The organism is Acetobacter okinawensis JCM 25146, assembly GCF_000613865.1.
Taxonomy (GTDB): Bacteria; Pseudomonadota; Alphaproteobacteria; order Acetobacterales; family Acetobacteraceae; genus Acetobacter; species Acetobacter okinawensis.
Genome location: NZ_BAJU01000003.1, coordinates 115,344 through 171,961 on the forward strand (window position 1 = coordinate 115,344; position 56,618 = coordinate 171,961).

Below are 56,618 nucleotides of genomic sequence, written 5' to 3' on the forward strand. Positions count from 1 at the left end.
AAACACCATGAAGCGTACTGCGGATTTTCCGTGTCATCCTCCACCCGTAGTGGGGTTTGCAGACTGTTATACTGGCGGATTTGTGGATGCATTCCATACGCATGAGCGGGCGCAACTGTCTATTTTTCTGGCTGGGAGTGTGACGGTTAACACGCAGGATGAAAGCTTCGTGCTGGGGCCGGGGCAGGGGATGTGGCTGCCTGCGCAGGTCATGCATCAGGCGACATGCCGTACTGATCTGGTTTTTCAGGTCGTTTATGTAGACCCCAGCTTTACAGGGGCAGATCTGCCTCCGTGTAAAATGTTCGATGTGTCCTCCCTCATGCGTGGGCTCGTGGACGAAATTATTGCAATGACCTTCAACTTTGCAATGGACGACCGCATGTCGGCCATTGCCCGGCTTCTTATGGAAGAAATTAACCGGGCGCCCCGCATAGCGGACAGGCTGCTTTTTCCAACAGACCTGCGGTTACGGCGTGTGTGCGAGGCGATTATTGCCCAGCCCGGAGACTGCCACGATATTGACTACTGGGCGCGTGAGGCTGGTATGGCGCGCCGTACGTTTACCCGCCTTTTTCAGCAGGAAATGGGCATGGGTTTTGCCACATGGCGGCGCAGGGTCAGAGTGGTGGAGGCCGCCGCCAGACTGGCAACAGGCCAGTCCATTGCCGAAGTGGCATTTGATCTGGGCTATGACAATGCGGGGAGCTTTAGCACCATGTTCCACCGGACATTTGGCGCGGTGCCCAGCACGTTGCGTGCCAGTGCGTCGCAGACGTCCCGCTCGTAAAAAACGGGCAAAGTGCTGCGCACTCGCAAGCTGAGTGCATTCTCTTTTTTAACAATCTGGTTCTGAGCAGCAATCAGGAGGCTCGGTTTGCCGGTCATGGCAGCCGGGTTTTTTGGCGTTCAGGCGGAATTTTATCGCGTTTGGGCCAATATTGGGCTCCTTGCTTGCTGCTGTTTATGAATATGGATAGGACCGCAATTGAGTATCATTATTAACAAAAAGGCCGACAGCTGCCCTCCTCCGCAGGAGAAGCCGGTAACAAAACGAGTTGGGTATGAAGCGCAGCAAACTTTTCTATACGGTTTTTTTCTCGTTTGTTCTGAGTGATGCGGCTCTTGCTGCCGATCAGGAGGCGCAGACGGATCAATCCCGGCACCCCAAGGTGGTGACATCTGCGCAGGTTGCCGCCGATAAGGCCAAAGCCGCGGTTCTCAAGAACGAGATGGTTGAGGTCCGCGGCCATGGCAGGTCATCTGTTCTGGCGTCTTCTGCCACAAAAACCAACACACCGCTGGTTGAGACGGCGCAGTCTGTTACCGTCATCACGCGGGATGAAATGGATACGCGCGGTGTTCTCACCCTTAATCAGGCCGTGCGCTATGCTGCGGGTATCACGGCTGATACGCGCGGGGGCGAGGGCACACGTTATGACCTGTTTGACCTGCGTGGCTTTACCGTTCCCACTTTTCTGGATGGGCTGAAGGTGCAGGACAGCCCGACAGGCTTTGCCGTGGCGCAGACCGATACCTTCCGTCTGGACCGGGTAGAGCTGCTGAAAGGCCCAGCCTCCGCGCTTTATGGCCAGTCGAGCCCCGGTGGGTTGACGGCCCTGTCCAGTAAGCTGCCCACCGATCAGAAATTTTATGGGTCTGTGGGTACAACAGGGGGCATGTTTGACCTGTACCGTGTGGATGCCGATGTCGGTGGTTTTGCAACGGATGATGGCCTTGTGCGCTACCGTATTTACGGCACGGCCAATGGGCAGCATACACAGCTTAGCAAAACAGGGAGCAGGCGCTTTAGCATAAGCCCGGCCTTTACATTCGGTGGGGATGGCCCAACAACCCTGACCCTGCTGGGCAATTACCAGTATGACCCCGAAAACGGCTCTTATGGCGGCGCACCACTTGTGGGCTCATACAAGGCTGGAACATTTGGCTATCTGCCCCGTAATTTTTATGATGGCGATGCTTCGTTTGAAAAGTTCAACCGCAGGCAGGGTGGCATTACCTATATTCTGAACCATCGTTTTAATGACGACTGGAGCTTTAGCACCCGTGGTCGCTACGATGATATCATGACCAATTATCGCAGTGTGCTGAATACTGGAGATTACGACAGCCCGGACATGACAAGCGGTACCATGCTGGGTCGATACTCCTACGGAGCACGGGAACATAACCACAACCTGGCATTTGACAGCCAGTTCAAGGGGCATGTTCGTACCGGGCCGTTGCAGCATGCGCTGATGTTCGGTTTTGACTACATGCAGCAACACTCGCGCGATAATGAGAGCATGGGTACGGCTCCCGATCTGGATGTGGTCAACCCGGATTATAATATGGCTATCCCCGATATGGACCCGGCGGAGAATTACCGAACAACCTCGCAGCAGATCGGGGTTTATGCTCAGGATGAAATACGCTGGCGGCGCTTTATCCTGACTGGCAGCCTGCGCAATGACTGGTACCATGCGCACCGGGTCACGTATCTGAGCCCTTCGGACGAGACGCAGAACTCTAGTAAAATTACGTGGCGTGCGTCCGGGCTTTACCACTTCGATTTTGGTCTTGCGCCTTATATCAGCTACTCAACGTCCTTTCAGCCGCAGGTTGGCAATGTGGTGAGTGCAGATGGGCTCAGCACGCGGCAGGCAACACCGTCCATGGGCAAGCAGTTGGAAGGTGGGGTGAAGTACCAATTGCCGGGCACCACGCTGTTGCTGACTGCGGCGGGCTTTCATATCGAGCAGAGCAATGTCCTTGTCTCTGTTCCGGGTACGGGGAACTACACGCAAAGTGGGCTCGTGCATTCCGATGGCTTTGAGTTTGAGGCGCATGCCGAGCCGTTCCACAACCTGATGCTGACAGCGGCAGTAAGTGTGCAGAAGATCAAGGATGATTCCACACAAAAGCCGCTGGTCCAGTCTGGCAGGGGGAATGCATCTTTGTTCGCATTCTACACAATGCCATCGGGTAAACTCAAAGGTTTCGGCTTTGGGGGCGGCATGCGTTATACCGCCAGAACCTATGGTGGAGAGCTGGCCGATGGCAGCGTGTGGCTTCCACAATATGCGCTGTTTGATGCGTCCGTCTCGTATGACATGTCCAATCTTTCTCACTCTCTCAAAGGGTGGAAAGTGTCGGCCAATGTCCGCAACCTGTTTGACAAGAACTATGTTGCCAACTGCTATGCTGATGGGGCCGTTGGCGGATACTGCTTCTTTGGTGAGCGTCGCAATGCACAGGCCAGCATAGGCTACAGCTGGTAAATATAGTGCGGGCAGCAGCTTGGAGCCGCTGCCCGCCTAACAGTAGCGACCGGGTTAAAAATATCCGCCGCTGCTTTTTGTTCCGTGGAGCAGGTGGCAGCATCGGGTTGTGTCGGGTGGGCCTGTAGCGTCTGGAGTTCCGCGCGGACTGCTGCCATTTTTTCCACAAACCAGGGTTGTGCCTGTAATGCGGCAAACATGGCTGCCCCGTTCATATACCCTGCCTGCACATCGCTCTTCCAGTGTACGCCGCAGACAATGCGGCTTTCACCAAAAATACGCGCACGCTGCATAATCTCGCTAGCACGCTCAGGCAAAGCGCTGGCCAGAATGGAGGCTGTCATCCAGCCCCATGTGGTATGCCCAGATGGGTAGGAAAAACTCGTCTCTAGCTTGCTGCGGGCATCTGGCGTGCAGATGTCCTGCTGGTTCCCCACAAATGGGCGCGGCCTGTGCCAGAAGTTTTTTTCTTCCGTGACACGCTGTTCGGTTGGTTGCGCCAAGGTCTTTAACAGGTCAAGCAGGGCGGGTAGCCTGTCCGCGCGAAGATTGAACCCGGCCGCACAGGAAAAATCACTGATAACGTGCTGTGGCGTCAAATCCGCATCATTATGTGCCAGTTGCCAACGACTGCTGCCATGGAGCGCGCGTGTGTTTTCAAAGGCCTGCATATCGGCCTCCTGCGCATGCGAGCCAGCGGGGGGCGGTGGGGGCAGAAAGTCACGGCCATCTGGCAGCAGGGCGGTTTGGGCTGCACAGGTCTGAGGCAGGGCAGGTAGGGCCAGACAGAGCGTTACGGCACAAAAAACAAAAAGACCATGGCGCATGGTGTGGACCTTCATATTGGTATGAACAGGGCTTGTCCCATACGCTAAACTGGGCCAGAGCGCGTGTGACGCTTTGATGATGAATACGCGGCTCAGGGCTGATGGTGTGAGTGTTATGCATGCTGTGGCCTTCAACCGCCATTATACCGGGCTTTGCACATACAGGAGCAAATGTTGTAGGCTGCCTGTGCTGGCGGGCGGGTAAGTTCTCCCTGCATGGTGTTGCCCTACAAGGACCTCGCGGATGAAAATCGCCTTAGGACAGTTTGCCGTCGCACCGGAATGGTGCGCTAATCTTGCTCAATGTGTTTCCCTGATCGAGCGGGCAGCGGCTGAGGGGGCTAAACTGCTTGTGCTGCCCGAAAGTCTTATTGCTGCCGATATGCATGATCCGGGCATTACCGTGCGCACCGCCCAGCCACTTGATGGGCCATTTGTCAGTGGTCTGGTTAACGCGTTGGTGGGCACGGACCTGAGCGTAATCTGCTGTATTGCCACACCAGCCCACCCAGCCTTGACCCATAACTGCCAGATTGTGCTCAATGCGACCGGGCTGGTTGCCTGCTACCGTAAATTGCACCTGTATGATGCCTTCAGCATGAAGGAATCAAACGATTATGTCCCCGGTACGGAACTGCCCCCCATTGTGCAGGTGGGGGACATTCATGTGGGTTTAATGACCTGTTATGATGTGCGCTTTCCCGAGGTTGCGCGCTCTCTTGCCGTGCGCGGAGCAGACCTGCTGAGCGTGCCTGCCGCATGGGTGCGGGGGCCGGGCAAGGAATGGCACTGGGAGGTGATGGTAACGGCCAGAGCATTGGAAAATACCTGCTACGTTGCTGCTGTGGGTGAGTGTGGCCCGCGCAATATCGGGTGCAGCATGCTGGTAGATCCACTAGGGGTTGCCGTGACCCGTGCGGGGAGCAGCCCCGACCTGCTGTTTGCTACTGTGGATAAGGAGCGTATCCGTGCAGCGCGCGAAGCACTGCCTGTGCTGGTCAACCGCCGTTTCCGTGATCCTGAATTAAAGCGTTAATCGTATGCCAGCGCCGGGAGAGCGGTTTTAACGAACCCGCACCAGTCTGTCTTTTTGTGTTTCCAATCAGGTAGCCATGCTTTTTAAAAATCTTTCGACCGAAGCCACTATCGGGCTTTGGGCCTTGTTTGCCTGCACCTTTACGGCGCTGACCAGTGAGGTGGCACCCGTGGGCATTCTGATTGAAATGGCACAGACCTTCCACATCCCCGAAGGTAAAGCCGGTCTGGCCGTCAGTGCATTTGCGCTCATGGTCACGCTAGGTGCTGTGCCTCTGACTATCCTGACTGCGCATGTTGATCGCAAACGGTTGATGCTGCTTTCCCTCTCCGGATATGTTGTGTCCAATCTGGTTGTGGCCATGGCGCCGACTTTTGGCCTTTTGTGTGTAGGCCGGTTGATCGGCGGGGTAGCTCACGCGCTGCTTATGTCCATTGTTTCTGCCTATGCAGCACGTCTGGTACCACCGAGCATGACGGGGCGGGCAATCTCCTTTGTATATGGTGGCACATCGCTAGGCGCCATACTGGGGGTGCCGGGTACAGCGGCTGTGGGACATCTGGCAAGCTGGCGTGTTGCCATGTACATCATGACTGGCCTTGCCGTTGTGCTGACACTCTGCATTGCATTTTTTCTTCCCCCCGTATCATCGACCGTGCATGTCAAGGAGAGCTTGCCCAACATAGTCTCCCGTAAGGTCATGCGCACCTTTCTGATTGTTGTTGCGGTGGATGCCGTCTTCTTTTTCGCACATAATCTGCTGTACACTTATGTCACGCCACTCCTGCTGGAACATGGTCTGCCGGATGGTGCGTTGAGCATTGCCCTGTTGCTGACGGGTGCCTTGAGCATTCTGGGGCTGTGGGGGGCCGGGCAGATTGTGGACCGTCGGCCCGCGGCAGGCATGCTGGCCAGTGGTATGGCCATGCTGGTTGGTATGGGACTGATGTACGGCCATATTCTGCCGGGATGGATGTCCGTTGGTGCTGTGGGGCTGTGGTGCATTGGCTACTCAGCCATTATTCCCTTTGTTATGTCCGGTGCCATCCGCGCCCGCGCAACACGGGCCGATGTAGCTGGGGCCGCAATTAATGCGGCCAGCAATGCGGGCATTCTGCTCGGCTCAGCTGCAGGGGGTGTTGTGTTGACCCATTATGGCTTTGCGGTGCTGACACCCATGGCCATTGCGGTGGCTTTGTGCGGTATTCTCATAGCGTTTTTCAGCACGTCCGCTTTTCCTCACGTTCTGCATCCGTCCGAACATGACGCATGACGGTAATCTGACCGCTGCTTTTGTGCATCACAGGCGTATGGAGAATAGTACGGGGTAATCACCAGAGGACTTTGCCAGCTACAGGGTTATGGGGTTGGCTCTTTGCTGGGTGTTGCAGGCTTTGTGGAGCGTTTTCTGGCAGGAGTGTTCTTTTTGTTGCTGTACATTGAGTGGTCAGCATGGACCATGATTGTGGCAAGATCCTTGCCATCTTCAGGGTAAAGTCCTCCGCCAATGCTGCCAGAGAGAGTGAGCTTGATGTTGTTGACCACAACTGGGCGGCTCAGGGTAGCAAGTAGTTTGTTGCGTATTGTATCGAGCATGGTTCTGCTCTCAATATCAGGTAGCAGAACGCCAAACTCATCCCCACCCAGCCGAACGACATAATCAGATTTACGGATGTTTTTGCGCAGCCTGAGCGCGAGTGCACGCAGCACGTTATCTCCGGTAGCATGGCCGTAAGTGTCGTTAATCGGTTTAAAGCGGTCCAGATCGATCATCAGGAACCCTATGGTCTGGGTGGGATCATCCTCAATTTCCTCACTCCACCGTTCCATCAGGCCGCGCCTGTTGCCCACTCCTGTTAGTTCGTCTGTAAAAGCGTCTTTCTGGAGGGCGCGGTATTTACGTTTTATGTCCGAAATATCGTGAAAAATACCAATGGCAATGCCCATTTTATGGAACATAAGCGCATAATGTTGCACAATGCGTACTTTGCCGTCTGCACCTTTGATGTCCAGCACAAGCCCGGATAATTCGCTTGTTTCTTCCAGATCAGCCCGGCTGCGTGCATGTGCAATCTGGGCACGGAACTGCTCTTGCTGTTTCAGGTCAACACAGCTGCGGTCAATAAGGTCCACTATGGTTTCAATCCTGTCGTCCGCAATAAGGCTGAACGCAGGGTTGCGCAGAATGATCTGATGGTCAGACAGGCGTACAACAACCGTACCGATCGGCACCTTGCTGAACAGTGTTTGTCCTAATGTGCCAGATCTGGGAGGGAGTTGAAGTCGATCTCACCAAGCTGGGGAGCGGTGTTCATGGAGGGCTGTTATCCTGCTTCAGCTGTTCAGGCTGGTCTGGTGCCTCCGTAATGAGGCCATTCACGTTTGGCTACAAGCCAGAAATGAATGAGGTTTTAAAAATCTTCTTTTGCCATGACCATGGTGTCTTGGCGTTGTTCTGCTATGAATCTACGTTAAATACAGCACAAGCAATGACATATATCAATCACACTATATTATTAGTATCCCATCTGTGTGGGACAGGTGTGGCTTTTGTCTTGCTGTAAGGGGTTGAAGCAGCGTTTTTTTCTGCTTCAAAAGCGCATTATGGGCGTTCTGCCCAAAGGCTTGTGTCAGTCTGGGGGTAGAAAGAGCAAAAACCCCAGCCATGGTTGCCCTCAGGCGTGCATGGCTGGAGTGGATTCTATTTAGTCCTGTTTTTCAAAAGCGCCAGCAATGCGCAGGGTTACGGTATCGCCGACGTAGGGCACATACATTTTTATGCCAAAATCACTGCGGTTCAGGGTGCCTGTGGCTTCAAACCCGGTTGTATATTTTTTGTCCATGGGGTTCACGCCCGCGCCAATAAAATGCACGGTCAGCGTTACGGGTTTTGTCACGCCGTGGAGTGTCAGGTTGCCATTGACGGTCGCGTTGTTCTGGCCGGTCAGTTTGACGCTGGTTGAAACAAATGTTGCATCCGGGAACTTGGCTGCGTCAAACCATTGTGCGCTCTTGAGTTCATCCGTCAGTTTTGCGCTGGTGGTCTGTACTGATGCAACAGGAATAGTGACGGACAGCTTGGATGCACTTGGTGTTTTTGCGTTAAGCTCCAGAGTGCCCGAGGCATTGGAAAAAGCGCCAAAATAATTGGTAAATCCAAAATGCAGGACGGAAAAACCAACCTGAGTGTGTCCGGGTTCAACGGCATAATTGCCAGACTGAACCTGTGCTGCACTCGTGACTGTCTGGGCAAAAACGGGCGTAACTGCGTTTAAAGCAAGAACGGCAGAGGCTGCGGTCAGTAAGGAGGAAAAGCGGGGCATACTGAAAAATCTCCAAAAAATAGAATAAGCAATCGGGCCGGAGCAGATTTTGTGAGTGAAAACCCTGTTTTGTCAGGTTATCCGGCCGTGCCGTGAATTGTCTTCACCTGAATAGCAGCCTTAAAGTGCATGCATAAACAACAATAATATAAATGCTTTGTTTCTGATTTTTTGCATGAGTGTTTTCGTCAGGGTATGTCTGACGGCGCTGGTTGGCGTCCCTCCAGTGGTTGCATCATTGGGGTACTATAAAACCGGATAATGGCAGGCAACCTCATGGCCGGGGGATATCTGCTTTAAAATGGGGGTGTCATTCTGGCAGCGTGGTTGCACGGTCGGGCATCGGGTATGAAAACGACAGCCTGATGGCTTATGCACAGGGCTGGGAATTTCTCCACGCAACGGCGCATGCCGGGGCGCGCCAACCACAGGCTGCGGGACCGCTTGGGTCAATGCGATGGTGTAAGGGTGGGCGGCATTGTGCAAAACCTTGTCGGTATCACCAAGCTCCACAATGGCACCAAGGTACATGACGGCTACACGCGTGGATATCTGGCGCACTACGGCAAGGTCATGAGCAATAAAAACATAGGTCAGGCCAAGCTGTTTTTGCAGATCGGCAAACAGGTTCACAATCTGTGCCTGAACAGATACATCCAGTGCGGAAACCGGCTCGTCCGCCACGACAAGGCGAGGGGCAAGGGCTAGTGCGCGTGCAATGTTGATGCGTTGGCGCTGGCCACCAGAAAATTCATGCGGATAACGTTCCAGAGCACTTTGTGGCAGGCTCACCAGATCCATGAGTTCGGCCAGCCTGTGTGCTATGGATGATGCAGTCCGCCTGTGGCCATCGGGTGCGCGGTGCACCCGCAAGGGTTCGGCCAGCAGGTCGCCTATTCGCCTGCGTGGGTTAAGCGAGGCATACGAGTCCTGGAACACCATTTGCATACGTTGGCGTAGCGGGCGCAGGGTGTGTTCGGGCAGCAGCGTGATGTCCTGCCCTTCAAACAGAATCTGACCGGATGAAACATCGTGCAGGCGTAGCAGGCAGCGCCCCAGTGTGGATTTGCCACAGCCGGACTCCCCGACAAGGCCCAGCACCTCTCCGGGCATGACGGAGAAAGAAACACCATCTACCGCCTTGAGGGACTGCCCGCGTTTGAGCACATAGGTTTTGTAAACATCCCTGACCGCCAGAAGGGGCAGGGGAGGAGTGGGGGATTGTCGCATGTCGGCGGCCTGTGGTGTGGGATGGGGCGAGCGCATGGTGGCTCCTCACACGGCAAAGGATGTGGTGCTGCAAGTCTGCCGGGGCAATGGCCTGCCTTCTGTGGGCAGAACGCAGGCGACCTGATGTCCCGGTCCAATAACATGGAATTGCGGAGGGGGGGCTGGCAGGCAGGTCGCGTGTGTATAGGTGCAGCGCGGGGCAAAAGCACAGCCCACGGGGCGCTCTGCTGGTTGGGGTGGTCCCCCGGGTATGGCATGCAGGCGCTCGGGGCGTGGCCCGTTCATGGGGGGATGGAGGCCAGAAGGGCTGCTGTGTAGGGGTGTTGCGGGTGAGCGAACAGGTCCTGTGTTGTGCCCTCCTCGGCTACCCTGCCAGAATACAGGACTAGCGTGCGGTCGCACGTCTCGGCCACTACGCCCATGTCATGGGTTATGAGCAGAATGGATGACCCATGGGTTGTACGCAGCTTGCGCATCAGGTCCAGAATCTGGGCCTGAACGGTCACATCCAGCGCTGTGGTGGGTTCATCCGCAATGAGTACTGACGGATTGCACGATAGAGCCATGGCGATCATCGCGCGCTGGCGCAAACCGCCGGAGAGTTGGTGTGGATAGCGGTTGGCCGTGTTTGCCGGGTCTGGAACGCCCATTTCAGCCAGCAGTTCAATCGTGCGCGTGCGGGCCTGTTTGCGTGAGAATTTGTTGTGCACACGCAGTTGTTCGTCAATCTGCCAGCCGATGGTGTAAACCGGCGTAAAGGCGGTCATGGGGTCTTGAAAGATCATGGCAATTTCCCGCCCACGTAAGGCACGGAATTCCCGGGCGGGTAAACCAAGAATCTCCTGTCCTTTAAAGCGGACAGAGCCGGTTATGGTCACGCCGGGTGCATCAATCAGGCCCATAAGAGCCATGGCGGTCACGGATTTTCCAGAACCGGATTCTCCGACCAGTCCCAGAATTTCTCGCCCAGCCATGCTGAAGGACATGTTCTCGACAATGGGAATGCTCTGCCCGCGTGAGGTAAAGCTGATGCACAGGTCGCGTACGTCAAGCAGGGGATGGGAGTGTGTGTCAGTGGACATCGCGCACCCTCGGGTCGAGAAAAAGATAGGCGGCATCCACAACCGCGTTGGCCAGCACCACAAACACGGCAGAATACATGACAGTCGCCATAATAAGGGGCAGGTCAAGGCTGTTCAGCGCCTGATAGGTCAGGCGGCCCACACCGGGCAGGCCAAAAACAACTTCGGTGAGCAATGCTCCCCCACCCACAAGCTGGGCAAAGTCCATGCCAAAGAGCGAGACAAAGGTGATGAGTGCTGTGCGCAGCCCATGGCGGAGCAGCACACGGCTGGGGGAAAGACCCTTGGCACGGGCTGTGCGCATGAAGTCTTCCCCCATGGTCGCGACCAGATCGGCCCGGAGGATACGGCTGTAAATCCCAACAAACATGACGGCCAGCACACACCACGGAATAACCAGTGCACGGAACCACGCCAGCGGGCTTTGGGTAAAAGGTACGTATCCCAACCCCGGCACCCACGAGAACAGCCACGTGTCATGGTAACGGTTCTGGGTAATCAGGTTGACAACCTGCCCCAGCCAGAACACGGGGATGGAAATGCCGATCAACCCCACCATCATGAGCAGTCTGTCTATCCACGAACCTTTGCAGGCTGCGGCAAGAACACCCATACCAATGGAAAGCACCACCCAGATGATGGCAGCACCCGTAACAAGAGAGAGCGTTACAGGTGCTGCGCGCATGATCTCGGGCACCACCAGTTCACCACGGTTGGCGTAGCTTGCCAGATCACGCGTGATGAACAGTTTTTTCATCATAATTGCGTATTGCACGGGCAAGGGGCGGTCAAAGCCGTATTCCTTACGGACTTTTTCCATGGTCTGGGGGGCTGCATTACGCCCTGCAATGCGGGCAGTCGGGTCTGCTCCGGGGGTTGCAAAAAACACGGCAAACACCAGAGCGGAAATGCCAAACAGAACAAAAACCGTCTGTCCCATACGGCGCAGGAGAGGCAGGATCATGCGGTGCTTTTCCTCTCACTCACGCCGGGAGGTGTCGCGCACATCAAGCGCATCGCGCAGTCCATCGCCCAGAATGTTCAGCGCGAGCACCACAGCCACAATGGCCAGCCCCGGAGCAATGGCCACCATCGGGCGGGTGTAAATCAGCCTTCGCCATCAAGAATAATTGTTCCCCATGACGCAGCGGGGGCCTGCACCCCAATAGACAGAAAAGAGAGTGCACTCTCTGCCAACAGCGCCATGGCCATAAGCAGCGGCCCCATAACAACCAGCGTTGTGCTGACATTGGGCAGGATGTCATGCAACACAATGCGCCAGCGTGGCACGCCAAGGCAGCGGGCTGCAGTAACAAATTCGGCCTGGCGCAGGGCAATGACCCGCCCGCGCACGGGCCGTGCGGCATAAGGGACATAGACCAGAGCAATAATAACAATGGGAATGAGCAGGTTGTCAGCCTCGATTACAAACGGACCGATGCGCAGGTTTGAGGTAATTGTGACAATAGAGAGTGAGATGGCAAACAGGTAAACCGGTACTGCCCACATAATATCCATGAGCCGGCACAAAACCATGTCCGTAATGCCACCAAAAAAACCGGCGACAATGCCCACTGCTCCAGCCATGATAAGGCACAGAACTGCGGCTGAGAAGGAAATTAGCAGCGAGTTGCGGCCCCCGTAAAGCAGGCGGGCCATAATGTCACGACCCTGACTGTCCGCTCCCAGCAGGTATGTGGTGTGGCCCGTTGGGCCAATGGGGCTAAGGCCCAGATGCAGCGGGTTGTCATTGGGCTGCATAATATCCGTTTCCTGCCCGTCGAGCATAATGGTCCCCGCGACATTGGAGACAAACGGGTCCACATGGGCAATGTGGCGGGCATAAAACGGGGCGCACAGGCAGGCCAGCACAATCAGGCCAAGAACCGCAAGGGAGGCAAGGGCAGAGCGGTTGCGCAGTAACGAGCGCAGAGCACTTTGCCATGGTCCGGCGGAGGTTCGGGGCGTGTCGGACGGCTTGGTCATCATGCTAGATGTGTTTCTATTCTGCCAACAGAGCTTCGCGCTTCATTTCCAGTTCAAGCCACTGCTCCTCACACTCGGCCAGTCTGGTCTCTATTTTGCCAAGTTCGACCATATGGCGGTCAAAGGCCTTGGGGTTTTTGGCGTAAAGGTCGGGGTCGGCCATGCCTGTGCGGTGGATGCTGGCTTGGGCTTCCAGTTTTTCCATCTCCAGTGGCAGATTGTCCAGCGCGTACTGGTCCTTGTAACTCAGCTTGCGTGTTGCCTGTCTGGTGGGCTGTTCGCGTGGTTTGGCAGGCTCGGCACTAGGGATAGTCGGGGTGTTTTCTAGCGGTTGCAGGTTCCGCTGCACCAGCATGTCGCTGTAGCCCCCTGCGTATTCAACCCATGTGCCTGTGCCATCGGCTGCCAGCACGGAGGTCGCAATACGGTCGAGAAAATCGCGGTCATGGCTGACCAGTAGGACCGTGCCACTGTAGGTGCAGAGCATATCCTGCAAAATATCCAGTGTTTCCAGGTCCAAATCGTTGGTGGGTTCGTCCAGAATCAGCAGGTTGGAGGGCTTGGCCAGTGCGCAGGCCAGCATCAATCGGCCACGCTCCCCGCCAGACAGGGCGCTTACAGGTGTTCTGGCCTGTTCTGGGCGGAAGAGGAAGTCCTTCATATACCCGATAACATGCCGTTTTTCGTCCCCGATCTGCACCATGTCGCCACCGCCATCGGTCAGGGTTTCGGCCAGTGTGCGTTCGGGGTTGAGTGTGCGGCGCTGCTGGTCCAGCGTGACCATGCTGAGTGATGGCCCAAGGGCTATGGTGCCACTATCGGGCTGGTCGCCCCCGGTCAGCAGACGCAGCAGGGTTGTTTTGCCCGCGCCATTGGCCCCGACAACGCCAAGCCTGTCCCCGCGTAGCACACGCAGGTTCAGGTTATTGATGACACGTTTGTCACCCCATGACTTGCACACGTTTTCCGCCACCGCCACAAGACGGCTGGAGGTAGAGGCCGACTGGGCGTTCAGTGTGACCGTACCCGGTGCGCGCACGGCCTCCCGTCGGGCGGTGCGCAGGGCGGCCAGTTCGCGCACACGGCGGACGTTGCGTTTACGCCGGGCTGTCACGCCGTAGCGCATCCAGTCTTCCTCGCGCGCAATCTGGCGGTCCAGTTTGTGGGCGTCGCGCTCCTCCTGCTCCAGCACCTCCTCACGCCAGGCTTCAAAGCGGTCGAAGCCTTCATCAAGCCTGCGGGTAATCCCCCGGTCCAGCCATACAACCGAGCGTGACAGGGTAGAGAGCAGGCGCCTGTCATGGCTGATCATGACCATGGCGCAGCCAAGGCTGAGCAGTTCACGTTCCAGCCATTCAATGGTTGGCATGTCCAGATGGTTGGTTGGTTCGTCCAGCAGCAACACATCGGGGGCGGCAGCCAGCACACCGGCAATGGCGCAGCGTCGTGTTTCCCCGCCCGAGAGGTGGGATGTGCTCTCCTGACCTGTCAGGCCGAGGGCGTCCAGCATGGGGCCGGTACGCCATTCCATATTGGGGTCATCAATCTGGGCGGCAACGTAATCTGCTGTCGTGGAGTATGCACTCAGGTCCGGCTCTTGCGGGAGGTAGCGCAGGGATGCACCGGGCTGGAGGAACACGCTGCCTGCATCTGGCTGGATGAGCCAGCTGCAATTTTGAGCAAGGTGGACTTACCCGATCCGTTACGCCCGACAAGGCAGACTCGCTCGCCTTTGCCAACAGCAAACCCCGCACCATCAAGGAGCGGTTTGCCGCCAAGGGTTAGGGTAATGTCTTGCAGGTGCAGGAGGGGAGGTAGCGCCATAACAGATAGCCAGCCGTTCCAGAATGAAGGTCGATAGAGGGTTCTGGCAGCTTTTTACCCAAAACAGATCAGGTCTGAGCCACACCCACACTGCTTACGGCCTGATAGGTGGCAACGGCAAGGGTTAAGGGGTCAAACGGTTTGGTAATAACAAAACAGGGCTCCAGTTTTTCTCCCGTCAGCAGCCTTTCCGGGTATGCGGTCACATAAATGACCGGAACCTTGAAGTTTGCCGTAATTTCGGCCACCGCAGCCATGCCATCCCCGCCTGGGCCTAAATTGATGTCGGCCAGAATAAGGCCGGGCCTAGTCTGGGCGGCAAGCTGGATGGCGTCGGCCTGCGTGTGGGCAATGCCTGCCACCTTATGGCCGCACTGCATGACCAGTAGTTCTATATCCATGGCGATGATCGGCTCATCCTCAATAATCAGGACCGATGTCTGCACGCCTTTATGGAGCTGCTTTTGTGCGCTTTCCAGTTCCTGCAATGCCACGTCATGGGGGAGGCCAATAATGCGGGCTGCAATGTCCACATTGATTTCTTCAAGTGTCGTCAGCAGCAGCAACTGCCGCTGGGAGGGGGAAAGGCCAGACCCCTGCGTGCTCCTGCGCGCCTCATCCACTGTATAAAGGCGCGAGATCGCCTGATAAAGCTGGAGCAGGGGCGTCAAGCCTTCCGTCGGAGGCTGGGATGTCATGCTTCTCAGGCTTTGTGCGACCAGCAGGTCGCCTTCAGGCTGGTTGCCGGTCAGGGCGCGTGCGTAACGTCTGCCATAAGGGAGAGCCCGGATCAGCCCGTCACGCACTGACTCTGACATGACAAATCTCCTTATGATTAGGTCTATGGTAAAAACATACGATAAAGCAATGATGCCACGGAGCGGCGTTTGCCGAAAGGGGATGAATCCTGATTAACACACCAAATCCCGATCAGGGCGATGCGCGTCCGGGGTTCAGGGCGGAATTGCTGGCAATTTTACCGTCCCTGCGCGGCTTTGCCCGTTTTTTGGCGCGCGATCCCGCTCTGGCGGATGATCTGGTGCAGGAGACCGTTTTGCGCGCGCTGGATCGTATGGTGCAGTTTGAGGCAGGTAGCAGCCTGAAGGCGTGGTGCTTTACCATTTTGCGCAATCTTTTTCTCGAACAGAAGCGGCGCGGTAAAAAAGAGCGTGAGGTGCTCGCCCATTACGAGCAGCAGCCGCCATCACGGGTTGTCAGCCCGGCGGACGGACGGCAGGAGGTGCAGGAACTTGAGGTGATGCTCTGGCAGCTCACACCCCTACTGCGCGAAGCACTGGTGCTGATCGGCGCACATGGCATGACCTATGCCGAGGCGGCAGAAATCTGCGAGGTGGATGTCGGTACCATCAAGGCGCGTGTCTCCCGCGCCAGAACCATGTTGCACAGGCTGGCCCGGCAGCAGGCGGGGGAGGATGGGGCTGAGGCATAAATGCTCTCGTTTTCGTGATAATAAAAATTATCGTCGGATGTAACTTTGGCCCTGCGCCGTTCATTGCTCCGTTAAATGATGGAAGAAGAAGCGGAGTAAAAACAATGACAGCCTCATCATTCCACGATCAGGTCATCGCCATTCTGCCCAAGCTGCGTGTGCAGGCGCTGGCCCTGACCCGTAACCGCACCACGGCGGAAGATCTGGTGCAGGACGCCGTGTGCAATGCTCTGGCCGCTCAGGCAAGCTTTATTCCGGGTACCAATTTTGGGGCATGGATGCACCGTATCCTGCGCAACCGCTTTATTTCCGACCTGCGTAAAAAGCGCGAAACCACAGATATTGATGACGCTCCGCAGTCCATGCTCGCGGTGGCTGCCCGCCATGATGACCGGCTGTCCCTTATGGAGTTGGATGCAGCGCTTGCACGGCTGCCAGATGACCAGCGGGAAGCTTTGGTGCTGGGGGTTCTTGAAGGAATGAGCTATCAGGAACTGGCAGAAATGTCTGGTTGCGCGGTAGGTACGGCCAAAAGCCGCGTTTTCCGCGCCCGGCGTCAGCTGGAAGTCTGGTTAACAGGAGAAGAATCCGTGTCCGATGCGGGTGGTCGCAGGCACAGCGAGCGTGTGCAGGCAAAGGCGGCAAAAAAAACGGGCCATGCGCGAGCGGGTTCTTCGCACATGAGTGTTGCTACAGTCTGAGCATGGTGCAGGCTGAGCTTGAAAGATGCAGGTCCGGCACGGATGACATGCCCGCCCCGCAGGTTGCCGCGCCACAGACACAACGGCAGGACCCTAGGTTTGGAATGGGAAAGAGTATGGACGGCGCTCCCCCCCGCAAAGGCAGGCAGTCTCGGGATCAGGCTTTTGATGTCTGGCTGAAGCGTGGACTGCACCAGCTTTTTGATGACGTTGTTAATGAACCTGTGCCCGAAGAGCTGCTGAAGCTGATAGAAGAAGACCGGAGCAGGCAGGACTGAGCCGTTTGTCTGTCTTTTCCTTGCTAGGGCAGGGCGCGCGGCGCGCGGGTGCTCTGCTTATGTCCGGTCTGGGGCGGGTGTTTATCACCACCAGTGCGCGTATGCGGGTGCTTATCTGCCTTTCGGGTATTCCTGTGCTGAGCATTGGCGCAGTCCTTGCTCTGCGCAATTATCAGGAAGTCAGGATTGGCAGCGCGCAGCGCGCGGTTGCGGCCATCATGCGGCTGGACCAGCAGTTCCGGCATGATACGGACCGCCTGCGCAGCGCGCTGGAAACCATTGGTAATATGGATCTGACCAATGATCAGATCGTGCATGCCCTCAAGCTGGCGGAAACCATTAGTGGCCAGCGTTACTGCTTTCTGGCCGTTCTGAATGAGCGCGGACAGAAACTCGATTCTGTTTCTCCTTCAGGTCGCTCCTGTGCTGAGGTGGGGACTCTTACGCCCCCCGCGCGCATTAACGCGACGGTTATGGAAGCCGTACAAAAAAGTGGTGGGGGGGAAGATAATGGCGCGTTTTTGCGCATAACCGTGCCTGCTGCTTTTCTGGCTGAACCAGAAGCGCACGGCTATCTGGTTGGAATTTTGCAAATATCGCGCACGCGGGCGTATTTGGGGGGGTGTCTCGGGGTGGGAAGCCTTCTCGGATGATACAAACCCCGTTCAGGCATGGTTGCTCATGCATGACGGGGAGCTCTTCCCGGTCTGCACCAATTGCAACTGGGAGCCGCCGCCTCCTGAACTGGTGTTCCGTCTGAAGGAAAAGCTGGAAAAAAGTGACCGTTCCGTTGTGTCCTTTCCCTCCATGCAGGGCGGGTACGCTCTGGGCGGTATTGCCGGCGGGGCTGATATATTTGTCTCCACCCAGCGCACCCCCATGGAGGCTGACGCCCTGCGGGCCATGGTGTTCCAGATCGCTGCGTTGCTGTTCTTGCTGGCCGCAGGGTTGGTGGGGGTGACGCTCGCGGCCAACATTGTGCTGGTCTGGCCCCTGCGCCGCCTGACCCATTCCGTGCGGAAATGGCAGATGGAAGGGGTGTTCGACGGTCGGGTCACGCGCTCCATGCCCCTTGAACTGCAAAGGCTGGGGCAGGCTTTTACGCGGGCGACGCAGCGCCTCTCCCGCCATGAGGCGAGGTTGCAGAAGGCTATGGCGCATCAGGAACTCCTGATGAAGGAGATCCACCACCGGGTGAAAAACAACCTGCAGATCGTGGCGTCCCTGCTCAACCTTCAGGCCAACCAGATTGCCCATCCGGAGGTCAAGGCGGAGTTCGCACTGGCCCGTGACCGAATCCGCGCACTGGCAACGCTGCACCGCACACTCTACGCCGAAGATACGCTGACCAGCCTGAACATGGCCGTTTTCCTCAAGGACCTGTGTGAGCAGACCTTCCATGTGGCGGGCGAGGCAGATGCAGGGCGTATCCAGCTACAGGTGGAGTCAGACAGTTTCTGGATGGACCCGGATCAGGCGGTGCCTCTGGCGCTGATCGTTACCGAGGTCGTTACCAATTCGATCAAATATGCTTTTCCCGACGGTCGGGAGGGCGTTATTCATGTACGCCTGACAAAAAATGGCAGTTTGGTCACATTAAGTGTCGGTGATAACGGCATTGGCTGCTCGTTCGACCCAGCATCTGGCACACCGGGCATCGGGCTCAAGCTCATTCACGGTTTTGCCAGACAGCTCAAGGCATCTTTGAGCTATAGTGGAAAAGAGGGCGTGCTGTTCACGCTGGTCATGCATCTGGATAAAGCACAAAACCCCTGAAAAATGTGCCTCCATGGGACGCTGGCATGCCATGGGCGCAGCCGGGACTGGCGATCTAAACTGTTGCGTCCTTGGCAGAGCAGTATAAACGCTGTCTGTCATGAGGAACGAGAAAGCAGCAATACGTAACTGGACGCGCCTCCAGTCGCGTCTTGGTCGTCAGGCAGCGCGATCAGTGGTGGGGTCCGGGCTGCTCTCCAGTCTTGCCGGGATTGGGCAGGCTTGGTGTGTGGCGGTTGTTCTTGGGCATGCCCTTGTGGGGTGGCAGGGAGCAGCGGAGGGGCGTGCTTTTCCTGCATGGCCTTTTCTGCTCTTCCCCGCATTGGCCATTCTGCGCGCACTGTGCATGATACAGGCAGATATAGCTGCCGCACGTGCAGGCATTGTGGCCCGCCGCCGCCTGCGGGGCGAGGTCGTGGCCGCTATTCTGGCCGGTGGTCCCGCATTGCTGCGTCGTACGCATAGCGGTGTGCTGGCATCACTTGCGGTGGACCGGATAGAAGCGCTGGATGGTTTTTTTGGCCGCTGGGTGCCCGCATCCGTGTTGTGGATGGCAGCGCCCGTGGCCATTCTTGTGCCCGTAGGCATTATGCAGCCCCGTGCTGCCCTGATTTTGGGGCTGTGTGGTATAGCCGTGCCGGTCGGGCAGGCTATATTTGGTATTGGCGCAGCTGTCGCCTCCCGCAACCAGTTTTTGGCCATGACGCGGCTTCAGGCCCGCTTTCTTGACCGCATCAAGGGTATTGCCACCATTGTTCTGGCTGGCCGTACGGAGGATGAGACCCAGCGTCTGGCGGACGCTGCGGATGAACTGCGTGTGCGGACCATGAAGGTGCTGCGGATGGCATTTCTGTCTTCCGCTTCCATTGATTGCGCCATGGTGGGGGCTTTTATCCTGCTTGCCGTGCTGGACGGTCGGCAGGCACTGGCCATGCAGGCCAATGGGCCATCCCCGGCTTTGCAGCAGGTTGTTGTTGCCAGCCTTTTTGCCCTGCTGGCTGTGCCGGAATTTTTTGCTCCCCTGCGCAGCTTTGCCCTTGCCTATCAGGACCGCGCTCACGCGCAGGGTGCTGCGACAGCGATACTCGACCTGCCGGAAGTGACTGAACGCCCGGTGCTGGACGGGGCCAGAACGGTTAACGCCAATGGCGTGATGGTCGCGTTTGATGATGTAGGCTTTACGTGGGACCCTGCACGTGGTCCGGCACTGGAGCACGTGACCTTTACTGTGCCAGCGGGGGAAACGCTGGTGCTGGCCGGACCGTCCGGTGCAGGCAAGTCTACCATCATGGAGCTGCTACTGGGCTTTATTGCTCCGCAGAGCGGGCGGGTGCTGTTTAATGGGGCACCTTTGCAAACAATCGTCCCGGATGCGCTTTCCCGCGTTGTGTCATGGATCGGGCAGAAGCCTGTTTTGTTTGCGGGTACTTTGCGGGACAATATCCTGTTCGCCAAACCGGATGCAGAAGAGCGTGAACTGGCAAGTGCCTTGCGCTCTGCCGCAGTGGACGAATTTTTGCCCACTCTGCCCGATGGGCTGGACACGCATATAGGCGAGGGTGGGTTTGGCCTTTCTGGCGGTCAGGCGCAACGCGTGGCCATTGCGCGTGCGTATCTTAAAAATGCTCCGGTTCTGCTGCTGGATGAGCCAACGGCCCATCTGGACCCGGTGACCGAAAAAAGTGTTTTTGAAAGCCTACAACGTCTTGCTGTTGGCCGAACGGTTATTCTGGCCACGCATTCGGCTGCCGCGCATATGTTTAAGGGGCGGCGGATAGACCTGCAGAACGGGCGGGTCGTTAACCGGCAGGGGGCTGCATAACATGGCAACGCACGATCAGAGCGCAACCAGCCCGGCAAATACACAGGCTCGGGCCGCTGGCGGGCAAAACCTGCCTCGTTATACAGACTGGCAGGCCATATGCGTTATTTTCCGCCTGTGGCGCAGACAGGGGGCGCGGTTGCTGGTAGGGGCGCTGCTGGCGCTGGCCGCACTGGCCTGCGGGCTTGCCCTTATGCAGGTGTCTGGCGTGCGGTTGGCTGGCTGTGTTCTGGGGGAGATTGTCGTCACCACAGCCTGCTGCGCTGGGTTGGGGCCGGGCGTGTGGCCCTGCGCTATGCAGAGCGTCTGTTTGCGCATGACGCCATGTTCCGTGCTCTGGCTGATCTGCGTGTCTGGTTCTTCCACTCTCTTGCGCGTGGGGCGGCTGCGGGGCTTGGGTTTCGCAGGGCGGGGGATATGCTCTCACGCCTAGTGTCGGACATTGGTGCGCTGGACGGGCTGTACCTGCGGATTGTGCTGCCGTTGCTGTGTGCCTGCCTGACATTTCCGGCCCTGTTGATTATTGTGGGGCGGCAGAGCCTGCTGCTGGGGCTGGGCGTTGGGTCCTGTTTGCCTGCTCCTCTTTTTTGGTGCCATGGCTGATTGCGCGCTCTGGCCGTAAGTCTGCCGAGCAGACGGCGCACCTGCTGGCGCATCTGCGCATTTCCGTTCTGGATCTGGTTGGTGGCTTGCGAGAAATCCGGGCTTTTGGGGCCGAGGGACGGATGCTTGCGCGTGTGCAGGCAGCAGACGCAGCCCTGTTGCACGGGCAGATGGGTATGGCGCGGCGTGCGGCATTTGCTAATGCGCTGGCTTTTTTGTTCGGGCAGATTGCCATATTTCTGGTGTTGCTGGCCATTGGCGGCGTTGTGCTGCCAAGGTTGGGAGCGCTGGAAGGCGTTAGCCTGCTGTTCCTGACGGTTGCTGCGTTTGAGAGTGCTGTGCTGCTTACGCGTGCAGGTTTGCAGGCGGGTATCATGGGTGCCTCCGCCCGTAGGGTGGTGGAGATGGCAGTGCAGCCCGGTGCTGCACGTGCGCAGGCTGCATTGCGTGATGCCCCGGAAAATACACATATCCGTCTGGAGGCTGTGCGCTTCCGCTGGGCGGAAGATCGGCCATGGGTGCTCAAAGGGCTGACACTGGATATTCCGCCGGGGAGCAGGGTCGCCATTCTGGGGCCTTCAGGCGTTGGCAAGTCCAGCCTTGCAGCCCTGCTGCTGCGTGCTGCAACGCAGCAGGAAGGACATATTTTTCTGGGAGGGGAGGACATAACCACTCTTCGTCCTGAATCCGTGCGCAGCAAAATGGCCTGGCTATCGCAGGCGACACATCTGTTTGATGATACCATCCGGGCCAATCTGTTACTGGGGCGGCCTGATGCATCTGAGCAGGATTTGTGGCAGGCGCTGGATCAGGCTGCTGTATCCGATGTGGTGCGCAGCCTGCCAGAGGGGTTGGATACCTGGGTGGGTGAGGGCGGGGTCCGTCTGTCTGGTGGGCAGGGGCGGCGTATTGCTCTGGCCCGCACGCTGCTTGCCCGCGCTCCTGTGCTTATTCTGGACGAACCGGCAACCGGGCTGGACGCACAGACGGAGCAGGAGTTCCTGCGTACATTGAATACAGTCAGCGAGGGGCGCACGGTTATCCTGATCGCTCATCGCCTGACCGGGGTAGAGAAGCTCGACCGGATATGGCGTCTTTCAGATGGGGTGGCCAGGGCTGCGGCACTCTAGTGCTGCGGTAATGGTTGTTGACGCGCGCACGCGGGCGAGGCACCAAACAAGATGGTTTTGTTTTGACAATTCAGGAATGACCATTATGCGCCGCCTTATTTCAGTTGCTTGCCTGAGCCTTCTGGCCGCCTGCGCCACACAGGCTCCACGTAAATATGTTGTGTTTTTTTCCAACCAGTCTGCTGAGCTTGATTCGGCGGGGCTGGATGTGGTGGCACAAGTCGCGCAGGAAGCGGACAAGCACCCCTCCCGCATCGTGCGGGTAGAAGGTTATGCCAGTGCGGGTAAGGACCTTTCGGCTGATGCACTGCTGGCTATCCAGCGTGCCAAGGCTGTAACGGCCAAGTTGCAGCAAGATGGTGTGCGTAGCGACCGTATTGTGGAAACGCCCCGCGCGCCATCCAATATGGAGGGCATGGTTGTCGGTTCCCGCCGGGTGGAAATCGAGCTGACAAGCCCCTGATAACCATGGATCAAAGAGAGCCTGCTCTGGAGGATATGGCGCCGTATGAGCCACCTCTGGAACCACCAGAAAGGTGGGGGGAGGTGCCGCTCCAGTCATCTTCCCCACTCCCGCGCGATCGGTTCTGTAACCGCTCCGTGGAGGAGGTCTTGCAGGCTGTCTTTGGGTTCCCGGGGTTTCGGAGCCTGCAGGCGCAGGCGGTCGAGTGCGCCATGCAGGGGCAGGATGCTCTTGTACTCATGCCTACAGGGGGCGGCAAAAGCGTCTGTTACCAGATTCCTGCTTTGTGCCGTCCGGGCATGGGGCTGGTTATCTCCCCCCTTATTGCGCTTATGGACGATCAGGTTGCAGGGCTGCGCCAGCTTGGGGTCAACGCTGCCGCCTTGCATTCCGAATTGGATGAAAACGAATCCGCGCAGATTCGGTCTGATCTGGCAAATGGCCGGGTGGATCTGCTCTATATCTCGCCCGAGCGGTTGCTGTCTTCAGGCACACTGGACCGGCTGACCCGTATTCCGCTGTCCATTATTGCCATAGACGAGGCACATTGTATCTCGGCCTGGGGGCACGAGTTCCGGCCTGAATACCGTGCGCTTACCGCCCTGCCGCGCCACTTTCCCAATGTGCCTCGTCTGGCCCTCACCGCAACAGCGGATGAGCGCACGCGTGATGATATTCTGGCCGCGCTGGATATGCCCCATGCGCATGTTCTGGTTTCCAGCTTTCATCGCCCCAACCTGAACATTGCAGTGCAGCCCAAAGGCTCGGAACTGAAGCAATTGCTGAGTGTTCTGGAGCGGTACAGGGAAGATGCGGCCATTGTCTATTGTGGCAGCCGTGCCAGAACCGAACGGATTGCCGCATCTCTGCGTGAGCGTGGGTGGCCAGCCCTTGCTTACCATGCCGGTTTGTCCCCCGTGGAAAAACGGGCGGCATTACTGCGCTTTCGTTCGGGTGAGCCGCTGGTCATTGTGGCCACGGTGGCCTTTGGTATGGGCATAGACCGCCCAGATGTGCGCGCAGTTGTGCATCTGGATATGCCCTCCTCGCCCGAGGCATATTACCAGCAGATCGGCAGGGCAGGGCGTGACGGCCTGCCGTCCGATACCGTGTTGCTTTATGGGGGGGAAGATATTGCCCGTGCGCGTTACTGGCTGGACCAGTCCGCAGCCCCGGATAACGAAAAACGGATCATGCGCAGCCGACTGGAGGCCATGATTGCGTTTACGGAAACAACGGGGTGCCGCACACAGGCGTTGTTGCACTGTTTTGGCGAGGAACTGGAGCAGGCGTGCGGGCATTGTGATAACTGCCGCCACCCTGTTCTGACATTCGATGGCACAGAGGCTGCCCGTAAACTGCTGTCTGCCGTGTACCGTACGGGGGAAAGTTTTGGAGCCTTGCATGTTATTGCTGTTCTGCGTGCCAAAAAAACAGATGGCATAAGCCGGAACGGGCACGACAAACTGTCGGTCTGGGGTATTGGGCAGGACAGGAGCGAACAGTTCTGGCGTGGTGTGGTACGCCAGCTTATTGCCCGTGGCGCTTTGCGTATAGAAGGACAATACGGCGGCTTGCGCCTGAACCCCGATATTGCCCGCCCCATCTTGCGGGGGGAGCAGAGTGTTGCTTTGCGGGCCGACCCGGTTGTGGAGCACGCGGGTAATGCCGGAACGGGCCGGGAGGCGCGGCAGTCCGTGGCTCTTGACCTGCCGGAGGACCGGTTGGTTCTGTTTGAAGCTCTACGCAAATGGCGGCGTGAGGAGGCCAGGGAGCAGGAAATACCTCCCTATGTCATTTTCCATGATTCGGTCCTGAAAGACATAGCCCTTGAAAAACCGGAAGATATGGACGCGTTGGGGGACATAAAAGGGGTGGGTCGCTCCAAGCTTGAGCGTTATGGTGAGGCTGTTCTGGCGGTGCTGGAGGCAGTATGAGCAGTGCTCTGGAGCGGCGTCGCAGGCATATTCTGCGGCTGGTCAACCAGCATGGTTATGTTGCGAGCGAGGAACTCGCGCGGGAACTGGCCGTAACCGTGCAGACAGTACGGCGGGATGTGAACATCATGGCAGGGCAGGGGCTTTTGGCCCGCCACCATGGAGGAGCTAGTACCCTTTCCCCCGCCGAGAATATTGCCTACTCCGACCGGCAGATCCTGCATTTGCAGGAAAAGGAGTCGATCGGGCGTGAGGCCGCCAGAGCCATCCCGGACGGGGCTTCCCTGTTCATCAATATAGGCACGACAACGGAGGCTTTTGCCCGGTCGTTACGCACCCACCGTGCACTGCGGGTTATTACCAATAATATCCATGTGGCCACTTTGCTCGCTCCGGCTCCGCAATGCAGTCTGATTATTACCGGCGGAAGTGTGCGGCTCCGCGATGGGGGCATTGTTGGCCCTGCAGCGGCTGCCATGATTGAGCAGTACAGGGCGGATTTTGGCGTTATTGGCATTTCGGGTATTGATGCAGATGGAACGCTGCTTGACTTTGATGCGGACGAAATTAACGCGGCGCAGGCCATCATACGCAACGCCAGAACCGTTTTTTTGTTAGCAGACCATACCAAGTTCTTGCGCAGGCCTATGGCGCGTGTTGGCCATATTTCGCAGGTAAATGCGTTTTTTACCGATCAGGCACCCCCGCCGGGTATTCGGGTCATTCTGCGCGAGCATGATGTGCAGCTACACGTGATTGGCACGCAGGAATGTTCGTAAAAGAACTATAGCGGTTCAAAAAAACGCACAGCAGGAGGACGGTTAGCATTGTTCTTGCGTTCTGTTTTCGAATTCGAATAAGACAGGCAAAGCCTTCGTATAGATGGAACCGATAAAAACCATGTCAGCATCTGCATCACCCGAACGTATCTACGACCTCCTTGTTGTCGGGGGGGGCGTTAACGGTACCGGCATTGCGCGCGACGCCTGCGGGCGTGGGGCATCGGTCCTGCTGGTCGAGCAGGATGACCTGGCCAGCTATACGTCTTCCTCCAGCACCAAGCTGATCCATGGCGGGCTGCGGTACCTTGAGTATTATGAGTTCCGCCTCGTGCGTGAAGCGCTTATGGAGCGTGAACGTCTGTTGAGCATGGCGCCGCATATCATGTGGCCACTGCGCTTTGTGCTGCCCCATTCCAAACTGGTGCGCCCGGCATGGATGCTCAGGCTCGGACTGTTCCTTTACGACCATCTTGCTTCGAACATGACGCTGCCCAAATCTATCGGGGTTGATTTTCGTAAACATTCATCCGGTCGGGCGCTCAAACCCGAATACGCAAAAGGGTTCATTTATTCCGATGGCTGGGTACAGGACAGCCGCCTTGTCGTGCTGAACGCCATGGATGCGGCCGAGCGTGGGTGCGATGTGCGTGTGCGCACACGCCTGATTGCCGCCCAGCGCGTAAACGGCCAGTGGCTGGCCACACTGGAAGACCGGACTACGGGGCAGACCCAGACGGTCCGTGCCAAAGCCATGGTTAATGCCGCAGGTCCATGGGTTGCCCGCCTGCTGGCAGATACGCTTAAAATTCCCAATTCCAAATCCGTACGTCTGGTCAAGGGCAGCCATATTATTGTTCCGCGTGTCTATGAAGGGCCGCAGGCTTACATCTTCCAGAACCCGGACAAGCGGATTGTGTTCGCTATTCCGTACGAACAGAAGTTCACCCTGATCGGCACCACGGATATTCCGTGGAAAGAAGAGCCGGGCAAGGTTGGCATCGCTCCGGACGAAATTGTCTATCTGTGCGAGAGCGTAAACCGCTACCTGAATGTGCAGGTCAAAGAAAGCGATGTTGTCTGGAGCTACGCGGGCCTGCGCCCCCTGTATGATGATGCCTCGGCCAACGCATCTGCTGTAACCCGCGATTACGTGCTGGACCTGGACACACAGGACGGAGCGCCTTTGCTGTCCATTTTTGGTGGTAAAATTACGACCTACCGCAAGCTGGCCGAACATGCGCTGGAAAAGCTGGCGCCTGTGCTACCCGCCGTTGGTGGCCAGAGCTGGACTGCCGCAGAAGTGCTGCCCGGTGGGGATATTGGGGAAGGTGGCTTTGACGGAGCCCTTGCCCGCCTGCGCCGTGCGGCTCCGTGGCTGCCTGAAGGGCTTGCATGGCGGCTTATGCGCAACTATGGCAGCCGGGTATACGAAATTATCGGGCAGGCCACTTCCATGGCGGACATGGGAGAACTGCTCGGTGGGGACCTGACCGCACGTGAGGTTGATTACCTGATGGAACGCGAGTGGGCACGCACGGCAGAGGATGTGCTCTGGCGGCGTAGCAAGCTGGGTCTACACCTTGACGATGCGGAAAAAACCCGTGTTGAAACCTATGTTCACAAGAAAGCCGTCTGATCTGTAAAATACTGCTTTCCGAACAAAAAAAACAAAAAGAGGAAAGATTATGGACAAGGTAAAAAATACGCTTTGGGGTGAGTTGATAGCCGAGTGTCTGGCTGTGCTGATTATCATTCTGGTAGGTGATTCAGTGGCAGCCATGTATTCCCTGTACGACCCCAGCCCCTACCAGCTTTCCTACTGGGGGGTGGCCATAACCTGGGGGCTGGGGGTGACACTTGCCATTTATGTGACCGGGGCTGTCTCTGGCACGCACGCCAACCCGGCCGTTACGCTGGCGCTGGCGTGCTACCGTGGTTTTGCATGGCGTAAAGTGCTGCCATACTGCGCGGCTCAGGTGCTGGGCGGTTTTCTGGGTGCGTGTCTGGTTTATGCCCTGTATGGATCAGTCATTGCGCATTATGCGCAGGTGCATCATCTGGACTTCGCGCATGACGGTGCTGCGGCTGGTGTGTTTTTCACCCATCCGGGGGATTTTGTAACGCCACTGCATGCGTTGCTGAATGAGACAATTCTGACTGCGTTCCTTGTCCTTGGTATTTTTGCAGTAACCTGCCAGTACAATACGGCAGCGCCACAAGCTAATTCGGGGGCGTTGATCATAGGCCTGCTGGTCGCCATTATCGGTGCGTCCTCAGGGTATCTGGAAGGTTGGGCTATTAACCCCGCGCGGGACTTTGGGCCCCGTCTGTTCTGCTTTATTGCAGGGTGGGGGGAAACAGCCCTGCCATCTCCCCAGAACTATTGGTGGGTGCCTGTTGTTGGTCCGCTTGCTGGCGGATTGATCGGTGCCACAATTTATCAGACGCTGCTGCGTCCGTTCATGCCCGCTCTGGGCCGTCAATCCACTCCTGCGGCAGACTGACTGCTCAGAATAAGAAGGGATACCCCCACATGACCAAAAAAGATTGTGTTCTGGCGATTGATCAGGGAACGACCTCAACCCGCAGCATTGTTTTTGACCGAAATGCCAATGAACTGGCTGCGGCCCGTCAGGAGTTCCCCCAGCATTACCCCAATGCAGGTTGGGTTGAGCATTGCCCGGAAGATATCTGGACCGATGTGCTAAACACTGCCAGAGCCGCACTGCAGCAGAGCGGGGCTCTGGACCGGATTGCGGGTATTGGCATTACCAACCAGCGCGAAACCATTGTGGTGTGGGAGCGCAGCACGGGCAAACCAATCCATCGCGCCATTGTCTGGCAGGACCGGCGTACCGCTGCAGTCTGCCAGAAACTGCGCGATGAAGGTGCTGAAACACTGGTGCGTGAGCGCACGGGTCTGCTGCTGGACCCTTATTTTTCGGCTACAAAGCTGGCTTGGTTGCTGGATAATGTGGACGGTGCACGCGCGCGGGCGGAAAAGGGCGAGCTGGCATTTGGCACCATTGATTCGTTCATTCTGTGGCGTCTGACCGGCGGCAGGGTCCATGCGACCGATGCCACCAATGCGTCGCGGACCATGTTGTTTGATATTCATCGCCAGCAGTGGGATCAGGACCTGCTGAAGCTGTTCCGCGTGCCTGCGGCCTTGCTGCCTGAAGTTAAAGACAGCAGCACCCTCTATGGAGAGACAGATCCGGACCTGTTCGGTCGGGCTATTCCCATTGCCGGTATTGCAGGGGACCAGCAGGCAGCGGTTGTGGGGCAGGCCTGCTTTACACCGGGCATGGCAAAGGCCACCTATGGCACAGGCTGCTTTTTGCTGCTGAATACGGGTGACAAGCCTGTGGAATCCCGTAACCGGATGTTGACCACGGTTGCCTACCGCCTGAATGGCAAGCCAACCTATGCGCTTGAAGGCTCCATTTTTGTGGCTGGTGCGGCCATCAAGTGGCTGCGTGATGGCTTGCACCTGATTACGCATGCGTCCCAGACGGATGATATGGCAACCCGTGTGCCGCATAGTCACGGTGTGTATATGGTGCCGGGCTTTGTAGGTCTGGGGGCACCGCACTGGGACCCGGATGCCCGAGGCCTGATTTGCGGGCTGACGCTGGACGCAACCGCTGCCCATATTGCGCGTGCGGCTCTTGAGTCCGTAGCATATCAGACGCTCGACCTTGTGAGCGCTATGGTGCAGGATGGCGGTGGCACCACCGAAAGCATTCGTGTGGACGGTGGTATGTCTGCCAATGACTGGTACTGCCAGTTCCTTGCCGACATGCTGCAAGCCAAGGTTGAGCGCCCACGAAATGTGGAAACAACGGCCCTTGGCGCAGGTTTCCTGGCCGGGATGGCCACAGGCGTTTGGGAAAATGAGGAAACTGTTGCCGCCGAATGGGCGCGTGGTTCCCTGTTTGAGCCCAAAATGGACAGCACCCAGCGCCGGACCATGATTGCGGGCTGGCATCAGGCGGTCAAGCGCACACTCAGCACCTATACAGGCGGGTAAGGGCATGTGGCGTCAGAGAAAATGGGTATTCCCGGATTTTCTCTGACGCCAGACCACTCAGGGTGAGGCTGGGGCAACCGGGGCACTAACACTTTTGCTTGAACCGCCCAGAAACTGAAATGTAACCTGGACGCTGTGCTGGGCCAACTCCTGAGCCACAGGACCTATGCAGAGCATGTGATAGCCCGCGTTAGCAAATACCAGTGTTGTGGTCTCAGGTAACGCCAGATGCTGGAACAGGTGGTATGTGCCGGGCGTATTCTCCTGATCGGTATGGTAGCCAATCAGCCTGCTGCATGCCGGTGAGGTGACATCGGTCAGAAGATGGGTCGTGTGGCCAGTATTGGTCAGCGTAAAATATAGCTGGGGTTGCCTGCGTTCCTGTCCCTGTGTGGCGGGGAGATGGAATGAGATGTCGGAGATGGTAATATCTTTCTGGGCATCGGCCTGGCCGGGAATGGGGGGCTCTGGCTGGCGTTCCTCTGCATGGGCAGGGGGGAGCAGCATCAGGCCAAGCAGGGTACTGGCCAGTATTGCCTGATAACGAGGTTTCATGGTCACTCCGTGGGCCTTGGGGCATGGGCAGTATGGACGAACCCGGCTAAAACACATATCTGATTGTCAGCTGGCGCTCTTTGAATGGCATAACACAGTCGGATACGCGCCTGAGGGAAGGTTGGTACCATCATGCGTTGCCCTTTTTGCGGGAACCCGGACAGTCAGGTCAAGGACAGTCGACCAAATGAAGAGGGGTCGGCCATACGTCGTCGCAGGGCGTGCCTGTCCTGTGGGCAGCGCTTTACCACGGTAGAGCGTGTGCAACTGCGTGAACTGGTGGTGGTCAAGCAGGACGGACGGCGCGCACCGTTTGATCGGGACAAGATTTCCCGCTCCATACGCATAGCCCTGCGCAAGCGCCCGGTGTCGGATGAGCAGATGGAGCAGATCGTCACCGGGGTTGTACGCCAGCTTGAGGCATCGGGGGATACCGAAGTTGCCTCTGCCCGCATCGGAGAGTTGGCAATGGATGCACTCAAGGAAGTGGATGGAGTAGGGTATGTCCGTTTTGCCAGCGTATATCGTGACTTTACCGAAGCGCGTGATTTTTCTGAAATTCTGACGCTGATGGAAAGCAAAACCCAGCAGACCGAACAAAAAGACTAGACCTTTATGGATAAAAACGCCACAAAACGCGGCTTCGCATCCATGCGAAGCAGGAGAAAACGATGACAGGATTACAGGACCAACCCAAGCTAAAAGCTGCGCAGCGGCCACGCACCGCCGCGCGCGTTGCAGCTGTTCAGGCGCTGTTCCAGATTGAACAGAATGGGGATCGTCCGGATTCCGTTATCGAGCAGTTTCTGATCCACCGGTTCGGCACGACCCTGAGTGGGGAATCCTATGAAGATGGGCGCATCCCCGAGGCCGACGTGGCGCTGTTCACATCCATTGTCAAAGGTGCTGTAGCCAACCGTAGCGCAATTGAGCAGGATATTGTCAAAACCCTGCCATCCACCTGGCCGATAGACCGGCTTGACCCGGTTTTGCGTGCGCTCTTTTTTGCAGCCATAGCAGAGGCGCGTCACGCGGAAGTGCCTGCCGCCGTGCTGATTAATGAGTATATGGATGTGGCGCACGGTTTCTTCTTCGGGGATGAACCGCGTCTGGTGAATGGTGTGCTGGACGCACTTTTCAAAAATCCGACACCGGTTGAGGATCATGACAGCACCACAGGCACCCCAACCGAAGAGTGATCTGCCGCGCGAGTTCGCGTTTATACGGCGGCATTTTGCTGCGCTGGCAGGCCCCGCAGCCCTGAATTTGCGCGACGACGCCGCCGTTTTCCTTCCCTCCGCGGGACGGGAAATGGTGATGGCGGTCGATGCCATGGTGGAAAATGTTCATTTTCTGCCTACTGACCCACCTGATCTGATTGGCCGCAAGCTATTGCGGTGTAATCTGTCCGATCTGGCTGCCATGGGGGCTGTGCCGGAGGGGTGGCTGCTTGCCTTTGCCCGTCCGCCCCATATTACGGAAGATTGGGTGGCGCAGTTTTGCATAGGTCTGGCGCAGGATCAGGCGCTGTTCGGGCTGAGCCTGATGGGGGGGGACACGACCTCCACCTCCGGGCCCCTCGTGCTGTCCCTGACCATTGTTGGTTCTGTTACCCCCGGTCAGGCCATCAGGCGTTGTGGTGCTCGTGCCGGGGACGGGTTGTGGGTCACGGGTACCATAGGGGATGGCGCTTTGGGGCTAAGGGCGCTGCAAGGGCCTGTGCTACTGCCTGACCCTACGGGCTATCTGGCGCAGCGCTACCGCCTGCCACAGCCGCGTGTGGGTCTGCCACTGTATGGCATGGCGTCTGCGGCAATGGATGTGTCGGATGGTCTGGTGCAGGATGCAGGGCATCTGGCACGGGAAAATGCCCTGCATGTGCGCATTCAGGCAGACAGGGTTCCACTTTCCGCACCGGCGCGCGCCGCGGGGGAGAATTGGCTGGAAACCTGCCTGACCGGCGGGGATGATTACGAGATATTGTTCGCCGTTCCGCCGGAGCACGAACAGCAACTCCAGTCACATCCGTATCTGCCAACCCAGTGTGGAGATGTGCCGGTAACCCGCATAGGGCAGTTTGAGGTAGGTCCGGCCTGCGTGTCCGTTGTGGATGGTGCGGGCAGGCCATTACATTTTAAAACATCCGGGTGGAGCCACCTTTAACGCCAGCCCACACCACAGATCGGAAGGGTGGAATTACGGCAGGATTTTTTCAAACATACGATGCCGCTTATAAGGGGTGGGAGAAATGCGCTCGATAAGGTTGCGCAGCCCCTGATGTGTCTCCAACACCCACCCTAACTCAATGGTCCGGTAGGGCAGAACATGCCCCCGATGCATCAATTCATCAATAATCAGAACAGGCAGCATGGCACGCAGGGCAGTGCCCATGTATTTTTTGCGCACACCTAACAGGACAACCCGCGCGGAATGAAAGTCATGCTTGAGAATGCGCGATCCCAGCTTGAGCCAACCGAGTGGAGAGGGTGCTCCACCCAGATCCCCGCTAATGTCAAACATATTGGGTATGACCAGTGCGATGGCCGCAGGTTCGCCCTCAACTTCGGCCAGAACATACTGTTCGGGTCGCAGCACAGGTTTGAGTGCCTTGAGCAGAGACGCCACCTCGTTGGAGGTCAGGGGGACATTCCCCCATGTGTCGGCCCATGCATCATTGTAAATTTCGCGCAGGATTTCCGCGTCTTCGGCAATATGTGTCAGGCGCAGGCCGCGCATGGTAATTTTGCCCAGACGCTCGCGCAGGTTGGCTGGAATCTGGTTGGCCTGCTCGGCCTTGGGGCCGGTTTCCATACGGTAGGAGAGCAGATCCATCGCCTTGCTAAAACCTGCCTGCTCAATAGCTGGAGCAAGGCTCGCAGGGTGCCATGGCGTGCCGATCATGGACATTTCGCTCTGTCCTTCGATCATCACACCTGACTGGCCGTTGCTGTTCAGCGTCCAAGGTCCACGGATACGTTCAATACCGCGTGTTTTCAGCCACGCGGTTGCGGCTTCAAGCAGTAGGGGAACACAGGCGGGCTCAGCAGTGTCTAACGCTCCAAAAAAACCTGTTCTGGGTCCATCCTGCTGGAGTACCAGAGCATCGATCTGGGCAGATATGCGGCCAATGGGTTTGCCATTGCGCCATGCCAGAAAGTAACACGCAAAGCCATGCTCGAAAAAAGGAGCCTTGCGGGGGGAGAGCATGCTGCGCTCTTCCATGTCCAGAGGAGGAAGATATCCGGGCAAGCCATCGTAAAGCTTGCGCGGAAGCTTTATAAAGAGAGAAAGCTGACGTGAGCCCGAAACAGGGGAAACGGTAATCTGAGTCGGGAAAGACATTGCCCCTCCATGGAACGGAACATAAAAAACTCCCCGGGTGATGCCTTATTCTCTCTCAATGGGAAAGGAAAAAATGTGAGATATGCTGCATCCGGGGCGGACGTTTTGCGTTCTGTGCTGATTACGGGGGCAACCGGCGGCATTGGTGCCGAGCTTGCGCACCATTATGCAGCACCCGGCCGGACCCTGATTTTGTGGGGTAGAAACGCCCAGAAGCTGGCCCAACTGGCTACGGAATGCTGCGCCAGAGGGGCCGTGGTGCATACGCGCCAGATTGACCTGTGCGATGGCACGGGTGCTCTGACGGCCTTTGTGGAGGATGATGCCACCCACAAACCGGATTGCGTGGTGCTCGGGGCTGGTTTGTCAGATATTCAGTCCTTGGACGAAAAAACCGAAGACCCGCAGAAGGTGCTCCAACTCGGCTTGGTGAACTATGCAACACCCGCAGCACTGGCTACGGCCGCGGCGCGGAGCATGGTTGAACGGCAGGGGGGGCATATTGCGCTCATCGGGTCTGTTGCCGGTTTTTATGAAATGCCATTTTCCGCTGCCTATAGCAGCTCCAAGTCCGGTTTGGCTTTTTTTGCTAAATCTGCAGGGCTTGCGTGGCAGCAATATGGTGTAAAGTTGACCCTGATTGTTCCCGGTTTTGTGGATACACCCATGAGCCAGCGGCTTGATGGCCCCCGCCCCTTTCTGGTGCCAGCAAAAAAGGCCGCGCGGGTTATAGCCCGTGCCATTGCGCAGGGACGGCGGGAATATGTTTTCCCTTGGCCATTCCGTGTATTGCGGGTGGTAGAGCGTCTGTTGCCTCAAAAACTGAGGGAATATATTCTGCTGCGGCTGGCTGTGGGGCAGACCGAGCGATAACAATGGAGCATGCGCCTGCACCAAAGCAGGCGTAGTTGCTCTTAAAAGAGCGCTGTGCTGCCACATTTAAGAATCAGGCAGGGGTAGCTTGATTGTTATAAGAGGAGCCGTAGCGCAGGCTTATTTTTCGCGGCGTTGCTGCGTAGCCAGACAACCGTGACGCATGCATTTGCGGTGCTCGAACGTGCCATGCCCGTCCCAGGACTGCTGCTGCGTCCACGCTCCCCATTTATGGCCAAGGAGGCGGCAGATCATGCTGGTTGCAAACCATCTCATGGTTGTCCTCTTACGCGCATCGGGGTGGGCAGGTCCAGTGTTCTGCCAGCAGGTCCGCTCTGAATGCCAGTGAGCACGCGGAATCTGTCGTAGGGTTAATGATCCTGAAAATCGGCATAGACTTTCAGGGTTTCCGCATTGATTTTTTCCTGCGAGAACTCTGTTTCTGCCAGTGCTCGGCCTGCCTTGCCCATTGCCAGACGCAGCGGACGGTTATTGAGCAGCTTTTGCAGGGCCTCCGCCAGTCTGCCCGGGTTGCGTGGAGGGACCAGCAGCCCGTTGACATCGGGCAGAACAGTCTCCCGGCAGCCTTCCACATCCGTGGTAACAATGGGGCGGCCTGTGGCCAGTGCTTCAAGCAGCACTTTGGGTAGCCCCTCCCGGTAGGTTGAGGGCAGGCAGACGATTGCACTGTGGGCCAGTAGTGCGGGCATGTTGGAGCAAAAACCTAGATACTCTACCGCGCCACTTTGTGCCCATGTTTGGAGTGTGTCCTCCGGAATGGCTGCAAAGCTTGACGAGTCCGATGCTCCTGCCAGCAGGAACCGGGCCTGAATACCCTGAGCTTTAAGATGCTGCGCAGCGGTAACAAAATCCCCCACCCCTTTGTCCCACAGCATGCGCGCAGGCAGCACCACTTCGGGCACCTGATCGGGCTCGGGCGTGGCGGCAAAGACCGACAGGTCTATCCCGGCACCACGGATCAGCCGTGCCGCCTGAACGCGCACGGTGCCATTTGTCGTGAGGTGGCGGAGGTCATCGGGGTTTTCAAAAATGACCTGACTACGGCGGGGGTTGAGTAGGAGGCGCAATGCAAGGCTGACCGGTCCGCGTAGCAGGCGGGCGCGTCGGTCGCTGGACGAAAAAATATACCCCATGCCCACAGGGGCGTTAACGATATGGCGTATGTTTGCAAGCAGAGCTGCAATTGTCCCGTGGAGTATGGGCTTTATGGCAATGTGGTGGACAATATCCGGGCGTTCCTGGCGGTAAATGCGCACGACGTTGGCGATGCTTTTCAACTCATGCAGCGGGTTAAGGCTTTTGCGGTCATGCGGCCATGGGACGACACGTATGCCGTGTTCACGGATTGTATGAGCGTGCGTGCCAACCCGCGTGAGCACCACCACATCAAACCCGGCTTCCTTGGCAGCCAGAGCGCGGGCCATAAAGTGCGAGCAGAAAAACCAGTCCTCGGAAATCAGGTAAAGTAACTTGGGCATACAGTTTTTCCATGGGGTGGTGGATGCTGGCAGCATACCGGTTCGGCAGGGAGAGGGGTGTTCCCTTACGCTTTGGGTGCAACACGGTTTAACATACGACAGGACTGCTTTTTCAGGCAGAGTTTGGGCTGTCAAGCCAGAGGCCTGAGCGTGATCGGATGGTAAAGCCATAATGGCATAAAAAAACCTGCCCAGCCTGAGTGTCGCCCGGATAGAATCTTTTGCTTTGATTCTGTCCGGACTGGTTCAGGCTGCGCAGGGTTTCTCTACACAGAGTGTAGGTAAATTGCGGCTCTAAAAGAATTTTAGAACGGCGCGTCGATGTCCACGACGTCAATCAGCTTGTGGTTGACGAATTCCTTGATGCCAAGCCCGATGAGTTCGCGGCCAAAACCGGAACGGGCGACACCACCAAACGGCAGATCGGCTTTTACCATTGTCGGATGGTTGATGTAGACCATGCCGGTGTAAATGCGGCGTGCCACTTCCACCCCACGTTTGGTGTCCTGCGTAAACACGGAACCACCCAGACCATAAGGCGAATCATTGGCAATGCGGATCGCGTCTTCAGTGTCTTTGGCACGGTAAAGCTGGGTCACCGGACCAAAGAACTCCCACAGGCGTGCTTCATTGTTTTCCAGATTTGTCAGCAGGACAGGCTGGAAAAAAGCGCCTTTTTCGGGCACAGGCGCACCAATAACCTCGGCTTTTGCACCCAGTTTGCAGGCTTCTTCCACCTGTGTACGCAGATCGTCTGCGGCTTTCTGGGAGGAGAGGGGGGCAAGTGTTGTGGCCGGGTCCATCGGATCGCCAGCTTTGAGTTCCGCCACACCTTTTTTGTACAGCTCAACAAAGCGGTCATAAATGGCATCTGCCACAATCAGGCGCTTGGAAGAGACGCAAACCTGTCCGGCATTCCAGTGGCGGCCAAACACGGCCCATTTGACGGCTTTTTCCAGATCGGCGTCATCAAGCACGATAAATGCGTCAGAACCACCGAGTTCCATGGTTGCTTTTTTGAGCGCCTTGCCTGCGACCGAGGCCACAATGGCGCCAGCGCCTTCGGAGCCGGTCAGGGCAACGCCGCATACGCGCGGGTCGTTCAGCACGGTTTCGGTGTGGTGGCGAGCCAGATACAGGTTGCGGAATGCACCGTCTGGCAGGCCAGCCTTGCGCATCAGATCGTCAAAGGCTGCGGCACACTGCGCACGTTGGATGCGTGCTTGAGAATGACCGTGTTCCCTGCCGAAAGCTGGGGCGCAATGATGCGTGCGATCTGGTAGTAGGGGAAGTTCCAAGGCTCAATGGCGAACACGATACCCTGCGGCTCGTGCACCAGCATGGCCTGACCTTCTTCGGGGTTCTTGACCGGCAGGGGCTCGGCGGTCAGCAGGCGCTCCGCGTGTTCGGCGTAATATTCAAAAATTTCGGCCGAAAGTGTGACTTCCGCGCGGGCTTCAGCAAAAACTTTGCCCATTTCCAGCGTCAGCAGGGCTGCGTAGTCATCCATGTTGTCACGCAGGATTTTTGCTGCGGCAGTCATGACCTTGGCGCGCTCGGCAAAGGAGACATCGCGCCAGGACTGGAATGCGCCGTAGGCCTTGTCCAGAGCGTTCTGTACGTCCTGATCCGTTGCGTCTGCAAAGGTTTTAACGACTTCGCCCGTATAGGGGTTGGTTGTAGCGTAGGCCATGAGCGTGCTCTTCCTTGGCTGTTTGGTCAGTCATGCCAAGATGGGCCGTAAGGGGAGGGGGGCGGTAGAGCAATTCTGCTCACTTCTTGCCTGATTCTCTCCTGTGGGGGGTGTTTATACCGCTTTGGGCAAGATGCTTGCCGTGCTGATTGCCTTATTCTGCCATATCTGGAATGGTGGCATGCCGTATGATCGGGTTATTCCCGTGGTTGGTGAGCAGAGAGGATAATGTGGCGGAACAGAAGGAATGCATGGCCGGGAATCTGGCCGAGCTGCAAAATCTGGTACTCAGGCATTGCACCCAGCCTACGGTTACAACCGCCATAAAAGAACTGACCCTTTACCGTGCGGAGGTCGTGAGCGAGCCGATCCCGTTTGTGTTTGAACCGCGCGTGTATGTTATTGTGCAAGGCAGCAAGCAGGTCATGCTACGTGACCGTGTGTTTGATTATGACGCCAGCCATTATCTGGTCACCGCAGTCGATTTGCCCGTGGCAGGCTGCATTACACAGGCCTCCCCCGAGCGGCCGTATCTGGCGCTGTGTCTGGCGCTTGACCCGGCGCTGATCGCGGAACTGCTGCTGGTTGTAAATGACACGCAGGTGGACCCCAATCAGGCCTGCATCATGGGCATGGGGCTTAGCCCGCTGAATTCGGACATTACTGGGCCGCTGCTCCGGCTGATGCGGTTGCTGGACCAGCCGGAGGATATTCCCATTATCAAACCCCTGATTGTGCGGGAGCTGCTCTATCGGCTCTTACAGGGGGATCAGGGGTGTGCGCTCCGGCAGATTGCTACGGCTGGCAGCAATCTTTCCCACATTAACCGGGCCATTCACTGGATTTCCCTGCATTATGCCGAACCGTTTGATGTGGCGCGTGCAGCCAGTGTTGCCGGTATGGGCCTGTCCACATTCCACAGGCATTTTCGTGCAGCGACCAATATGAGCCCCCTGCAATACCGCACACAACTACGGTTGCAGGAGGCTCGTCGGCGCATGGTGAGCGAAAATGTGGATGCAGCAGAAGCAGCCTTTGCAGTGGGGTATGAAAGTCCGTCCCAGTTCAGTCGGGAGTACCGGCGTATGTTCGGGCGACCACCGGCACGTGATGCACTGTGTGTACGTGCCGACCAGCTTGCCGAGCGAGGGGCTGCCAAAGCTGTTTATGCGCACGAGGCGCATTGCGGTTGAAAGCCCGACATCCTTCCCCTCAGAGTGGGGAAGATATGACCCGGTGCCGCACTACTTCCCCAACAATGACCAGCGCCGGACTACTCACCTTGTTGTCCGTAACCTGCTGGGGCAGGGTGGAGAGTGTGCCGCTGAACACGCGTTGCTGTGGTAATGTGCCCCGTTCCACCACAGCAGCAGGCCAGTCTGCTGGCAAGCCATGTTCGACCAGTCTGGCGCAGAGTTGGTGAATGAGTGTTAGCCCCATGTAGATAACAATGGTCTGGCTGCGGAGGCTATGGTCTCCCACGCCAGATTCAGGGTGCCGTCAGCCCGGGCATGCCCCGTAATAAACAGGCAGGCCTGTGCACAATCGCGGTGAGTGAGCGGTATGCCCGCATAGGCCGCGCAGCCATTGGCGGCAGAAATGCCCGGGATAATGCGGAAAGGGATACCCGCATCCACCAGCGCTTCTATTTCCTCCCCTCCGCGACCAAAAATAAAGGGGTCGCCGCCTTTGAGCCGGAGTACGCGCTCCCCTTCCTTGGCGCGGCGAATCAGCTCGGCGTTAATGCCGTCCTGCGGCAGGGTATGGTTGTTGGTCTGCTTGCCAACAAAAACCCGCTCGGCATCACGGCGCACAAAATTGAGGATATCCGGCCCCACCAGATTGTCGTACAGAACGCTATCCGCATCTTGCATCAGTCGCAGGGCTGCCAGTGTCAGCAGGTCGGGGTCGCCCGGGCCTGCGCCAACCAGCCAGACTTCCCCAGTTCTGCGCTGGTCTTCGCGCACAATACGTTCAAGCTCCTGCTGGGCAGCCTGTGTATCGCCCGACATGGCCAGCGGGCCGCCCGTGCCGTCCAGAAAATGTTCCCATATGCGGCGGCGCAAGGCGGAGTCCGGCACCTGTGTGCGTAGAGCCGTGCGGCTGTGCTGCATAAATGCGGCCAGTCTGTGCAGGCCTGCAGGCATAATTTCTTCTATTTTTGCCCGTAACCTGCGTGCCAGAACTGGGGCGGCGCCGCCGGTGGAGACGGCAATCTGTACGGCACCCCGTGTGGTCATGGCCGGAGTAATAAAGCTGGAAACCTCCGGGTCATCTACCGCGCAGACTGGGATGTTCATGCTCTGGCACAGAGCGCTTAGTTCGGCGTTGAGCGCGCGGTTGCTGGTGGCCAGATAAACCATGCGGCAACCCGGCAGCAGGGATGTCAGCGTTTTGACCGAGGCTTCCTCACGGATCAAACGTGCCTTGCCGTCTGCTACAAGACGTTCAAGTTCGGGGGAGAGTGTGGGGGCGAGGATGTCCACCAGTGCACCCGTCGGTACAAGAAGCTGCACCTTGTTGGCCGCGACATTGCCGCCGCCAGCCACAAGAACACGCGCCCCTTCCAGCCGGAGCATGATGGGAAACCAACTGGTTCGCTCGAATGAAGCCTTCATGGTTCATGCTGCAAGCAGGATTTTGCCCTAGATGCAAGAGGAAGCTGAGCGAAACTGCATAAAAGTGGATGTCTGCTGTGCCAGCGCCTACTTTGACAAGTCTGCTCGCACGGGCCTAACACGGTCGCAGGTCAGCCCCGGCCCAGTGTGCTATGGGGTGGAGCAGGGTAGCTCGCCCGTATTTTTCTGGCACATGCTCCTGTTCCATCATGTTGTGGGCATGCGGTGTGTCTGTCGCTTTTGTCGTCTTTTGTGGAACACCACAAAATCTGGGCAGGCGTTCGGGGGCAACCCAAGGGCCAGAGGTGGCCAAGCAGACGGGAGTAACCGGGATGTATGGCAGTTTTGCACAACCGGAAGTCAAAGGGTGGTGCCCTGGTCTTTTTGCGCCCATGGAGGCAGCAGATGGCTGGTTGGTGCGCGTAAGGCCCAGACTGGGGCGGCTGGAAGCCGCTCAGGCTTTTTTGCTGGCTGATGTCGCGCAACAGCAGGGTAATGGCCGCATCGGGCTGACCAACAGGGCCAGCCTGCAACTGCGCGGGTTTGGGGCCGCTGCTGCCCGCCGGTTCCCCGATATTGCGGTTGCGGCAGGCCTTGGCCTGTCCGATGCGGGTATGGAGCGGCGGCAGGCCATGCTTGTATCACCTCTGGCGGGGGATGACCCCGCGTGTGCGCCAGACACACATGCCTGTGCAGAGGCCCTGCGTAATGCTCTGATTAGTGCTGCGGCCCTGTCGGCCCTACCGGGCAAATTTGGTTTTGCTGTGGATGGTGGTGGGCTTTACGCATCAGGCCTGTTGCAGGCGGATATAACAGTGCGCGCGATGGAAGGCGGGCAGTGGTCGGTTATCTGTGGCGCCTTGTGTACGCAACCCGCTCATTATGCTGTGGCGGTCAGGCAGGCAGTCGGGCTGGCAGAGGCGTTTGTAACCTCTCATCAAAGTACGCGGCCACAACGCGCCCCAGACGTTGGGGAGAGGTTATTCCACATTCTGGGGCTGCAAGGTCACACGGCCCCCATGAGTGCAGGCCCTGAGCTGGGTGGTTATAGCCTTGTCGGGTCACTCGGGCATGGACTGGTTGCCCTGTCCGTTCCGCTGGGTTGCATGACCGCTGCCATGCTGCGTGACTGCGCACAGGTTGCAGCAACACAGGGTGATGGCGTTCTGCGCCTGACACCTTGGCATAGCATTGTTCTGGGTGGCATGCCGCAGGTGCCTGTGGTGGCTGGCATGGTCACGGACCCGGCCTCCGCCCTGTTACGGACATGGGCCTGTAGTGGGGCCGGGGCCTGTGCGCAGGCCGTGGGGGAGACTGAGGGACTGGCGCGCAATCTGGCTCCTTTGTTGCCTCATGGGGGCACCTTACATGTTTCAGGCTGCCGCAAGGGATGCGCATATCCTGCTGCTGCCGATTTTACTGTTGTTGCCGGTGCTCAGGGGTACGGGCTTGTGCGTAATGGTACGGCCTCAGGGCGTGTGGAAAGCCTGTTCGCCAACGAACAGGCTGTTTATAAAGCATTTGAGTCATTCAAACACGAAGGAGCGGTGGATGCCGGCCTATGAGTATATTCGGGATGGGGCGGCCATCTATCAGCGGTCTTTTGCCACAATCCGGGCAGAGGCAGACCTGAGCGCCTTTACTTTGGAGCAAGCAGCTGTGGTTGTGCGGATTATTCATGCCTGTGGCATGGTTGGTGTTGCCCAGTCCGTGGCCATGACGGACGATTTTGTGCCACGGGCGCGGCAGGCCCTGCGCGGTGGATGCGCCATTCTGTGTGATGCGGAAATGGTGGCCCGTGGCGTAACCCGGACGCGCCTGCCTGCTGATAACGATGTGATCTGTACTCTGCGTGACCCGCGCACGCCGGAGCAGGCTCTGGCTATTGGGAACACACGCTCGGCGGCTGCGCTTGATTTTTGGGGGGACAGGCTTGGAGGGGCTGTCGTGGCCATAGGTAATGCGCCCACAGCCCTGTTCCATCTGCTGGAAATGCTGGATGCGGGGGCACCTCGCCCGGCAGCCGTGGTGGGGGTGCCGGTCGGTTTTGTGGGGGCCGCAGAATCCAAGGAGGCACTCACCAAAAGGCATGATGTGCCTTGGCTGGTTGTTCATGGTCGTTTGGGAGGCAGCGCCATGGCCGCCGCGGCTCTGAACGCCCTTGCGACCGAGGTCGAATAATGGCGGGAACACTCAGTATAGTCGGCGTGGGGCCGGGCGACCCGGAATTGCTGACCCTGCGGGGCGCACGCCTGATCGGGGCGGCGCCGGTGGTGGCATATTTCTGCCGTGAAAAGCACCCCAGTCAGGCCCGGACCATAGCGCAGGCCCATATTGGCCCCGGTGCCGAGGAGTTGCCGCTTGTCTACCCGTTCACCACGGAGGTTTCGGTCAACAACCCGGCTTACCACCAGAACATGTCGGTTTTTTATGACCAGAGCGCCGAGCGCATGGCCGCAGTGCTGGCCACCGGGCGCGATGTGGTGCTGCTGTGTGAGGGCGACCCGTTCTTATATGGCTCTGCCATGTATCTGTTCGACCGCCTTCGTGCACGTTGCCACATACAGGTGGTCCCCGGCATTATGGCCATGAATGGATGCTGGAGTCAGGCCCTGACCCCCATGACTCATGGAGATGATGTGCTGTGTGTGCTCCCGGCTACCTTGCCTGAGGCAGAACTGGCAGGTTGGCTGGACCGGGCGGATGCCGCCGTGATCATGAAGATCGGGCGTAACATGCCGCATGTGCGCAAGGCGGTAGCCCAAAGCGGGCGTATGGAGGATGCCATGTATGTTGAGCGTGGCACACAGGGGGCGCAGGCTATAACCCCGTTGGCTGAGCAGGAGGGAACAGCGCCCTATTTTTCCCTCGTGCTTCTGCCCGGAAGGAAGCGCGTACGATGAGTAGTGGCTCTGTTGTTATTGTGGGCCTTGGGCCGGGTAGCCCCCAGCAGTTGACCCCACAGGCGCAGGAGGCACTGGCCCGCGCGACCGATCTTGTCGGATATGCGCCATATGTCAGGCGGGTGGAAGCAGGCCCGGAGGTGGTGCGCCACATATCGGATAACAGGGAGGAAATAGCGCGTGCCCGCCATGCGTTGGAACTGGCCCTGAACGGGCGGCACGTTGCTGTGGTTTCGGGCGGGGATGCCGGGGTATTTGGCATGGCCAGTGCTGTGTTCGAGGCGGTAGAGAACGGCCCGCAGATATGGCGAGCGTTGGATATTCAGGTTATTCCCGGCGTCAGCGCAGTGCTCGCAGCATCCGCGCGGCTTGGTGCGCCGCTCGGGGGGGATTTTTGTGTGATCTCCCTGTCCGATAACCTCAAACCCTGGCCGGTTGTGCTGGAGCGTTTGCGGCTGGCGGCGCAGGCGGGTTTTGTAATCGCCTTGTACAACCCACGCTCGCATGCGCGGCCATGGCAGCTTGGAGCTGCCTTTGAGCATTTACGCCAGACCATGCACGGGGACGAGCCTGTAGCCTTTGCCCGTGCCATAGGCCGGCCGGATGAGGCTGTCCGTCTCTCCACCATTGCGCAGGCCAGTGCTGAGTGGGCGGACATGAGCACGCTTGTGCTGATTGGTTGCCCAGCCACCCGTGTGCTCACCCGCCCCACAGGCGAAGAGCCGTGGCTTTACACCGCGCGCAAGGTGGAAGGTGCACATTGATCCCGCAGCCACGCCACAGCCTGCTCCACATTCGGGGCGTGTGGCGTGTTCTGTGGGGCGGGGCGTGCGATCATTATAACGGGTATGCCCATAATGCGTGCCGCTTCCAGCTTGGCGTGGGTGGCAGTTCCCCCGGAGTTTTTGGTCACCAGCACGGTAACTTTTTGCTTCCGCATCAAGTCCAGTTCGCTATTCAGGTCAAATGGTCCGCGGGCAAGGATTACCCGCGTATCGGGCGGCAGGTCGGCCGGATCGGGCAGCTCAATGGAACGGAACAGGTAATGGTGCTGTGGTGCTGCCAGAAAAGGCCGGGTCTCCTTGCGACCAGTAGTCAGGAACACCGACTGGGGCGTGCTGTTCCACTGGCTGGCGTGGGCCAGAGTCCGGGCGGCATCTGTTATGCTGGGGACCACCTGCCACTGGTCCTGTGGTGTTGGCACCCAGCCCGGACGCTCCAGACGCAACAGGGGAACTCCGGCTCTGGCACAGGCTACGGCGGCATGCTGGCTCATTTGAGCTGCAAAGGGGTGGGTAGCATCCACAACAGCGGCAATGTCGTTGTGGCGGAGCCAGTGGAGCAGCCCTTCCACGCCACCAAAACCGCCTATGCGGGTTGCCATGTCCGGCAGATGCGGCTGGCTGGTTGCACCGGCAAGGGACAGTACGGCATGGCACACAGGGTCTGTGCTTGTCAGCCGCCGGCAAAGGGTGCTGGCTTCCGTTGTGCCGCCAAGAACCAGAACGCGGGGGCATGTGGGGGAGTGAGTGGTTATTCCGCTATAGGCAGATACGGAGGGCATGGAAAAACCTTGGTGCCGGAGTATGCCATCCAGCCTATACCCGCACTCTCACAGCCGGGGCAAGCACGGGGGTTTTGTATTGAAAAGAGGATGTGATGCCTGAGCTGAACATGCATAACCCGGCTCCATGGTTGAGCGTGATCGGGGTGGGGGAGGATGGTCTGAGCGGCCTGAGCGGCACCGCCAGAGATCTGATTGCGCAGGCAGAGTATGTGTTTGGTGGCGCGCGACATCTGGCGTTGGTAGCCCCCCTGCCACAAGGCGTATGCACAGCATGGCCAACACCGTTCAGCGAGGGCGTAAGGCAGGTGCTGGCCCTGCGTGGGCGGCAAGTGGTTGTGCTGGCATCCGGGGACCCGTTTTTTTACGGTGTTGGCGGTGTGCTGGCCCGTAGCCTTGGTGTGGGGGAGATGCTGTGTTTGCCTGCCGTATCGTCCGTCGCACTGGCGTGTGCGCGGCTTGGCTGGGCGCGTGAGCAGTGCCACGTCGTGTCCGTGTGCGGCAGACCTGTAGAGCGGGTTCGCCCATTTTTGCAGCCTCGGGCGCGGTTGCTCGTTTTGTCGGCTGATGCTACTTCCCCCCGCCTTCTGGCGGAATGGCTGGTGGATTTGGGGCTTGGTGCGGTACGGTGCCATGTGCTGGAGGCACTCGGTGGTGCAAACGAGCGGTGCCGTAGTTTTGTGGTTGAGGACGGCCCCCCGCCCGATATGGGAGCCTTGAACCTGCTTGCGCTGGAGGTCCCCGCCAATGTAAGCGCGCTGTGCCTGCCCCGATGCGCCGGTCTGCCCGATAGCTGTTTTGAGCACGATGGGCAGCTTACCCGCCAGGATATAAGGGCGCTAACCCTATCGGCCCTTGCGCCACGGGCAGGGGAACTGCTGTGGGACATTGGCGGTGGGGCGGGGTCTGTTTCCATTGAGTGGATGCTTGCTGCACCTGAGTGTCGGGCGATAACGATTGAGAGCGTGGCAGAGCGTGCTGCCCGCATTATGCGCAATGCGCAGGCGCTGGGTGTGCCTGACCTACAGGTGGTGCAGGCGCGTGCGCCGCAGGGGCTGGATGGGTTGGACACGCCAGACGCCATTTTTGTTGGTGGTGGAGCCAGCAGAGCGGGTGTGCTGGAGCAGGCGTGGGCGGCACTCCGTCCGGGGGGGCGTATGGTGGTCAATGCCGTTGTGGTAGAAACCGAAAACCGTCTGCTACAGGCTGTGCGGGAGTGGGGGGGGCGGTTGACGCGCCTTTCCATAGCTCGGCTGGACGCGGTTGGAGGGTTCCATGCGTTTCGTCCAGCTATGACGGTGACGCAATGGGTGGCCAGCAAGCCGGGTAGAGCATGATTGTTGTTGGCATGGGCTGGCGCAGCACCGCACTGGTTGGGTCTGCGTTGGAACTGCTGGCGCGCAGCTTGCGCATCGTAGGGGTGCAGGCACCTGATTATATTGCCGTCCCCGATTTTAAGCGCGGGGATGATATGCCCCACCTGCTTGCGAGCGCGTGGGGGGCGGAGCTGCTGTGGATCGGGCGCGCGCAACTCCAGCAGGTGCAGCCGGGCTGCCATACAGCGTCCGCTACTGTTATGCGGCATGTGGGGGTTGCATCTGTGGCGGAGGCATGTGCTCTTGCCGGTGCGGGGGAGGGCGCGCAGTTGTGCCTGCCCCGCCAGATATTATGTGGTGTAACCTGTGCGGTGGCACGAGGAGATAGGACGTGACGGTTCATTTTATTGGAGCAGGCCCCGGCGCTGCGGATCTGTTGACCATCCGGGGGCGTGACCTTCTGGCCTCCTGCCCGGTCTGCCTTTATGCAGGCTCGATTGTACCGCCCGACATGCTCCAGTATTGCCCAGAAGATGCGCGACTTGTGGATACAGCACCCATGTCTTTGGACGAGATCGAGGCCGAGTATGTGCGGGCACATAACGCCGGGCAGGACGTTGCGCGCCTGCATTCTGGTGATCTGTCCATCTACAGCGCTGTGGCCGAGCAGGTGCGCAGGCTTGAGCGCAATGCCATTCCATGGACCATGACCCCGGGCGTGCCCGCCTTTGCTGCTGCGGCCTCCGTTCTGGGGCGGGAGCTAACAGCTCCAGGCGTGGCGCAGAGCCTTGTGCTGACCCGCGTGAACGGTCGTGCATCTGCCATGCCTGAGCGTGAAAAGCTGGAAACCTTTGCCGCCACAGGCACAACATTGGCCATTCATCTGGCCGTGCATGCCCTGAGCCGTATTGTGGCGGAACTGACTCCCTTTTATGGCGCGCAATGCCCTGTTGCCATTGTTGCACGCGCATCATGGCCCGATCAGATCGTGCTGCGCGGCACGCTGGAAAGCATTGAAAAAGAACTGGAGCTTAATCCGATCGAGCGGACTGCGCTGGTGCTGGTCGGCCCTGCTCTTGCTGGCATGGTCGGGCGTGAGAGCGCTCTATATGACCCCGATTATCGCCGCCGCTTTCGTAGCTAAAGGGCAAAAGGCCGATCTGCTTTGCCTGCAAGCCTGCCTGCGCGGTCAAAGACGAGCACGTCCAGCTGTGTTGGGGCGGGGCTGAGGGTTTGCTGCGCCACCTCCCATGCCTTGTGAGCAATCAGGCTCCCCAGAGGGTATGTGTGGGACGCAGCGAGCAAAAAAGCCTCGGCGACCGTGGGGGAGGTTTTTATCTGTTCCGGCAGGTCGTGGGGGGCGCCATGCTGTGCTGCAAGGTCGGCCAGAGCAGGCATGTCTGCCTGACTGCGGCTGGAGTGCAGGTCCAGACAGCCCTGACCCAGCTTGGTCATTTTGGCAATGCCCCCCGCAATACTCAGGCGGGGCACAGGGTGGTGGCGCAGGTATTTGAGCAGCCCGCCTGCAAAGTCCCCCATTTCAATCAAGGCTATGTCAGGCAGATTATAGAGAGCCTGCCCCGCTTTTTCGGAGACATTGCCAGTGGCAGCCAGAATATGGGGTAATTTTTCCGCCCGCGCTACATCAACGCCACGGTGAATGCTTTCTATCCACGCGGAGCAGGAGAACGGCATGACAATGCCTGTTGTGCCCAGAATGGACAGCCCCCCCACAATGCCCAAACGTCCATTGAGCGTGTGTTGCGCCAGTTCCTGACCGTTATCAATGCTGATTGTGACTTCTGCATCTGGTGGTACAGCATTGTTGGCTTGTGTCAGAGCTGTGCGGATCATGGCGCGTGGGGTGGGGTTAATGGCGGGTTCCCCCGGCGGTAAAGGTAACCCCGGACGTGTGATGGTGCCAACCCCCGGCCCCGCCCGGAAGATAATGCCAGAGCCTGCGGCAAGTGCGCGTACCGTGCAGCGGATCATGGCACCGTGGGTGATGTCAGGGTCATCTCCGGCATCTTTTATGACCGCAGCGCATGGGGCGTCTGGTGTGCCGCTGAACTGGCAGAGGCTGAACGCCACCTCCTTACCCGAGGCAGGGTGATCCACACACTGGCCGGGGGTTCATGGCCTTGCAGTACCAGCCATGCCGCCTTGGCCGCTGCCGTTGCGCAACTGCCCGTGGTCCAGCCACGGCGGAGGGGGGTAGGGGGCTGCATCATACCCTATCCATGTCTCATATTATGTACAGGAGATGCAAATATGAAAAAAAGGACCCACGCATACTCCCAAGAAAGCAAAGCTTTATGATGGGCCAGAAGACGGAGGTTTGCTGAGGTGCTGCTCCCGCCAGGCACGAGGTGATGCACCACTCCATTTGCGAAAAGCGCGGCTGAATGCACTTGTCTCGGTATAGCCCAGAGCCAGAGAGATTTCTCCCATATCCGTGCCGGGCTGGCTGAGGTAGCGGCATGCTTCGGCGTAGCGCACCTCTTCCAATAATGTGCCAAAGGAGAGATCGAACTGTGCAAGCCTGCGCTGGAGCGTCCATGCGGGCATGTTCATACGTTGGGCAATGTCGGACAGTGTACAGCAGCGTTCCGCCAACCCGGCCCGGATGATGGTGGCTATCTGTTCCTTGAGTGGTGGAGCCGAGGCCACCTGTCCATTCCCCTGATGGGTGCGGGAGAGGGAGATCAGCGAGGCGCGCATGATGTCCAGCATGGCTGCATTGGCTTTGGGCATCCGGCGTTCCAGCCCGGACCGGCGGAAAATCAGAGCATTGGTGCTTTGGTCAAAGCGGATGTCGGCCTGAAAAGCCTCTGTATGTTCATGGGCCTGCTCTGGGCGCTGGTGTTCGAACATAACGGTTTCAGGCACCCAGTGTGGCCCCATGGCGTGGCGCAGAATATTGCAGAACATACCCATGGTCAGCTCCGCATCCTGCCTGCGCCGGGTAATGGTGGGGTCCAGAATGGTGTATTCCAGCCGGAGCAGGCCGTTGTCCTGTTCAATGACCTGCGTGTGCGTGTTGCCCTGATGATACCCAAAATGGCTGGCCAGATTGCGTACAGCCTCCTCCGCTGTGGCGGACAGCAAGGCAATATACCCGACAAGCCCCAGCATTTCTGGCTGGAACTGCTGGCCAAACCATAGGCCCAGATTGCCGTCGTGTGTTTCGTGCGCGGCTTCTTCAAACAGGCGGCAGTAAGCGGTCAGGTCCAGACGGTCGGTCGGCAGGGCAAACTGGCCGGTGGATAGGCCGGAACGTCCCGCTATCCGGTCAACATCGCCTCCGCGGGAGGTAATGAACTCTTCAACACCGGTTGCGGCGGCGGCGAGCACACCAGATGTCGGGCTGTGCATCGGGTCAGACATGGCAGAATACGTCTATGTAAGGGTGCATTTTGTTTTGAATGGTCAATAAATTGTTTCCTCCAGTCAAGTCCGAACACATGTGATGCTGTTATTGTAACGGTATCGAACCAAGTTGCGGGAACGTCTTTTTCTACCCCCGCAACAGGAGTGTGCCTTGCAGGCGCGGGAGGCTTGGACCAATGGGATATCGTCACACACTGGGTGGGGAAAGCTACCATTTCCGGGATATTAAGGCCCTCCTTGCCATTGCCTCTTCTTTACGTTCGGGCGACCAGCTTGCAGGGCTGGCGGCCCAGTCTGATGCGCAAAGAATGGCTGCCCGTTATGCGCTGGCCGATGTGCCGCTACGCAGTTTTGTTGAGACTGCCCTTGTTCCCTATGAGGAAGACGAAGTCACACGCCTGATCGTGGACACACACGACCATACAGCTTTTGCACCTATAGCGCATATGACTGTCGGAGAGTTCCGTGACTGGCTGCTCTCGCATGAGGCTGACGCATCAAGCCTTGCCCGGATTGCCCCGGGCATTACGCCAGAAATGGCTGCGGCCGTAAGCAAGCTTATGCGTAATCAGGATTTGATGAGCGTTGCGCGCAAGGTTCGGGTTGTGACCAGATTCCGTAATACCATTGGTTTGTCTGGCTGTTTGTCTTCACGCCTGCAACCCAATCATCCGACCGATGACCTTAAAGGCATTGCGGCCTCCACACTGGATGGTCTGCTTTATGGCATGGGGGATGCGGTTATTGGCATCAATCCGGCAACGGATAGCGTGGCCAATGGTCTGGCTTTGTTGGACATGCTCGATCATGCCCGACAGCTTTACGATATTCCAACCCAGACCTGCGTGCTCACACATGTAACCAACACGCTTGAGATCATGAACTGCGGAGGCGCGGTTGACCTTGTCTTCCAGTCCGTTGCCGGCACGCAAAAGGCGAATGAGGGCTTTGGCGTCAACCTCGCCATACTGCGCGAGGCACATGAGGCCGCTCTGGCTCTGGGGCGTGGCACAATCGGGGCAGAACGTCATGTATTTTGAAACGGGGCAGGGGGCCGCACTGTCCGCCGGTGCGCACCATGGTATTGACCAGCAGACGGTGGAGGCGCGGGCCTACGCTGTTGCGCGGGCCTTTGATCCCCTGTTGGTCAACACTGTGGTGGGCTTTATTGGCCCTGAATATCTGTATGACGGCAAGCAGGTGATCCGCGCGGGGTTGGAGGATCACTTTTGCGCCAAGCTCATGGGTGTGCCCATGGGGTGTGACGCCTGCTACACCAACCATGCCGAAGTCGATCAGGATGACATGGACAACCTGATGACACTGCTGGGTGTTGCGGGCATTACCTTCCTGATCGGTGTGCCGGGTGCGGATGACATCATGCTCAATTATCAGAGCCTGTCATTCCACGATATTCTAACCCTGCGTCACGCGTTGGGTGCAAAGCCTGCTCCCGAATTTGCGGCATGGCTGGAGCGTATGGGGCTATATGACCCGCATGCCAACCAGATGCGCCCGCTCGAACTGGGGCAGACGCCATTGGCAAAGCTGGTGTCCGCAGCATGACAGAGCATGGCAAACCTGTTGTTCCTCCCCGCCTACTGGTGGATGAGTGGCACCCTTTGCGAGCGCTCACTCGTGCGCGTATTGGGCTGGGTCGCAGTGGCAATGCGCAGTGCACAACCGATGTTCTGGCTTTTCAGGCAGCACATGCACAGGCGCGGGATGCGGTGCATACCCCACTGAATGTGCAGGATATGGAGCGGCAGTTGCACGGCGCGGAGTGCCTGCATGTGCACAGCCGCGCCGCAGACAGAGCCACATATCTACGCCGCCCGGATCTGGGGCGCAGGCTTGGTGAGCAGTCTTTGCACCAGTTGCGCAAAGGCGAGTGGGACGTTGTGTTCGTGGCAGCAGATGGCCTTTCCTCCATTGCCACGCAGACAAACGCCGTTTCGTTTTTTATGGCCATGCAACCCCTTCTGCCGGGCTGGTGCATTGCACCTTTGGTCATAGCCATGCAAAGCCGCGTCGCTCTGGGGGATGAAATTGCTCAGGCCATGGGGGCCAGAATGGTCGTGATGATGATTGGCGAACGACCGGGCCTGAGTGTTGCAGACAGTCTGGGTATTTACCTGACATACGCGCCGTATGTCGGCTGCCCTGATTCCCTAAGGAACTGTCTGTCCAATATTCATGCGCACGGCATGACGATACCTGCCGGAGCCGCCAAACTGGCGTGGCTGATGCATGAGGCAAACCGGCTTGGGCTTACAGGTGTCGGTCTTAAAGATGCTGCACCAGACAAGGTGTTAGGCAAATACACACCATCTTTACATGATAAGGACACAGACGCATGAGTGAGAGCAGCGGGACCAAGCTCAGCCAGTCTCTCGGTGCCTTCCATTTGTGGGGGATTGCCGTCGGGCTTGTCATTTCGGGCGAGTATTTTGGCTGGAGCTATGGGTGGGGAACTGCCGGAACGCTTGGTTTTTTGGTCGCCACTGTTTTTGTGGCGCTGATGTACACAGCGTTTATCTTCAGTTTTACGGAGCTGACGTGTTCTATCCCCCATGCGGGTGGGCCTTTTGCCTATAGCTTCCGTGCTCTTGGGCGCTGGGGTGGGCTTGTTGCCGGTCTGGCCACGCTGATTGAGTTTATTTTTGCACCTCCCGCTATTGCGCTTGCCATTGGTGCTTATCTGAACGTGCAGTTTCCTGCTCTATCGCCCAAGGTCGCGGCTTTGGGGGCGTATCTGGTGTTCATGACACTCAATATTGTTGGCGTGCATATTGCTGCAACATTTGAGTTGTTCATTACCATTGCTGCCATTGTTGAACTTCTGGTGTTCATGGGTGTGGTGGCTCCCGCCTTTTCGTGGGATCATTTTTTGGCCGATGGCTGGGGTGCGACACCACATTTTGGCTGGCAGGCGCTTGGCGGTATTCTGGCGGCAATGCCTTTTGCCATCTGGTTTTTTCTTGCGGTGGAAGGCGTTGCCATGGCCGCGGAAGAAGCGCGTGAACCACGGCGCTCCATTCCCATTGCCTATATTGCCGGTATTCTTACCCTTGTCTCTCTTGCTTTTGGCGTCATGCTTTTTGCCGGTGGCGTTGGGGACTGGCATACCCTGTCCAACCTGAACGACCCGCTGCCTCAGGCTATGAAGCAGGTTGTGGGGGCTCATAGTGGTTGGCTGCATATGCTTGTCTGGCTTGGACTGTTTGGGCTGGTTGCATCTCTGCACGGTATTATCATGGGTTATGCACGCCAGATGTTTGCTCTGGCACGCGCTGGTTTTTTGCCGGGAGTGCTGGGGCGTCTGCATCCACGGTTTAAAACGCCGTATGTGGCTACTCTGGCTGGTGGAGCCATTGGTATTGCCGCCATCTTCTCGGACGACCTGGTAAGCATTCAGGGGCAGTCCCTAACCGCAACACTGGTCACCATGTCCGTTTTTGGTGCTCTCACCATGTATATGCTGAGCATGATCAGCCTGTTCCGTTTGCGTCGGACAGAGCCTGCACTGGAACGGAGCTATAAGGCTCCACTGTATCCCGTGCTGCCCGGCTTTGCTCTTGGTGCAGCCATGATCGCTCTTGCGGTTGTTATTTATTATAACATCGAAATATTCATCATCTATTCCTCAATAATGCTGGTATGTTCGGTTTTTTTTATGAGCAGGTTCAAAAAATAATAAATTTTTATATTGGCTGTTATTTTTTTGTCCCCGCTATGGATTGATGTGATGCGCAAAAACTTTGTTCATGACTTTGGTTTCCTTCTGGCTGCATGTGTTTCTTCTAGCGCGTTGCTTTCCTCTTTTGCGCATGCAGCAGAAGCCTCTTCTGTGTCTCTTACCTCGGCTCAGATTGTGAATGCTCCCATGAGCGCCCCCCCAGAGGCGGAAAAAGCGGCCGGCACGCCATCTGATGGGGAGGAAGTCCCTGCGGCTGTGAATAATGAAGATGATGCGATGAAACCCACAGTGGGTAACCTGTTTCATCCCAAGGCAGGGCAGGTGCCAACTTATTGGCAGGGGTTGGAAGCCCATGTGTCGGTGGAAGCTGGCGTAACAGGCAACCCATGGACGCGTTCTGGTCGCAATTTTGCCCAGTACTATACAGACCGGGCCAATACGGCCACGCTGAACCAGATCATGGGGTCAATCTCCCACCCCGTTACGGCGGTAGGCAAAGGTTATGGGCTGGGGTTCGTGTTTGAGGCCATGTATGGCTCAGATGGTCGCTTTGATCCTACAATTGGCATGGGCTCAGGGTCATTGCACGGGTTGTACCAGTGGGTTCCGACACAGGCACATATTGATGCGCACCTACCATGGATTTTCAAACGCGGGATCGATGTGCAGATCGGGCAGATGTACGGGATTATGGGGGCGGAAGGGACGCCTGCGCAGGCCCGTCCGTTCTATACCTTCAATTATGCCTCAGATTACATTGTTCCGTTTGAGACAGTCGGCATTCTTGCCACCATGCATCTGACCCGCCACATGGACTGGATTTTGGGTATAGATGCTGGGAACTCCACAACTTTTGGTGCATCAGGCAACAACAACAAGCCCAAGGGGTACTTTGGGTTTGCATGGAACAAGCTGCTGGACGGTAAGCTTGATGTGCACGCAATCGGTCATTTTGGCCCGCAAGGGAACAACGGTTCCAGCATTACGTCTGCCGAGGGCTGGGTCAGTTCAGGCCTTGGTAAGGCCGCCAATCACCTGATGCAGTACAATGGTGACATCATGGCGACCTATCATGTGAATGATAAAATGACGGTTTCCGTTAATGGGACCTATCTGCATGATGACGGTCTGCGGGATGATGCCTATGGGGTTAGCACCTATTTTTCATATGCATTCCACCCGTGGTTAACGCTGAATGCCCGTGGCGAAATTTTTCGTGACAATACGGGCGGGATAATTGCCGAATATTCGAGCTTCAACTCCTTCACGCAGGCAATCAGCAACACGCCGTACCCTTATTACGTAGCGCCCCCGACAACATATGGTGAACTCACGGTGGGGGTCACTTACAAGCCAGAATTCATTAACAAAAAGCTTGCTCTGGGAGGCTTTATTATTCGCCCGGAAGTGCGACTGGACAAATCCCTCAACGGGACTCATCCGTTCAATCAGGCAGGAACCGTTGATAACCCGGTCGTCAACAATGGAACAAACAATATGTTCTGGTTTAGTTGTGACGCGACATGGGCGTTCTGAAGCCTGAATTCTAAGCGGATTATATAATAAAAAAGGCCTGCGGGAATGTCCGCAGGCCTTTTTTGTCAGCAGGTTGAGAGGGCAGTTCTCTGTGCAGCCATACTGCTCAGAATGCATCAAGCTTGAAATACAGGCGTGAAATCTGGCCCGAAAGGTGTACACCCTTGGCATGGCCAGAGAATGAGATATCGACCCCTTTGGCATTTTCCATAACGATGCCTGCGGGGCCAGCCCCGGCTGCTATATCGCCGCCGACCGTCCAGTATGTGCCTTCAAAATCCACCAGTCGGGACAGGTTTGTCACGCAGGCAGTGCCCGTAAGTTTTGCTCCACCAAGGGCAAGTGCCCCGCCACCCTTGACAGAAATAGGGTAACGCTGGCCACCATATGTTAGTGTGCCGTGGCCCCACATATAGCCGATGGCGGCACCAACTTCATGCATGGAAATTTCAATCTGCCCATCAGACGCGGTATCGCACGCTGTTTTGGCCATGGCCTGACCGGCTAAAGCCGAGGCCATGATAAGGGATACAAGACCGGTGCGAAAAAAGGACATGAACAGAACTGCCAGACGTCTGGAAAGTGAAGAAAATGACATGTCATGGAAAGCGCAAAAGGGCAATGCCGAAACTTTGTGACAAACCCCGATTTTAACGGCAGCATGAGTGTGGCCGATCAGTGGCTTTGGCCACATTTTTTGACGATCTGATCAGTCTTTCCTATTAGGGGCGTCTTTAGTCACAAAAGTTTCAAACCAAAGTGGGAGAGGAATCACGCTGATGGCCAGTGCCACGCAGTTCGGAAATACCAGACGGCGGACATACGCCATCCTTGTTGCTCTCGTTTTGGGCGTTGTGTGCGGGCTGTCTGTGCATGTCTGGGCGCCAGCCTATATTGGCATGGCGGAACAGAGCGCCACCTTGCTGACAGGGCTGTTCCTCCGGCTGATTCGAATGGTCATAGCACCCCTTGTGTTTGCCACTCTGGTCAGCGGCATTGGCAAGCTGGGGGATGACACACTTGTGCTGCGTGTCGGCGGTAAAGTCATTCTCTGGTTTTTGGGTATGTCCTTTATCTCCCTGACCATTGGTCTGCTTGCGGCAAATATCTTGCAGCCGGGTGCCGGTTTTTCTGCCCCGCTGCCTGCGGATATTGCTTCTCTGCGCCATTCTTTTCAGCCGGTTGACTTTGTTCTGCATATTGTGCCCACAAGCATTCTTGATGCGATGTCGCGGAATGACATTCTTCAGATTGTCGTGTTCTCGGTTCTGTTCGGGGTTTCTCTGCCAGCGGCGGGCAAAGCAGGTAAAACCATGCTCGCCTGGGCGGAAGAGCTTGCAAGCATCATGCTGCGTATGACTGATATGGTCATGATGCTAGCACCCATAGCGGTTTTTGGGTCCATCATGGGGAGTCTGGCCCATAGCGGCCCTGAAATGATGATGCATTTCGGGCGCTTTCTCTTCCAGTTCTATGGCACAATCATGTGTCTATGGGCTGTTCTGACCTTCATTGCTTTTTGCGTCATTGGTCCCAGAATCAAAGAACTGATCAAGGAACTGGTCCAGCCTGTTATTCTCGGTTTTGCTACGGCAAGTAGTGAATCAGTCTACCCACTCCTGCTGGAACGGCTGGAAAATTTTGGGGTGCCGTCCCGGATCGCGGGGTTTGTGCTGCCTTTGGGGTATAGCTTTAACCTTGATGGCTCCATTCTGTTCCAGTCTTTTGGGGCCATGTTTATCGCTCAGGCATATGGCATTCATCTACCATGGACGCAGCAGGCTCTTATGGTGCTGGTCATGATGCTGAGCAGTAAAGGGATAGCGGGCGTGCCGCGTGCTTCTTTGGTCACGCTTGTTGCCGTTCTTCCCCAGTTTGGTCTTCCTGAGGCAGGCATCGCACTTATTCTTGGTATTGATCATTTTCTGGATATGCTGCGCACCGCCACAAATGTTCTGGGCAACGGTTACGCGGCGGCTGTATCCGCTAAATGGGAGGGCGTTCTCTCCGAAGGGCCAACAGAAGACATGCTGTGAGGGTGTTCCGCAACCTTATGAGCTTACGA

44 protein-coding genes and 8 pseudogenes are annotated in these 56,618 nt (G+C 57.6%); 34 read left to right on the forward strand and 18 right to left on the reverse strand.

All coding sequences use genetic code 11. The features are described 5' to 3' along the window. The first annotated feature begins 7 nt into the window (after nt 1–7). The gene (locus tag JCM25146_RS02940; protein WP_025825765.1) at nt 8–790 is read left to right on the forward strand and encodes an AraC family transcriptional regulator; all 783 of its coding nucleotides are present in this window, start codon (nt 8–10) and stop codon (nt 788–790) included. A gap of 274 nt (nt 791–1,064) precedes the next feature. Then, on the forward strand, nt 1,065–3,281 hold the full coding sequence (locus JCM25146_RS02945; RefSeq protein ID WP_025825767.1) for a TonB-dependent siderophore receptor: 2,217 nt from the start codon (nt 1,065–1,067) through the stop codon (nt 3,279–3,281). On the opposite strand, the gene JCM25146_RS02950 is transcribed toward JCM25146_RS02945, so the two are convergent. Continuing rightward, the gene (locus JCM25146_RS02950; protein WP_025825769.1) at nt 3,269–4,108 is read right to left on the reverse strand and encodes an acid phosphatase; all 840 of its coding nucleotides are present in this window, start codon (nt 4,106–4,108) and stop codon (nt 3,269–3,271) included. The genes JCM25146_RS02945 and JCM25146_RS02950 overlap by 13 nt on opposite strands. A gap of 244 nt (nt 4,109–4,352) precedes the next feature. Here JCM25146_RS02950 and JCM25146_RS02955 point away from each other — a divergent pair, with 244 nt between their 5' ends. Next, nucleotides 4,353–5,144, forward strand: a complete 792-nt coding sequence (locus JCM25146_RS02955) for a deaminated glutathione amidase (RefSeq protein ID WP_025825770.1) — start codon at nt 4,353–4,355, stop codon at nt 5,142–5,144. Nucleotides 5,145–5,220: 76 nt separating this feature from the next. Then, nucleotides 5,221–6,417 (forward strand): MFS transporter, encoded by a 1,197-nt coding sequence (locus tag JCM25146_RS02960; RefSeq protein WP_025825772.1) that lies wholly within the window; start codon nt 5,221–5,223, stop codon nt 6,415–6,417. An 86-nt stretch (nt 6,418–6,503) separates the two neighbouring features. On the opposite strand, the gene JCM25146_RS20585 is transcribed toward JCM25146_RS02960, so the two are convergent. The 8 genes and pseudogenes from JCM25146_RS20585 to JCM25146_RS03000 form a co-directional block, all read right to left on the reverse strand. After that, nucleotides 6,504–7,376, reverse strand: a complete 873-nt coding sequence (locus JCM25146_RS20585) for a GGDEF domain-containing protein (RefSeq protein WP_025825774.1) — start codon at nt 7,374–7,376, stop codon at nt 6,504–6,506. Nucleotides 7,377–7,849: 473 nt separating this feature from the next. Further along, on the reverse strand, nt 7,850–8,467 hold the full coding sequence (locus JCM25146_RS02970) for a YceI family protein (RefSeq protein ID WP_025825776.1): 618 nt from the start codon (nt 8,465–8,467) through the stop codon (nt 7,850–7,852). Nucleotides 8,468–8,713: 246 nt separating this feature from the next. Further along, complete coding sequence (locus JCM25146_RS02975; RefSeq protein WP_025825778.1) at nt 8,714–9,697, reverse strand: ABC transporter ATP-binding protein; 984 nt, start codon at nt 9,695–9,697, stop codon at nt 8,714–8,716. Between the two features lie 45 nt (nt 9,698–9,742). After that, a pseudogene (locus tag JCM25146_RS16790) lies at nt 9,743–10,779 on the reverse strand (ABC transporter ATP-binding protein). Next, a complete protein-coding gene (locus tag JCM25146_RS02985; RefSeq protein WP_025825780.1) occupies nt 10,769–11,743 on the reverse strand; it encodes an ABC transporter permease in 975 nt (324 codons plus the stop codon). The pseudogene JCM25146_RS16790 and the gene JCM25146_RS02985 overlap by 11 nt, the downstream one beginning before the upstream one ends. A gap of 15 nt (nt 11,744–11,758) precedes the next feature. Continuing rightward, nucleotides 11,759–12,768: pseudogene (locus tag JCM25146_RS16795) on the reverse strand (ABC transporter permease). Nucleotides 12,769–12,781: 13 nt separating this feature from the next. Continuing rightward, nucleotides 12,782–14,589, reverse strand: a pseudogene (locus tag JCM25146_RS24430) (ABC-F family ATP-binding cassette domain-containing protein). 68 nt (nt 14,590–14,657) lie between these two features. After that, on the reverse strand, nt 14,658–15,407 hold the full coding sequence (locus JCM25146_RS03000) for a PhyR family response regulator anti-anti-sigma factor (protein WP_025825782.1): 750 nt from the start codon (nt 15,405–15,407) through the stop codon (nt 14,658–14,660). Between the two features lie 188 nt (nt 15,408–15,595). Here JCM25146_RS03000 and JCM25146_RS03005 point away from each other — a divergent pair, with 188 nt between their 5' ends. From JCM25146_RS03005 to glpK, 13 genes and pseudogenes are all read left to right on the forward strand, one after another. Further along, on the forward strand, nt 15,596–16,039 hold the full coding sequence (locus tag JCM25146_RS03005) for a sigma-70 family RNA polymerase sigma factor (protein ID WP_242400887.1): 444 nt from the start codon (nt 15,596–15,598) through the stop codon (nt 16,037–16,039). Between the two features lie 104 nt (nt 16,040–16,143). Then, entirely contained in the window at nt 16,144–16,740 is a 597-nt protein-coding gene (locus JCM25146_RS03010) for a sigma-70 family RNA polymerase sigma factor (protein WP_025825787.1), read from the forward strand. Between the two features lie 116 nt (nt 16,741–16,856). Next, nucleotides 16,857–17,018 carry a NepR family anti-sigma factor gene (locus tag JCM25146_RS24790; RefSeq protein WP_242005619.1) on the forward strand — a complete coding sequence of 54 codons (162 nt, stop codon included), beginning with the start codon at nt 16,857–16,859 and terminating at the stop codon, nt 17,016–17,018. Nucleotides 17,019–17,023: 5 nt separating this feature from the next. Further along, the gene (locus JCM25146_RS23360) at nt 17,024–17,671 is read left to right on the forward strand and encodes a hypothetical protein (RefSeq protein ID WP_242400880.1); all 648 of its coding nucleotides are present in this window, start codon (nt 17,024–17,026) and stop codon (nt 17,669–17,671) included. A 28-nt stretch (nt 17,672–17,699) separates the two neighbouring features. Then, nucleotides 17,700–18,794, forward strand: a complete 1,095-nt coding sequence (locus JCM25146_RS16805; RefSeq protein WP_242400881.1) for a sensor histidine kinase — start codon at nt 17,700–17,702, stop codon at nt 18,792–18,794. Between the two features lie 100 nt (nt 18,795–18,894). Beyond that, nucleotides 18,895–20,616, forward strand: coding sequence for an ABC transporter ATP-binding protein/permease (locus JCM25146_RS03025; protein WP_025825792.1), 1,722 nt, complete (start codon nt 18,895–18,897; stop codon nt 20,614–20,616). Nucleotide 20,617: 1 nt separating this feature from the next. Further along, nucleotides 20,618–22,349, forward strand: a pseudogene (cydC, locus tag JCM25146_RS16810) (thiol reductant ABC exporter subunit CydC). 85 nt (nt 22,350–22,434) lie between these two features. After that, the gene (locus JCM25146_RS03035) at nt 22,435–22,812 is read left to right on the forward strand and encodes an OmpA family protein (RefSeq protein ID WP_025825793.1); all 378 of its coding nucleotides are present in this window, start codon (nt 22,435–22,437) and stop codon (nt 22,810–22,812) included. Nucleotides 22,813–22,847: 35 nt separating this feature from the next. After that, complete coding sequence (gene recQ / locus JCM25146_RS03040; RefSeq protein WP_025825795.1) at nt 22,848–24,749, forward strand: DNA helicase RecQ; 1,902 nt, start codon at nt 22,848–22,850, stop codon at nt 24,747–24,749. Next, a complete protein-coding gene (locus tag JCM25146_RS16815; RefSeq protein WP_035371869.1) occupies nt 24,746–25,528 on the forward strand; it encodes a DeoR/GlpR family DNA-binding transcription regulator in 783 nt (260 codons plus the stop codon). Before recQ ends, JCM25146_RS16815 begins: the two co-directional genes overlap by 4 nt. A gap of 103 nt (nt 25,529–25,631) precedes the next feature. Further along, nucleotides 25,632–27,167, forward strand: a complete 1,536-nt coding sequence (glpD, locus tag JCM25146_RS03050; protein WP_051543955.1) for a glycerol-3-phosphate dehydrogenase — start codon at nt 25,632–25,634, stop codon at nt 27,165–27,167. 49 nt (nt 27,168–27,216) lie between these two features. After that, on the forward strand, nt 27,217–28,035 hold the full coding sequence (locus JCM25146_RS03055; protein WP_025825799.1) for an MIP/aquaporin family protein: 819 nt from the start codon (nt 27,217–27,219) through the stop codon (nt 28,033–28,035). Nucleotides 28,036–28,064: 29 nt separating this feature from the next. Further along, nucleotides 28,065–29,564: a glycerol kinase GlpK gene (gene glpK / locus JCM25146_RS03060; protein WP_025825801.1), complete on the forward strand. Its 1,500-nt coding sequence runs from the start codon at nt 28,065–28,067 to the stop codon at nt 29,562–29,564. A gap of 57 nt (nt 29,565–29,621) precedes the next feature. On the opposite strand, the gene JCM25146_RS03065 is transcribed toward glpK, so the two are convergent. Further along, nucleotides 29,622–30,119 carry a copper chaperone PCu(A)C gene (locus JCM25146_RS03065; RefSeq protein ID WP_025825803.1) on the reverse strand — a complete coding sequence of 166 codons (498 nt, stop codon included), beginning with the start codon at nt 30,117–30,119 and terminating at the stop codon, nt 29,622–29,624. Nucleotides 30,120–30,251: 132 nt separating this feature from the next. Between JCM25146_RS03065 and nrdR the strand changes: the two genes are divergently transcribed. The 3 genes from nrdR (at nt 30,252) to thiL (ending at nt 32,282) form a co-directional block, all read left to right on the forward strand. After that, nucleotides 30,252–30,728: a transcriptional regulator NrdR gene (nrdR, locus tag JCM25146_RS03070; RefSeq protein ID WP_025825805.1), complete on the forward strand. Its 477-nt coding sequence runs from the start codon at nt 30,252–30,254 to the stop codon at nt 30,726–30,728. A 62-nt stretch (nt 30,729–30,790) separates the two neighbouring features. Next, the gene (gene nusB / locus JCM25146_RS03075) at nt 30,791–31,318 is read left to right on the forward strand and encodes a transcription antitermination factor NusB (protein WP_025825807.1); all 528 of its coding nucleotides are present in this window, start codon (nt 30,791–30,793) and stop codon (nt 31,316–31,318) included. Continuing rightward, entirely contained in the window at nt 31,284–32,282 is a 999-nt protein-coding gene (gene thiL, locus JCM25146_RS03080) for a thiamine-phosphate kinase (RefSeq protein WP_025825809.1), read from the forward strand. Before nusB ends, thiL begins: the two co-directional genes overlap by 35 nt. Before the next feature lie 33 nt (nt 32,283–32,315). Here the strand turns inward: thiL and JCM25146_RS03085 are convergent, their stop codons facing one another. Continuing rightward, nucleotides 32,316–33,461 (reverse strand): GNAT family N-acetyltransferase, encoded by a 1,146-nt coding sequence (locus JCM25146_RS03085; protein WP_025825811.1) that lies wholly within the window; start codon nt 33,459–33,461, stop codon nt 32,316–32,318. Between the two features lie 9 nt (nt 33,462–33,470). On the opposite strand from JCM25146_RS03085, the gene JCM25146_RS03090 reads away from it, so the two are divergent. Further along, entirely contained in the window at nt 33,471–34,334 is an 864-nt protein-coding gene (locus JCM25146_RS03090; protein WP_025825813.1) for an SDR family NAD(P)-dependent oxidoreductase, read from the forward strand. Between the two features lie 371 nt (nt 34,335–34,705). Here JCM25146_RS03090 and JCM25146_RS03100 read toward each other — a convergent pair whose 3' ends face one another. Both JCM25146_RS03100 and JCM25146_RS16820 read right to left on the reverse strand, forming a co-directional pair. After that, complete coding sequence (locus JCM25146_RS03100) at nt 34,706–35,833, reverse strand: glycosyltransferase family 4 protein (protein ID WP_025825816.1); 1,128 nt, start codon at nt 35,831–35,833, stop codon at nt 34,706–34,708. A 305-nt stretch (nt 35,834–36,138) separates the two neighbouring features. Further along, nucleotides 36,139–37,526: pseudogene (locus tag JCM25146_RS16820) on the reverse strand (NAD-dependent succinate-semialdehyde dehydrogenase). 188 nt (nt 37,527–37,714) lie between these two features. Here JCM25146_RS16820 and JCM25146_RS03110 point away from each other — a divergent pair. Next, on the forward strand, nt 37,715–38,719 hold the full coding sequence (locus tag JCM25146_RS03110) for an AraC family transcriptional regulator (RefSeq protein ID WP_242400882.1): 1,005 nt from the start codon (nt 37,715–37,717) through the stop codon (nt 38,717–38,719). A 19-nt stretch (nt 38,720–38,738) separates the two neighbouring features. Here JCM25146_RS03110 and cysG read toward each other — a convergent pair. Continuing rightward, nucleotides 38,739–40,144: pseudogene (gene cysG / locus JCM25146_RS16825) on the reverse strand (siroheme synthase CysG). Between the two features lie 227 nt (nt 40,145–40,371). Between cysG and cobG the strand changes: the two are divergent. Genes cobG through cobJ form a run of 4 tightly spaced genes read left to right on the forward strand, consistent with a single transcriptional unit; the run spans nt 40,372 to nt 43,811 of the window. Continuing rightward, nucleotides 40,372–41,709 carry a precorrin-3B synthase gene (gene cobG / locus JCM25146_RS03120; protein WP_242400883.1) on the forward strand — a complete coding sequence of 446 codons (1,338 nt, stop codon included), beginning with the start codon at nt 40,372–40,374 and terminating at the stop codon, nt 41,707–41,709. Continuing rightward, entirely contained in the window at nt 41,696–42,325 is a 630-nt protein-coding gene (locus JCM25146_RS03125; RefSeq protein WP_025825820.1) for a precorrin-8X methylmutase, read from the forward strand. The genes cobG and JCM25146_RS03125 overlap by 14 nt, the downstream gene beginning before the upstream one ends. Further along, nucleotides 42,322–43,047, forward strand: coding sequence for a precorrin-2 C(20)-methyltransferase (locus tag JCM25146_RS03130; RefSeq protein WP_148298956.1), 726 nt, complete (start codon nt 42,322–42,324; stop codon nt 43,045–43,047). Before JCM25146_RS03125 ends, JCM25146_RS03130 begins: the two co-directional genes overlap by 4 nt. Further along, entirely contained in the window at nt 43,044–43,811 is a 768-nt protein-coding gene (gene cobJ, locus JCM25146_RS03135; RefSeq protein WP_025825824.1) for a precorrin-3B C(17)-methyltransferase, read from the forward strand. Before JCM25146_RS03130 ends, cobJ begins: the two co-directional genes overlap by 4 nt. Here the strand turns inward: cobJ and JCM25146_RS03140 are convergent. Further along, nucleotides 43,778–44,611, reverse strand: coding sequence for a cobalt-precorrin-6A reductase (locus tag JCM25146_RS03140; protein WP_025825826.1), 834 nt, complete (start codon nt 44,609–44,611; stop codon nt 43,778–43,780). The two genes, cobJ and JCM25146_RS03140, sit on opposite strands and share 34 nt — an antisense overlap. A 95-nt stretch (nt 44,612–44,706) precedes the next feature. On the opposite strand from JCM25146_RS03140, the gene JCM25146_RS03145 reads away from it, so the two are divergent. Genes JCM25146_RS03145 through cobM form a run of 3 tightly spaced genes read left to right on the forward strand, consistent with a single transcriptional unit; the run spans nt 44,707 to nt 47,071 of the window. Beyond that, on the forward strand, nt 44,707–45,948 hold the full coding sequence (locus JCM25146_RS03145) for a bifunctional cobalt-precorrin-7 (C(5))-methyltransferase/cobalt-precorrin-6B (C(15))-methyltransferase (protein ID WP_025825828.1): 1,242 nt from the start codon (nt 44,707–44,709) through the stop codon (nt 45,946–45,948). Then, nucleotides 45,945–46,322, forward strand: coding sequence for a cobalamin biosynthesis protein (locus JCM25146_RS03150; RefSeq protein ID WP_025825830.1), 378 nt, complete (start codon nt 45,945–45,947; stop codon nt 46,320–46,322). Before JCM25146_RS03145 ends, JCM25146_RS03150 begins: the two co-directional genes overlap by 4 nt. Then, complete coding sequence (gene cobM, locus JCM25146_RS03155; RefSeq protein WP_025825832.1) at nt 46,319–47,071, forward strand: precorrin-4 C(11)-methyltransferase; 753 nt, start codon at nt 46,319–46,321, stop codon at nt 47,069–47,071. The genes JCM25146_RS03150 and cobM overlap by 4 nt, the downstream gene beginning before the upstream one ends. On the opposite strand, the pseudogene JCM25146_RS16830 reads toward cobM, so the two are convergent. Together JCM25146_RS16830 and qhpR are read right to left on the reverse strand one after the other, a co-directional pair. Beyond that, a pseudogene (locus tag JCM25146_RS16830) lies at nt 47,068–48,155 on the reverse strand (cobalt-precorrin-5B (C(1))-methyltransferase). The gene cobM and the pseudogene JCM25146_RS16830 sit on opposite strands and share 4 nt — an antisense overlap. A gap of 85 nt (nt 48,156–48,240) precedes the next feature. Further along, nucleotides 48,241–49,314, reverse strand: coding sequence for an AraC-like transcriptional regulator QhpR (gene qhpR / locus JCM25146_RS03165; protein ID WP_025825834.1), 1,074 nt, complete (start codon nt 49,312–49,314; stop codon nt 48,241–48,243). Between the two features lie 179 nt (nt 49,315–49,493). On the opposite strand from qhpR, the pseudogene JCM25146_RS16835 reads away from it, so the two are divergent. From JCM25146_RS16835 to JCM25146_RS03185, 4 genes and pseudogenes are all read left to right on the forward strand, one after another. Then, nucleotides 49,494–50,883 (forward strand): annotated as a pseudogene (locus JCM25146_RS16835) (ethanolamine ammonia-lyase subunit EutB). Next, nucleotides 50,880–51,677 (forward strand): ethanolamine ammonia-lyase subunit EutC, encoded by a 798-nt coding sequence (gene eutC / locus JCM25146_RS03175; RefSeq protein WP_025825835.1) that lies wholly within the window; start codon nt 50,880–50,882, stop codon nt 51,675–51,677. The pseudogene JCM25146_RS16835 and the gene eutC overlap by 4 nt, the downstream one beginning before the upstream one ends. Beyond that, entirely contained in the window at nt 51,674–53,014 is a 1,341-nt protein-coding gene (eat, locus tag JCM25146_RS03180; protein WP_025825837.1) for an ethanolamine permease, read from the forward strand. The genes eutC and eat overlap by 4 nt, the downstream gene beginning before the upstream one ends. Nucleotides 53,015–53,203: 189 nt before the next feature. Further along, nucleotides 53,204–54,553, forward strand: a complete 1,350-nt coding sequence (locus tag JCM25146_RS03185; protein WP_408734903.1) for an outer membrane beta-barrel protein — start codon at nt 53,204–53,206, stop codon at nt 54,551–54,553. Between the two features lie 106 nt (nt 54,554–54,659). On the opposite strand, the gene JCM25146_RS16840 is transcribed toward JCM25146_RS03185, so the two are convergent. Next, the gene (locus tag JCM25146_RS16840) at nt 54,660–55,109 is read right to left on the reverse strand and encodes a hypothetical protein (protein ID WP_025825841.1); all 450 of its coding nucleotides are present in this window, start codon (nt 55,107–55,109) and stop codon (nt 54,660–54,662) included. 223 nt (nt 55,110–55,332) lie between these two features. Between JCM25146_RS16840 and JCM25146_RS03200 the strand changes: the two genes are divergently transcribed. Further along, entirely contained in the window at nt 55,333–56,589 is a 1,257-nt protein-coding gene (locus JCM25146_RS03200) for a dicarboxylate/amino acid:cation symporter (protein WP_025825843.1), read from the forward strand. The last annotated feature ends 29 nt before the right edge of the window (nt 56,590–56,618 follow it).

Coding starts and splice junctions, on each gene's coding strand:
- JCM25146_RS02940 (WP_025825765.1), top strand. CDS start 8: ATGAAGCGTACTGCGGATTTTCCGTGTCATCCTCCACCCGTAGTGGGG.
- JCM25146_RS02945 (WP_025825767.1), top strand. CDS start 1,065: ATGAAGCGCAGCAAACTTTTCTATACGGTTTTTTTCTCGTTTGTTCTG.
- JCM25146_RS02950 (WP_025825769.1), bottom strand. CDS start 4,108: ATGCGCCATGGTCTTTTTGTTTTTTGTGCCGTAACGCTCTGTCTGGCC.
- JCM25146_RS02955 (WP_025825770.1), top strand. CDS start 4,353: ATGAAAATCGCCTTAGGACAGTTTGCCGTCGCACCGGAATGGTGCGCT.
- JCM25146_RS02960 (WP_025825772.1), top strand. CDS start 5,221: ATGCTTTTTAAAAATCTTTCGACCGAAGCCACTATCGGGCTTTGGGCC.
- JCM25146_RS02970 (WP_025825776.1), bottom strand. CDS start 8,467: ATGCCCCGCTTTTCCTCCTTACTGACCGCAGCCTCTGCCGTTCTTGCT.
- JCM25146_RS02975 (WP_025825778.1), bottom strand. CDS start 9,697: ATGCGACAATCCCCCACTCCTCCCCTGCCCCTTCTGGCGGTCAGGGAT.
- JCM25146_RS02985 (WP_025825780.1), bottom strand. CDS start 11,743: ATGATCCTGCCTCTCCTGCGCCGTATGGGACAGACGGTTTTTGTTCTG.
- JCM25146_RS03000 (WP_025825782.1), bottom strand. CDS start 15,407: ATGTCAGAGTCAGTGCGTGACGGGCTGATCCGGGCTCTCCCTTATGGC.
- JCM25146_RS03010 (WP_025825787.1), top strand. CDS start 16,144: ATGACAGCCTCATCATTCCACGATCAGGTCATCGCCATTCTGCCCAAG.
- JCM25146_RS24790 (WP_242005619.1), top strand. CDS start 16,857: ATGGACGGCGCTCCCCCCCGCAAAGGCAGGCAGTCTCGGGATCAGGCT.
- JCM25146_RS16805 (WP_242400881.1), top strand. CDS start 17,700: ATGCATGACGGGGAGCTCTTCCCGGTCTGCACCAATTGCAACTGGGAG.
- JCM25146_RS03025 (WP_025825792.1), top strand. CDS start 18,895: ATGAGGAACGAGAAAGCAGCAATACGTAACTGGACGCGCCTCCAGTCG.
- JCM25146_RS03035 (WP_025825793.1), top strand. CDS start 22,435: ATGCGCCGCCTTATTTCAGTTGCTTGCCTGAGCCTTCTGGCCGCCTGC.
- recQ (WP_025825795.1), top strand. CDS start 22,848: ATGGCGCCGTATGAGCCACCTCTGGAACCACCAGAAAGGTGGGGGGAG.
- JCM25146_RS16815 (WP_035371869.1), top strand. CDS start 24,746: ATGAGCAGTGCTCTGGAGCGGCGTCGCAGGCATATTCTGCGGCTGGTC.
- glpD (WP_051543955.1), top strand. CDS start 25,632: ATGGAACCGATAAAAACCATGTCAGCATCTGCATCACCCGAACGTATC.
- JCM25146_RS03055 (WP_025825799.1), top strand. CDS start 27,217: ATGGACAAGGTAAAAAATACGCTTTGGGGTGAGTTGATAGCCGAGTGT.
- glpK (WP_025825801.1), top strand. CDS start 28,065: ATGACCAAAAAAGATTGTGTTCTGGCGATTGATCAGGGAACGACCTCA.
- JCM25146_RS03065 (WP_025825803.1), bottom strand. CDS start 30,119: ATGAAACCTCGTTATCAGGCAATACTGGCCAGTACCCTGCTTGGCCTG.
- nrdR (WP_025825805.1), top strand. CDS start 30,252: ATGCGTTGCCCTTTTTGCGGGAACCCGGACAGTCAGGTCAAGGACAGT.
- nusB (WP_025825807.1), top strand. CDS start 30,791: ATGACAGGATTACAGGACCAACCCAAGCTAAAAGCTGCGCAGCGGCCA.
- thiL (WP_025825809.1), top strand. CDS start 31,284: ATGACAGCACCACAGGCACCCCAACCGAAGAGTGATCTGCCGCGCGAG.
- JCM25146_RS03085 (WP_025825811.1), bottom strand. CDS start 33,461: ATGTCTTTCCCGACTCAGATTACCGTTTCCCCTGTTTCGGGCTCACGT.
- JCM25146_RS03090 (WP_025825813.1), top strand. CDS start 33,471: ATGGAACGGAACATAAAAAACTCCCCGGGTGATGCCTTATTCTCTCTC.
- JCM25146_RS03100 (WP_025825816.1), bottom strand. CDS start 35,833: ATGCCCAAGTTACTTTACCTGATTTCCGAGGACTGGTTTTTCTGCTCG.
- JCM25146_RS03110 (WP_242400882.1), top strand. CDS start 37,715: ATGATCGGGTTATTCCCGTGGTTGGTGAGCAGAGAGGATAATGTGGCG.
- JCM25146_RS03125 (WP_025825820.1), top strand. CDS start 41,696: ATGCCGGCCTATGAGTATATTCGGGATGGGGCGGCCATCTATCAGCGG.
- cobJ (WP_025825824.1), top strand. CDS start 43,044: ATGAGTAGTGGCTCTGTTGTTATTGTGGGCCTTGGGCCGGGTAGCCCC.
- JCM25146_RS03140 (WP_025825826.1), bottom strand. CDS start 44,611: ATGCCCTCCGTATCTGCCTATAGCGGAATAACCACTCACTCCCCCACA.
- JCM25146_RS03145 (WP_025825828.1), top strand. CDS start 44,707: ATGCCTGAGCTGAACATGCATAACCCGGCTCCATGGTTGAGCGTGATC.
- JCM25146_RS03150 (WP_025825830.1), top strand. CDS start 45,945: ATGATTGTTGTTGGCATGGGCTGGCGCAGCACCGCACTGGTTGGGTCT.
- qhpR (WP_025825834.1), bottom strand. CDS start 49,314: ATGTCTGACCCGATGCACAGCCCGACATCTGGTGTGCTCGCCGCCGCC.
- eutC (WP_025825835.1), top strand. CDS start 50,880: ATGACAGAGCATGGCAAACCTGTTGTTCCTCCCCGCCTACTGGTGGAT.
- eat (WP_025825837.1), top strand. CDS start 51,674: ATGAGTGAGAGCAGCGGGACCAAGCTCAGCCAGTCTCTCGGTGCCTTC.
- JCM25146_RS03185 (WP_408734903.1), top strand. CDS start 53,204: ATGAGCGCCCCCCCAGAGGCGGAAAAAGCGGCCGGCACGCCATCTGAT.
- JCM25146_RS16840 (WP_025825841.1), bottom strand. CDS start 55,109: ATGTCCTTTTTTCGCACCGGTCTTGTATCCCTTATCATGGCCTCGGCT.
- JCM25146_RS03200 (WP_025825843.1), top strand. CDS start 55,333: ATGGCCAGTGCCACGCAGTTCGGAAATACCAGACGGCGGACATACGCC.